We start from the raw sequence: 55126 nt of genomic DNA, 5'->3' as shown, positions 1-55126 counted from the left end.
TAGCGGGTCAGGGCCAGCTGAACCTTGTGATAGGCGGCAAGCTCTGACGCAGAAAAATCCTGTGCAAAGCGTGTCAGCTTGGCCATCTCATCCGCTCTGATTGCCGTGATCGTCTCTTCGCCCGCAGGGCTCAGCCGGTAGCAGTAGGTGCCAGCACGTTTGGGATTGGGCTGGCTTTCGATCAGCTGTGCGCCCATCAGCTCTTTTAAGATGCGCGAGACATATTGTCGTTTCAGCTGCAGCTCGGCGCATAGCACTGGGGCTGTCGCGCCGGGAGATAGCGACAGACCTTCCAAAAGGGCACGTTGCCCGACGGTCACGCCTTTGCGCTGGCTGCCCTGCTCAACTGCTGCCGTGATGTTCCGCAGCAAAGGCCGGGTGGCCTGAACTGCCTGATAAATCTGATCCAACCTGTGTCCCATACCTGAATGGTAGGAGAAATCGATTTGATTCGTCAACTCAGTTGACAAGATAAAGCGCAGGTTCCGGGTCGCAAGATCGACAGGGGCAAGTTACTGTTCCTGTAACTGATGAGGTGACCGATGAACGTCCAGACAGCAGAAAGCGGATATCATTATAACGTCATGCGGCGCGCGATCGAATTGATCGATCAAGGCGGAGAGAGTCTCAGTCTTGATGAGTTGGCTCGCCAGATGGATATGAGCCCTGCCCATTTTCAGCGTCTGTTCTCACGCTGGACCGGGGTCTCTCCGAAGCGATACCAGCAATACCTGACCCTTGGCCATGCCAAAGCTCTGTTGCACGAGCGTTTCACCACGCTGGAAACCGCTCATAATGTGGGGCTGTCCGGCAGTGGGCGGCTTCATGACCTGTTCCTGAAATGGGAATCCATGAGCCCCGGTGAATATGCCCGCAAAGGCGCAGGTCTCACGATCTACTGGGGCTGGTTCGAATGCCCCTTTGGCCCTGCGCTGGTTATGGGAACTGACAAGGGAATCTGTGGAATCGCCTTTGGGGCCGAGACAGGCGAGGAGGCGGCGATGGAAGACATGATCTCTCGTTGGCCCAATGCTGATTTTGTCGAGGACCCGATGCGCCTGCGGCCTTGGGTGCTCAGCGCCTTCGGTGCGGCCAGCGACCGGTTGGAGCCGACCCCACTCTACCTGATCGGCTCACCACTGCAGATCAAGGTATGGGAAGCGCTGATGCACATCCCTTCGGGGCAGGTCACCACCTATTCCGAGATCGCGCAGCGGGTCGGCTCACCCCAAGCGGTGCGCGCCGTGGGCACCGCAGTTGGGCGCAACCCGGTCAGTTGGCTGATCCCCTGCCACCGTGCCTTACGCAAATCGGGCGGCCTGGGCGGCTACCACTGGGGACTGCCCGTCAAGCGCGCTATGCTGGCCTATGAGGCGGCGCAGGCCGACGCCTGATTGACATTCTGGCGCGTCGTTGCCATATGCACGGCAGGTTCGGGTCCCCTGCCGTTCGCGGCCTTAGGCTTTGGTGAAACCCGATTGAATCACATCTGTTGCCCTTTCCAGGCGCGCGGATGGCAATGCGAACCCCGTCCAGATTTCGCGCCCGTTTCAGGAAACGAGGCACACCATGACACATACTCAGAACATCGCTCCGGTTGCGGAGCTGAAAGAGCAGGCAAAACGCCTGCGCAAACGCCTGCTGGACGCCGGAGTGAAGCTATCACATAGCGAGGCGCTGGAACTGTTGGCGCATCAACTCGGTGCGCGGGATTGGAACACGTTGCACGCGATGGCAGGAAATCGAGTGCAGCTGCGCGTTGGTGACCGGGTTGAGGGCCGATATCTGGGTCAGCCCTTCACCGCCGAAATCCGCGGTCTGACCATGATTGGGGATGGCGGACATCGCCGGGTGACCCTTCAGTTCGACGTGCCCGTAGATGTGGTCCGGTTCGACAGTTTTTCGTCCCTTCGCCAGCGGGTGACAGGTGAGATTGGCTGGGATGGTCGATCCACCCGTCACACGTCGGACGGAGAGCCGCAGCTTATCGTCCGACCTGCGTAAGAAACAAAGCGAGGCACCCTAAGGTGCCTCACATTTTGATATTTCCAGACAGGGTTATTCGGCGGCCCAACCGCCAACGGCTTTGACCTCAAGGAAGTCCTCCAAGCCCCAAACCCCGCCTTCGCGGCCATTGCCGGACTGTTTCATCCCACCAAACGGGGACCCAGCGCTGCGCGACTGGCCGTTCATCTCAACCATGCCCGACCGCAAGACGCGAGCCATTCGGTTGGCGCGTGCACCGTCTTGGGTCTGAACATAATTGGTCAGCCCGTAAGGTGTGTCATTGGCAATCTCGATGGCTTCTTCTTCGGTGTCGAAGGGGATCATAGTCAGAACCGGGCCAAAGATCTCCTCGCGCGCGATCGTCATCTGGTTATTGGCATCGGCAAAAACCGTTGGGCGCACATAATAGCCCTTGTTCAGCCCCTCTGGCCGACCCGTGCCGCCTGCAACCAGACGCGCGCCCTCATCAATTCCTTTCTGGATCAGGTCCTGAATTTTGGTCCACTGCACTTCGTTCACCACCGGTCCGATATGTCGGCCTTCCTCGGCGGCACTGCCGACGGTGACCTTGTTCGCCACTTCGGCGGCTGTCTCAACCGCCTGATCATAGATCGGACGCTGCACCAGCATCCGGCTGGGCGCGTTACAGCTTTGACCGGTGTTGTTCATCATGTGCAGGACGCCGCGTTTTACCGCCTTTTCGTCGGCATCGGCGAAGACTACATTGGCCCCTTTGCCGCCCAGTTCCAGATGCACTTTCTTCAGTGTATCCGCCGCATTCTTGGAAATCGCCGTGCCCGCGCGGGTCGAACCGGTGAAGCTGACCATATCAACATCTGCGTGCCCCGAGAGCTGAGAGCCCACGCCCACGCCATCGCCATTCACCAGGTTGAAAACACCAGCCGGGAAGCCAGCCTCATCCATCATCTCAGCAAAGATCATCGCGTTCAGCGGGCTTTGCTCGGACGGTTTCAGCACCATCGTGCAGCCCGCAATCGCCGCCGCGCCGACCTTGAGCGTGACCTGATTCATCGGCCAATTCCATGGGGTGATCAGGGCTGCCACACCCACCGCTTCATAGATGATCCGGTCATTCGGCGCATGATCGCCCAACGGACGTTCGAATTGGAACGCCTTGGCGGCACGGATGAAGTTTTTCAGGTGATAGATCCCCGCGCCCGATTGCTGGCTGCGCGCCATATCGATCGGTGCACCCATCTCCATCGACATCGCCTGGGCCAGATCCTCTGAGCGGGTGGCGTAAATATCGACCAGTTTCTCGACCAAAGCGATGCGCTCGTCCACCGGGGTTGCCATCCAACCAGGCAGAGCAGCTTTGGCCGCAGCAACCGCGGCGTTAGTGTCAGCCTCTGACCCTAGCGAGATCACCGCGCATGGTTCTTCGGTCGACGGGTCGATCACTTCGAAATCATTCGGCTCTGATGGGGCGACCCATTTGCCGTTGATATAGAAATCGCGTTTTTCGATCATGGCTCATCCTCCGGATCAGGAATCAATCGACCGAACGGTCGGTTTTCATTCGCACTCTGTCACCCACCCGGGTGTCGGGCAAGGGTAAAACATAATTTGATCAAATTATCTACCTACTGAATCTTCTGACAGCGCAACATGAATGGTTTAACCTCTGCGCAAAGTGATTAGGTTGGCAGCAATCGACTCGCGATTTTTCACAGGAAAGGAGTTTCCCAATGGGTTTGCGCATCAATGATACGGTCCCGAATTTCACCGCAGAGACAGATCAGGGCACCGTCCAGTTTCATGACTGGATTGGCGATAGCTGGGCCATCCTGTTCTCACACCCCAAGGACTTCACTCCTGTTTGCACGACCGAGTTTTCGGCAGTTGCGCAGCTGAACGATGAATGGGCGGCGCGGAACACCAAAGTGATCGGCGTGTCGGTCGATGGTGTCGAAGATCATAAGAAGTGGAAAAAAGATATCGAGGCCTATGGCAACGCCAACCCCGGCTTCCCGATCATCGCGGATGACGGTCTGGCTGTTTCCAAAGCCTTCGACATGCTGCCGGCCGAGGCCTATCTGCCCGACGGCCGCACGCCTGCCGACAGCGCAACTGTACGCTCTGTCTTTATCATCGGACCCGATAAGCAGTTGAAACTGTCCATGACCTACCCGATGACCGTGGGCCGCAACTTTGCCGAGATTCTGCGTGCGCTGGATGGCCTGCAGATGAGCGCCAAGGGCGTGGCAACCCCCGCAAATTGGGTGCCGGGTGAGGATGTGATCATTCCACCTGCGGTCTCCAACGATGAGGCAAAAGAGAAGTTCGGCGAGTTCGAAACGATTTTCCCCTATCTGCGCAAAACCAAAGCGCCATCGTGATTGGATAATGGGCGGGGGGCACAAGCCCCCGCCCTCGTTTAGTGCGCAAACGCTGCAGTAGCTCCACAAGGGGCACACAGCTCCGGGCGCAGCATCTGCACTTCGTACGGTTTCAGAACCGGCAGCACCGTATCACCATAGCCGCCTGCGTCGGAATGAAGCTCGGGGAACAGCTCGAATAGTTCCTCCTTCACCGCACTGCTCATCGCGTCCAACGTGTATCCGCCGGGATAAAACGATTCCGACCACAATCCTTCGACATTCACCAGCTCATGCTGGTCGAATAGAATGTGAATGTACTCGACGCCCCCGGTTGGCGGTACTTGCGTGATAGACTTGCCGTTGAGCAGAGACTTGGCCGTCGCCAACATCATCGGGTGACTATGATGCAGTTCCAACGAAGGTGAGGACACGACAACCCGATGCTGAGGTGACAGCAGCAGATCTCGCGATGGTGTCTGCGGCCCAAGACTGCCCGCACTGATCCGGATCGGGCAATGCTTAGGGGTCTGTCTCAGATCCGCCTCACTCATCCGTCGCCGACCCACCCAGCGCACGGCCCGACCGGTGCCATCTGCGGTGATCACATGATCGCCTGCTTTGACTTCTTCGATCAGACGCTGGCCCGATGGTGTCAGAATATGTGACCCCGAAGTAAAGCAGACAAAGCTGGGAAGGTTGTCATATTCGACCGCAGGTGCAGTACCCTGGGCCAGTGAGTTGCCTGTCAGTACATCGTTAACAGCAACGTTTCCCGAGGTCACAACGATGTATTGCGTACCCGAGAATTGCAGCAGTGTGTAGGTGACCGGTGCACCTCCGACCGTCGCGCTGTAGCCTTCGAATATCTGAAAGCTGCCGGAGTTGTTCAGCCCGGGGATTGGGAGGGTATCGAACTGTTGGCTGCCGTTGTTGTCCGGATTTTCGAGAAAATTATCATCATCAGTAATGGTGACCTGAAACCCCTGGGTCACCGTCACACTGGGGTTGCCAAACGGATCTCCGTCGATCTCAAAGATGGTGATAGAGGCCAAAGCGCGGCGACGTCCCAGATGATTTGGATTTCCTTAACTTTGAGCTAACTCAACTTAGAAGTGTTAACATATCGTTTACCGTGACGCGCAGGGCTCGAAAGCGGCACTGATCGAAAAAGGCAGATTGGCTATGGTTGGATCGACTGTGGGCACGCCTGCCGAGGCGGTGGTTGGGATCGGATACGTCAGTTGAACGCGGTCTCGCTGCCAAAGGATTGTAGCTTCTGATGGAAACTGAAAGCCGCGCTGACTGCGCTGACCAGGCAAAACATTGCCATGATGTTCGATACCACAGAGGCTGCGTATCTCGAGGCGATTAACTGGGATCCGATTTTGGACGTCGAAAGGTTGCGTTGAAGGCAACCGAGACGCGGCTTTCTTTACTTAGGTTTGGGTGGACCCAATGAGTCAGATAGGATGGAAAAAGGATCATTTCGCCGGCTGCCGGGCGCAGCTTCTTTTTGTTCCGAAAAGCACTCGCCTGAAGTATGCGCCAGTGAGGCAACTCGTTTCGGGGGTCGAGAAACTCAATCATTCCAGACGAACCTTCTTCGATCTCGGGTTGAGAAACATAGTACACTCCAGACCAATGCGCGCCGGGATGAGTATGCGGCGCATTGTACCCGCCGGAAGGATTGTCGTTTATCCACCCGAACAGTTTCAGGCGAAGTTTATCCGGTTCAACCTTGTCTGAGACCTTTCGCGTTATTTGAAACACCGCATCTTCGGCCGCGTCTCGCAAATTCTGAATAGCGGGCGTATCGCGATCAAAGAGGTTTCCGTTTGAGTGCCATCCGCCGCGATTGGATTTTGAGGCACCCTCGTCTTCCTCACGCATCTTTTCGGCCTCAAACAGAATCGCCGCATTAAGCGCTGCACTGTTAGGCACCACAAATCGCATCATTGGAGTAGAGAAGAGCTTTTCGAATTTCTTGGCTTCGGGCATATCCTCGGTGTCACCTTCAAAAACTACATGGCTGTAAATTCAGATCGGTCCGAGATCAAATTCAGGAATTTGCTCCTGAAAAATTTTTCGGCGCTCTCCAAATCCACGTTCCCGCACATTGCGCGCATTACCCAGTACCGTTGAGGATATAGTTCTTTGGTTCAAGTCTGGCCTAACCAACCTAAGTTATATTCCCATCGCAAAGCGCCGATGTTTTAGTTCAATTGGCAATTCCTTTGAGGATGGGAACATGAACAAGAAAACTATCGGTCTGACATCAACTTTCGTTCTGATGGCCACCACGGCGCTTTCGCAAACCACCAAGCAAGACATCATCGACGAACTCACAGAACAAGGTTTCCAACGAATCGAAATAACCAACACGCTGTTTGGGAATCTTCGCTTTGAAGCAACTGGACCTGGAATCGAGAGAGAAGTGGTGCTGGGGAAAGACGGAACCATCGTTCGGGATCGTTCAGAGCGAGACGATGAGTTCGACGATGAGGAAGATGACGACGAAGATTTTGATGACGAAGATGACGACGAAGATGACGACGAAGGATTTGATGACGAAGGTGACGATGACGAAGGCGATGGGGAAAACGATAGCGAAGGCGACGATGGTGAACGCGACAGCGAAGGCGACGATGGTGAACGCGACAGCGAAGGCGACGATGGTGAGCGCGACAGCGAAGGTGACGATGGCGAGCGCGATAGCGAAGGCGACGATGGCGAACGCGATAGCGAAGGCGATGACGGCGAACGCGATAGCGAAGGCGACGATGGCGAGCGCGACGGTGAAGGTGACGATGGCGAAGGGGATGACGAAGGCGACGATGATTAATTCAGCTTCCAACTTGAGCCCAAGCGAGATTGGGGTTTGAACAAATGGTTTAAAAAAGAAGCCATGTTCAAAGCGGGGATCGCTGTATATGCGATCTCTGCTTTGACGTTTGTGATCGAATTGATTGGCGAAATAACAGGGTACTACATTTTTTCCGCGAGTTGGGTGGTCCATGAAATCACGGCTCTCATCACCCTATTTGGGTTTATTCTTGGGGGGCTTTTGATTTGGCAAAGCCACAGGCTGTTTTTGCGACGTCACCAAGAAGTCAAACAGAACCTGCGAAAGGCTCAAGGCGAGTTTTTTCGGATGCTGGAACTACAGTTCGACCGTTGGGGCCTTAGTGCTGCGGAACGAGATGTTGCACTGCTCACCGTAAAGGGCCTGTCCCTCGCAGAAATAGCTAAACTGCGCGAGACCAGCGAGGGAACAATCAAGTCCCAGAACAATTCAATCTACAAAAAAGCTAAGGTCAAATCGAGGACGCAACTGTTAGGCGCGCTCATAGAAGAGCTTTTGATCGAAGAAAAGAAATAAACCAAGAAACGATCGGATATCGTCGTAAATTCATTCATTTATCGGCAATGAGTAGAAAAGAACGCCCAAGTAGATGCCTCGGGCCTGTAAAGCCAACGTTTTAAGTGGTTGCGAGGCTCTGTTTCAGGGCAATGCACTCAGCGATTAAAACTGTATCCTCATCTAAATTGAAGCCTACCCCAGCACCAGCTGATGATCGGCACATTCCACAGTATCGCTACGGCACTCGACATTCGCCCAAAGAAAAAGGCCCCGGCAGATTACCGGGGCCTTCGTTCTTGCAAAAGAGGCAGATTACTCTGCGCTTTCCTCTTTCTTTTCTTTCTTCTCGGGAACGATCTCTTCGCCGGTTTCCTGATCGACAACTTTCATCGACAGGCGCACCTTGCCGCGATCGTCAAAGCCCAGAAGCTTGACCTTTACTTCCTGACCTTCTTTCAGAACATCCGACGGATGGTTCAGGCGGCGGTTTTCGATCTGGGACACGTGTACCAGACCGTCGCGCTTGCCAAAGAAGTTCACGAAGGCACCGAAGTCGACGATCTTGACCACTTTACCGGTGTAGATCTGGCCCTCTTCCGGCTCAGCAACGATCGAGTGGATCATCTCATAGGCCTTCTTGATCGATTCACCGTCGGGCGACGCGATCTTGATGACGCCGTCGTCATTGATGTCGACCTTGGCACCCGAAACCTCGACGATCTCGCGGATGACCTTACCGCCCGAACCGATCACTTCACGGATCTTGTCGGTGGGGATGTTCATGGTCTCGATGCGCGGGGCGTGGACCGAGAATTCGTTGGTCTCGGACAGGGCTTTGCCCATCTCACCCAGAATGTGCATCCGGCCGTCCTTGGCTTGCGCCAGGGCTTTCTCCATGATCTCAGGCGTGATGCCCGCAACCTTGATGTCCATCTGCAGCGAGGTGATGCCGTTTTCGGTGCCAGCCACTTTGAAGTCCATGTCGCCAAGGTGGTCTTCGTCACCCAGAATGTCCGACAGGATGGCATAGTTGCCGTCATCTTCCAGGATCAGACCCATGGCCACACCGGCAACCGGTGCTTTCAGCGGAACGCCCGCATCCATCATCGAAAGCGAACCACCGCAAACCGACGCCATCGAGGACGAGCCGTTGGATTCGGTGATCTCCGACACGATGCGGATCGTGTAGGGGAAGTCGGTCGCTGCAGGCAGAACCGCCTGCAGGGCACGCCATGCCAGCTTGCCGTGGCCGATCTCACGACGGCCCGGACCACCCACGCGGCCAACTTCACCCACCGAGTAGGGAGGGAAGTTGTAGTGCAGCAGGAAGTTCGATTTGAAGTTGCCGTGTAGCGCGTCGATGAACTGTTCGTCGTCACCGGTGCCCAGCGTGGTCACGGCCAATGCCTGAGTCTCACCACGGGTGAAAAGGGCAGAACCGTGTGTACGCGGCAGCATCGAGGTTTCTGCGACGATCGAACGGATATCGGTGGTCGAACGACCGTCGATACGCTTGCCGCCTTTGACGACGTCACCGCGCAGAATGCCAGCTTCCAGCTTCTTCATAGCGGAACCGAGATTGCCGTCTTCTAGTTGCTCTTCGGTCAGCGCTTCCTTGATCGCTTCACGGGCCGCGGCGACAGCGGCGGTGCGCTCTTGCTTGTCGGTGATCGCGAACGCGGCGCGCATCTTCTCTTCACCGGCAGCCGAAACAGCGGCGGACAGCTCCGAGTAATCGGGGGCGACGAATTCGAACGGCTCTTTCGCGGCTTCTTCGGCCAGCGAGATGATCAGGTCGATCACGGGCTGAATTTGCTCATGCGCGAAGTTTACCGCGCCCAGCATTTCCGCCTCGGACAGTTCGTACGCTTCCGATTCCACCATCATCACGGCGTCTTTGGTACCGGCAACAACCAGGTCCAGACGCTGTTCAGGGTTCAGGCGCAGGTCCTGCATGTCGTCGACGGTCGGGTTCAGAACGTATTCGCCATCCTCGAAACCAACGCGGGCACCGGCGATCGGACCCATGAACGGCGCGCCGGAAATGGTCAGTGCGGCAGAGGCTGCGATCATCGCAACGATGTCGGGGTCGTTGACCAGATCGTGGGACAGCACGGTGCACATCACCAGAACTTCGTTTTTGAAGCCGTCAACAAACAGCGGGCGGATCGGACGGTCGATCAGACGCGCGGTCAGCGTCTCTTTCTCGGTCGGGCGCGCTTCGCGCTTGAAGAAGCCACCCGGAACCTTACCGGCGGCATAGTATTTTTCTTGATAGTGTACGGTCAGCGGGAAAAAATCCTGACCGGGCTTTTGAGCACGGGCAAAGGTCACGTTTGCCATGACGCTGGTTTCGCCCAGCGTGGCAATCACGCTGCCGTCGGCCTGACGGGCAACCTTGCCGGTTTCCAGTGTCAGCGTCTCTTCGCCCCACTGAATCGATTTCTTTGTTACATCAAACATATGCGTATCCTAGAACGGAGCACTCCCGCCCCTGCGGGTCTCCGGTTTGCATGGCGGCCCCATTGCCGCCGACCCCACTTTATCTTCCATTCGAGTGCCGGGGTCAGGGCACAACGTCTCAGATGACAGGCCCATACATCAGTTTGCAAGCTTTGGAAAGTCGGGAGTTTTTGGGGGGCAGGGGATTGCCTAACCCCCGCCCAAGCTGGGCAGGGGCCGATGTATCAAAGGATAGCGTGCGCCAATATCATCACCACGCCGCAGCCCAGCGCATATCCGGTGTCGACTGCGATGGCGAAGCCGCTTTTCTGTGCCCATGCCCCGACCGATGCGGCCTGAGCAGCCACTGCGAGGATCGCCAGCACCGCAACGCCAAGGCTGTTGTTGGTCTCGGTCACCGCGATCACAGCGGCTAGCAGGATCAGGAAAACGATCTGGGCCGCCATCTGCGGCAGGGGTGGAGATTCGGGCGGGGTGGGGTCGATCCGTGTTCCCTCGGCCCAGCGTTTCTGAAAGCCGACGGGTCCGTAGACCAGCCAGCCCAGCAGAAAGGCCGCGATCACACCCACGCCAAGGGCGAGCCAGTTGATCACAGCGCACCCTCCAGCGTCTCAAGGATTCGGGTCCAGCCACCTTCGTGATTGTTGCGGCTTTCTTCCGAAGGGAAGCGGATGTGGTGCAGGCGCAATTCCGTACCCTTATCGGTGGGCGTGAAATCTAGCGTCACGGTGGAATCGTCCTGACTGTAAGGAGAGTTCCAAGTGAATTGCAGCCGATTGGGCCGGTCGATCACTTTGTATTCGCCCTCATGCGGCAGGTCCCCGGCCTCGGGCGCGCGCATGATGATCTTGAACCGGCCCCCTACTTTGGCGTCAGAATAAGCTTCGGGCACTGACATGTTGGGACCGGGCAGCATGAACTTGGCCAACATTTCCGGGTCTAGCCAAGCATCAAACACCTTTTCCGGCGGGTGCGGAATGGCGCGGGTTATTTCAAGGGACAGTTCCGTCATCTTCTGGGTCCTCCAAAGCAGTTTCCAAGGCGTCCAGCCGAAGCGCCCAGATCGAACGCAGCCCGGCGAACCAGTCATCCACGGCTGACAAGGGGGCCATCTGCACCTCGATCAGATGCTCGCGCCATTCCGTCCGACGCCGCACCAGCCCGGCATTCTCCAGCACCTTGATGTGCTTGGACACCGAGTTGAGGCTCATATCGAATTGCCGCGCAATATCCGTCACCCGCAAGGGGCCTTGCTGCGCGAGCATCGTTAGGATCACGCGGCGGGTTGGGTCGGACGCGGCCTTCAATATAGCGCCTAGGTCATAGCGATTCTCTCGTTCAACCATTTGGATGAATTACATGCCTTTTCTGCTTCAGTCAACCATTTGGTTGAATAACAGGATATTTGCAGCTCTGAAAGCTAATTCGGTCGCTCCCACCGCCTAACTATTCGCGAAATCGAATATATTTGGTGAAAATTTAGTATCCGTATAGGCTGAAACCACCATACCTGCGGTCGAAACGACGGAAACGCGCCAAGGGAATACGAATATCACCTCCGTCCGCCGGTCGAATACCTTGGCGTTTGCACGTAGCGAACAGAAGGGCAGACGCATGGCACAAACCAAGAAAATGCTGGATCCGGATCCCCGGATTTATGACTTTGAGACCGAATATGAGCTGGGGCAGGACAATGTCCGGCCTTTCGGTCTGGACATCCATAACCCGGTCTTTTTGATCTCTAGTATCCTGATCTTTGCGTTCGTCCTGATCGCGCTGGCAAATCAGGAATCCGCAGCCACGTTCTTTGGCTGGCTCCGACCATGGCTGACCAGCACGTTTGACTGGTTTCTGGTGCTGTCGGTTGACGCAATCACCCTGTTCTGTCTGGTGCTGATCATCTTACCTGTGGGCAAGGTGCGGATCGGCGGCAAGGACGCCAAACCCGACTATTCCTACGCCGGATGGATCGCGATGATGTTCGCGGCCGGGATCGGCATCGGGCTGTTGTTCTTCGGCGTGATGGAGCCGGTCTATTACAATTTTGCAGAAGACGGCAACGCCCGCCCGCTGGGCATCGATATCGCTGTGCCGGGTAACGAATACATCGGCATTGTCGGCACGATCCATCATTGGGGTCTCGAAGGCTGGGCGGTATATGCGGCCGTTGGTCTGGCGCTTGCAATCTTCAGCTATAATCTCGGGCTACCATTGACCCTGCGTTCGGCTTTCTATCCGATCCTGGGCGAGCGCGTCTGGGGCTGGTGGGGCCACATCATCGATACTCTGGCAGTATTCGCGACCCTCTTCGGCCTGACCACATCATTGGGTTTGGGCGCACAACAGGTGGCCGCCGGGCTGTATGAGGTCTTTGGCATCGAACCCAGCCCCACCGTCACCGTCCTGCTGATCATAGGCATTACGATGATCGCACTGGGCTCGGTCCTGATGGGCATGGATGCAGGTGTCAAACGGTTGAGTGAGATCAACATGATCATGGCCGTAGGACTGTTCATCTTCGTCATCGTAGTTACCGGTGTCGGAACCGCCATTGCACGGTACTTCAACGTTATGGTGGATTACGTGACCCATCTACCGGCCCTGTCCAATCCGTTCGGTCGGGAAGACACCAGCTACTTCCACGGCTGGACAACCTTCTACTGGGCCTGGTGGATTGCGTGGTCACCTTTCGTGGGCATGTTCATCGCCCGCATTTCCAAAGGTCGTACGGTGCGTGAGTTCGTGATCTGCGCCTTGTTGGCACCCACTGCGGTTTGCGCCCTGTGGATGTCGACCTTTGGTGGCGCCGCAATTGACATGCTGAACGCAGGCGGAGCAGAGGGCGTCCGCGCCACAGTGATCGAAAGCTATGCCCCCGAGGGCGCGCTGTTCGGCTTCCTGAAAGAGCTGCCGCTTTACGGCATCATTGCCCCGATCGCTCTGATCCTGATCGTTGTGTTCTTTGTCACATCGTCGGACTCAGGCTCGCTGGTGATCGATACGATCACGGCAGGCGGCAAGATGGACGCACCAGTTGTGCAACGCGTGTTCTGGTGCACGCTTGAAGGCCTTGTTGCAATCGCACTGCTGCTGGGCGGAGGTCTCTCTGCCTTGCAAGGGGCAGCGGTGTCGACTGGAATTCCGTTTACCTTGGTGGTTCTGATCATGTGCTACTGCCTGTGGCTGGCGCTTAAATCAGAAAAGGCCAAGATGTAACTGGGATTATCCTGAGAAAACCGAAACGCCCGCCAGTTCGGCGGGCGTTTTTGGTCCGGAGCGGCCCCTGTAGCGCGTACCCATGCAGCAGTCGTCAGGAGCGTACCAAACGGCGGTCAGTGCAGCGAATCCTCGCGTTTGCCTTGGGTTGGATATTCCATCTTTTCATCTTCTAGGATCCCGCGAAGAACCGCCGCTGTCTCGACCTTCGAAATTGCCTTCTTATGGTCGTAGGGATTATTCAAAATCGACCGCGCATTTGTGGCGTTGGACGTCTCAGACATCTTGGTTGCAAACACCCGGCTCAGAATTGTCTTCAATGGCATCATTCAACTCCCGCAACATATGGTCATCAAATCCTTGCCGCTGCGGGTCAGGTCCAAGCCACTTGAGGGAAGGGCTCAAAGACCAACTTCCGTGAGTGTGAACCCGCAGCGACACCGTCCATGTAAGAAAAATGGGGTGCCGAGAAAGGGGGAAGAAATCTGCTGTTTGCATCATTTTTTTGACCGCTTGGAAAAAAATCACGACACTGCTTACGCTTACGTCAACCTTCTAACCTAGGGCCCGGCTTTCGCGACGCGGCGTCACAATTCGAAACCCAAGGTCAGCCACCCGGATACCGCCCGTCGCCGCGCCAAATTGGACAGAAAACAAAAGAGCCCATACCCTGACTCCGGGCAACTCTTGGCGCAGCGCGTGTTTCTTGTGATGTGGCCGGCCCCCTCGACGTTTTGAAATTGGATTATTCCGGGACCGTAATGAGGAAGCTGTTATGAACCTTTCACGATTGTCTCTGTTGCTGGTCGTATTCATTGACGTGATGGGTTTTGGATTGATCGTGCCGATTTTCAACACGATCCTGCTGGATCCACACCAGGCTTTCCTCGCACATGGAACAGCGACGAATATCCGCCAGCTCGACTATACGATTCTGATTGTCGTCTTCTTTCTGTTCTACTTTTTCGGGGCGGCCTTTATCGCCAAGTTGTCGGACTATATCGGGCGTAAAACAGGCATCATGATCTGCCTTACCGGTGCCCTGATCGGCTATGTTTTGACTGTGGCCGCGATAATGACGTCTAGCTATTGGCTGTTACTTTTGGGGCGCGCCATTTCCGGGTTTACGACGGCCAACCAACCCATTGCGCAGGCCGCATTGATCGACATCAGCCATGACGATCAGGAGAAATCAAAAAACCTCGGGATGATTGTTGCGGCATCCGCGCTGGGCCTGCTCGGGGGGCCACTGATTTCAGGATTGCTCAGCGACCAAAACCTGATGGGATCATTTGCGTCACTGGAACTGCCTTTCTACGTCGCCATTGCCCTGATCCTGATCAACATGGCACTGATTCTGTTCTTCTTCTCCGAACCCGGTTTCAAAAGACAAAAAATTGACTTCGGGCTTTTAGATGTTGTTTTGAACCTGTGGAAAGTCTTCTCGAACCCGGTCGTTTTGCGGCTTTCGGTCGTCATGTTGTTCTCGCTGATGTGCCTGAATGCGTTTTTCTTCTTCATCGACACGTATCTGCTGACCCGGTTCAAGTTCAGTACGCTTCAAAACAGCATGGCCCTCGCCGTGTTCGGAGGCTCCATGGCCTTTGGCAGTGCCTACCTCACCGCGCCGCTGCACGAGCGGTACAAAAAGTTTCCGATTCTGTATGTCTCCATTGCAGCGATGGCACTTGGGATATTGGCCTTCATGCTGAACCCCATGGCCGATCTGACCTATGTCCTGATTGTTCCGATAACCATCGCGTTCGCGATCATGTACCCGACCATGCTTTCGTTGTTTTCCGCGAGCGTCGGCCCAACCGAGCAAGGTTGGGTCATGGGTGTGACAGTCGCCATCTACGCGTTGGGCTCCGGGACCATTACGGCCCTCAGCGGGTCCCTCATGGCTATCAATTTGCGGATGCCTTTCGTGCTCGCGGTCATCTGCGGTGTACTGGCATTGATTGCGATGGCGAAACTGTTTCGCCATCCCGGCGTTCAGGCGCTTGATACCAAAGGCAAGTAGGTTTCATCAGTGTGTCCCGAACGAAAATGGGCGCGCCCGCTACAGGCACGCCCAGTAAAAAAGGGAGGACTATGAAAAACCCGACGCTCGAAACAAAAGAAGCGCCTACTCACTAACATCCTCAGAATGGCGCAATCTTTGACCGCGTTCAGTGAAGTGGTTCACAGGAAGTTAAAAAAAGTTTGCGCTTCTTTGCGTAGCGGTAAGGTTTGGGCCGCAGGTATGTGTGTGCCGTCTCTCATGAACATGGCGGGAAATTCGCGCGCCGCACAGTTCACTAGATTAGACAGTGACCAAAACAAATACGCCCACCAAATGGCGGGCGTACAAGATGTACTATTTGTACGAACAGGGCCTCAGCGCCTGTACAACATGAACAAAACGCGTTTAGCGGCGGATGCCCAGCTTTTTGATCAGGTCCTGATAGCGTGCTTCTTCTTTGCCCTTCAGATAGTCCAGCAGCTTACGGCGCTGAGCAACCATCTTCAGCAGACCACGACGACCGTGGTTGTCTTTCTTGTGGGTTTTGAAGTGCTCGGTCAGGGTGTTGATGCGCGAGGTCAGGATAGCAACCTGGACTTCAGGCGAACCAGTGTCGCCGTCCTTGGTTGCGAATTCTTTCATGACGCGTGCTTTATCAGCGGCAGTAATCGACATCGGGGTCTCCTTTAAAGGTTAGAGTTGATGGCGCAGGCCGGGATGTCGTCCAGCACGGGCCCATGGAGAAAACCGCACCGACTCCGATGCGGATGGGCGCGTATAGGCGCATTCACCGCAAATGGCAAAGGGATTCTGCAGGCTCAACTGGTGAAGGCGTACTGCTCCAACTGGGCTTCGGTCACAAACTGAATATCTTCAACAGTCAGACCCTCTGCGCCAAAAAGCTGAGCGACGTCTTCGCCATTGACCCGAACATGGGTCAAGCTGTTGTTTTCACTGTCCTGTTCGATCGTCAATTCCGGTTCTTCCGGGTTGTCCCAGGTGATCAGAAGCTTGTCGTGACCGATCTGGAAATCCATGATTGTCGTGGCTTCCTGCTCGGGGTCGGACTGTACAACGATCTCGTCCTCGCCCTCTCCACCGGTGACCACATCGCCGTCTTCGGCAAGAATGACGTCGTCCCCAGAGCCCCCGTTTAGGAAGTCGCGCGCAGGCTCGTCCGGGCCATCTTCTCCGGACAAGATGTCATCACCATCTCCGCCAAACAGGGCGTCTTCACCGGCACCCCCAACAAGGTAGTCGTCGCCATCTCCGCCTTGTAGCGCGTCGTCGCCGTCATCGCCGCTTAACGTGTCATCGCCCTGACCACCAAAAAGCCGGTCATTCCCATCACCGCCGCTCAGATCATCTGTTCCGAAATGACCATACAGGTCGTCATTTCCTGACATTCCGTCCAGCGCGTCATCACCATATTCACCATGGAGCACATCATTCCCGAGGTTGCCAAACAGGACGTCCCCGCCACCACCGCCATACAACACGTCGTTGCCAGCGCCGCCGTCGATCCAGTCGTCCCCGCCATATCCGTTGATCTGATCGTTGCCTTCCTGCCCGGTCAGAACATCCGCATCCTCATCGCCCGCAATGACCAGATCGCCTTCATACTCGGACACAATCTCACCAGTGTCAGAGTCGGTTTCCTCGGCAGAGCTGGGCTCGTCGACATTCTCGTCCGCGTCAAGCAAATTGCCTTCCGACAGGTCGTCGTCGGCCGTTTCCTCGATGCGATCGTCTTCATCCTCGTCATCGCCTTTGTCTTCTGGCACAAGTACGTCGCTGATAGCGTAGGCCGCACCACCCATGGCGGCCATTCCGAATAATCCGATCAGAAACATATCTACCCTCCGCAAGCACAATGGCTCCGAGTGTAAAAACTCTCATGCAAACAATGGCTTGGTCAAAGCGAAGCAGAGAGCTTGGTTAACCCTTTATCACCAGGCTTCGGGCTGCTGAGTGTACGCAATGTAGAGAGGATGCTTCGGATGTCCGTCCTTGGTCAGCCCAAGGTGGAACAAGGGCTGGCCCGTGCCGCGCAGCAATTCCTCAACTGCGGGGCCGCGTTCCAGATGTGCGCCATGCGTGCCCCAGGCGGCGATGACCTGATCCGCCCATTCCACGCCGTCCAGGATGGCTGCGTCATTCTCAGGCCCCACCGGATCGGAAGATGCACGCATCTTGCGCGGATCAGTGTCGCGCCAGGCAAAGATATTGGTGACCTGAAAAGCTCCGAAACCCAGTGTGCGTGCGCGACGCTCGCAACGTTCCACCGTGGGGTCGTTCTGCACCTCGGTCGCCGTCGACGGATTCAGCATCACAAACAACGCCTTGCGGCCCGCCGGGTTCCAGATACGGGTCAGGCTATAGCGGTATTTTTCGCAATCGGAGTAGATAGCAGTCGAGGGCGCATCGCCCTTGGTATGAGAACGGGTGATCATGCAGTCGGGTTTGGCTGGAATTAGGCCCGTTTACAAGGGGCGATGTCCTGTTTCTTAACTTGTGCTATACCTGCCTTCATTTGAACGGCTTATTCTGGGGGAAGACATGACATTCGAGACACTGGATCCGGCGGATTGGGAGCAGACCCGCAAGTTAGCACATGAGATGCTGGATATGGCGTTGGATCATACGCGTGATGTGCGTGATAGGTCGATTTGGAAAGATATGCCGACTGCCATACGCAACGGGTTCGAAACGCCCGCACCTCAGCAGGGTATGCCGTTGGGTGATTTGATGGATGATGTCCAGTCTCAGGTCATGCAGTATCCAATGGGCAATATTCATCCCCGGTTTTGGGGCTGGTATATGGGCGCGAGCAATTTCACAGGCGCGATGGCGGATTTTCTGGCTGCGGTTCAGGGATCGAACCTAGGGGGTGGGAATCATGCGGCAGCCCTGATCGACCGACAAGTCGTCGACTGGCTACGCGAGATGATCGGTCTGCCGGAAGGGGCCAGTGGGACATTGGTCAGCGGCGGCAGCGTGGCAAACTTGATCGGGCTGACGGTGGCCCGCAACGTCAAATCCGGGATCGACATGCGCGAAGAGGGCATCGCCGCCATGGATAAGCCGATGCGGTACTACGGATCGGATCAGATGCACAGTTGTCACCAAAAGTCGCTCGAAACACTGGGTCTGGGCAACAAGGCGCTGCGGCGTGCTCCTACGCAAGACGATTTGACGATGGATCTTGAAGCGCTTGCCGGCATGGTCGCGCAGGATCGCGCAGACGGCCTTAACCCCGCTTGTGTGATTGCTACCGCCGGAACCGTGAACACAGGCGCCATCGACGACTTGTCGGCGATTGCCGATTTCTGCCGCGAGGAAGGCCTGTGGTTTCATGTTGACGGCTGTATCGGTGCGTTAATTGCAATCGCCCATGATAACAGTTGGCGCGTGTCCGGCATCGAACGCGCGGATTCCGTCGCGCTCGACCCACACAAATGGTTACATGCGCCTTTCGAAGTGGGTTGCGCGTTGGTGCGAAGCCATGATGCCCACCACGCGACATTTACTCTGACCCCGGAATACCTGGAACCGCAATCCCGAGGCGTCGCCGGGGCGGCGTTTTTGCACGATTACGGCATTCAGACTTCGCGTGGGTTTCGAGCGCTCAAGGTCTGGATGTCCTTGAAGGAGCACGGCGTTCAGAAATTCGGCAGGCTCATTGATCAGGATATCGAAAAGGCGCGTTATCTGACTTCGCTGATCGAGGCAGAGGATGACCTCACCTTGATGTTCCCCACCAACATAAACATCGTTTGTTTCCGCTATGACCCGGGCGGTCTCAGCCCCGAAACTCTGCGTGCGATTAACAGCGAAATCATGTTGTGCCTGCAAGAGGAAGGCACAGCGGTTTTATCGGATACAACGGTTCAGGGAGCGCATTGCCTACGGGTGGCGGTCAACAATCACCGCACGCAAAAGCAGGATCTGGATCTACTGGTGTCCGAGATACTTCGACTGGGTCACAAATTGCGTATCGCCGCCTGAACAGTCATCAGTTGGCGGCAAAGACGCGGCTTGGGTGCAATTCGCCCGACTTGTAAATTCCTACGGCCACGGCCTTGCCATCCAGCGAGGCCCAGGCCTCGTCGCCGTATTCCACGTCAGAGGCCAGCACCATGCCCGGATTGCCATTCCGCAGACGGGTGGCTCCTTCAGAGGTGCATTTCAGCTCGGGCAGGTCCGACAGGCCGGTTTCCAGCGGATGCAGATAATCATCCAATGCGGTGGTTTTGGCCATTTCGTCGATCTGTTCGATGGTCAGGCCATCCTCGGCCTCAAACGGGCCGGACCAGATGCGGCGCAGTTTTTTCACGTGGCCGTGGCAGCCGAGCGCCTCACCCAGATCACGCGCAATGGAACGGACATAGCCACCTTTGCCACAGGTCATCTCCAGCACGACGTGGTCTTCGTCGGGGCGGTCGATCAGCACCAGTTCCTCTACCCAAAGAGGGCGGGCGGTCAATTCTACATCCTCGCCATCGCGGGCCAGCTTATAGGCGCGTTGACCGTCGATTTTCACGGCCGAGAACTTGGGCGGCACCTGTTTGATATCGCCCAGAAACGGGCCAAGCGCTTGTTTGATATCCTCATCCGAGGGGCGCGCAATGCTCTCAGCGATGACTTCACCCTCAGCATCATCGGTGTTGGTGGCCTGCCCCAGCCGCACGGTGAAGGTGTAGGCCTTCAGCGCATCGGTGATGTAGGGGACGGTCTTGGTTGCCTCACCCAGCGCAACGGCCAAAACGCCGGTTGCCTCTGGGTCCAGCGTGCCTGCATGGCCCGCTTTCTTGGCGTCCATCGCCCAACGCACCTTGTTGACCACCGCGGTCGAAGTCATGCCAGCGGGCTTATCCACCACCAGCCAACCGGAAATGTCGCGGCCCTTGCGTTTACGTCCCATTCTACACCTTGAGTCTTGCTGAGGCGCGCGAGTTAGCGGATCGTTTCGATGCTGTCAATTTGCCGGAACGTCCTCGACGACACCCACGATGGGTCCCAGCGAAAACCCGATATCCGACCGATTGCTGGCGCGATCATACATGCGGGAAATGTTGCCATCTAGAAACAGCGCATTCGGTGTTTTCAATACATCGCGGAATAGGCTGCCGAATTCGTGGAAAGTGACGTAATCGTCCGAGATCGCAAACACCGCACGCGTGCCATCGGCGCTGGTGCCCACCCCGTTTCGGGTGTAGCGCGAGGTTGAATCCGGCAGAAAGCGAGGGTGCAACTCTCCGTTGATCACCAGCATGGGGCCCGATTGTGTCGCAAAGCGGCACTGCGGCGCCTGATCGACGAAATCCAAAGTCTCGAACACATCGGCACGGTTTTCACGGATGCAGAACACACCGTTGGGCAGCAGGCCGAAATTGCCGGGTCCGGCATTCGGTATCACGCGCATCTGCTCTTGCCCTTCTTCGACATAGTGGCCGACGGGCGAGCGGTCGTCATGGTACATGCCCGCATTCATCGCAAAGACGAGCCTTTTCCCCTGAGGCTCCAACGCCTCATTCACCGAAGAGAAATGACCCAGCAGATCGCCATTTTCATCGTTCAGAAACAGGCGCAAATCTTCCGAGGTATCCACCTCGCAAACCGTATATCGCTTGTCCTCATGAGTCAGCTTCTCGCAAGTGACTGCAGAGACTTGCGCGGCCCAAAGGACAGCACACAGCGTGACAAGGGTACGGATCACTCGTCCAGATCGCGGCGTACCGCGTCCTGATTAAACATACGGCGGGTGTCGTCCAGTCGATCAAACGTGTCATCCAGACGGAACCGCAGGTCGGGAGAGAATTTCAGGCCCACCTTCTTGCCCACTGCGCGCCGAAGCTCACCCTTGTTTCGAGCGAGCAGTTCGATCACATCCTCCTGCCCCTTGCCGCCCAGGGGCAGCACATAGGCGGTGGCGATCTTCAGATCGGGCGAGGTGCGCACCTCGCCCACGGTGATCGACATGCGGTTCAGGTCGGGGTCGTGGACATCTCCGCGCGCCAGAACCTCGGACAGGGTACGGCGGATCAGTTCGCCGACGCGCAGCTGTCGTTGGGATGGACCGGGGCCATCGTGGAATTTGTTCTTTGCCATGCCCCCGATCTAAGCCCAAAGCGGGGCTTTGCCAAGCGGGCGCGAACCGGGTAGGAGGCTTTGAGCCGACTTTAGAAAGGACCAGCGCAATGACCCATATTCCGGGGATCGTTATCACAGGGGCTTCGGGCCGTATGGGGCAGATGCTGATCAAGACCGTGTCTGAGAGCGATCAGGCGCGTCTGGTCGGTGTGGTCGAGCGTAAGGGTCATGACTGGATCGGTCAGGATGTGGGTCAGGCAATGGGCGGGCAGGCGCTCGGTGTTACCGTCACTGACGATCCGCTGGAGGCATTTGCGAAGGCGCAGGCTGTTATCGACTTTACGGCGCCCGAGGCGACGCTCGAGTTTGCCGCGCTGGCAGCACAAGCGCGGTGCGTTCACGTGATTGGCACCACCGGAATGACGGATGAACAGATCGCAGCTTTGGAACCTGCCGCGCGCCATGCCGTGATTGTGCGGGCCGGGAATATGAGCCTCGGGGTAAATCTGTTGGTTCAGCTGACCAAGAAGGTCGCTGCGGCACTGGATGAGGATTTTGATATCGAGATCATCGAGGGGCATCACCATCACAAGGTCGATGCGCCTTCAGGCACAGCTTTGATGCTGGGCGAAGCCGCCGCCGAGGGGCGCGGTGTCAAGTTGTCGGATGTGGCCGATAGGGGCCGCGACGGTATTACCGGTACGCGCAAACGCGGCGACATCGGCTTCCACGCCATTCGTGGCGGAGACATTGTCGGCGAACACGATGTCCTGTTCGCGGCACCCGGTGAGCGTATCGTGTTGCGCCATCTGGCTACTGACCGTGCGATCTTTGCCCGTGGGGCGCTCAAAGCCGCGTTGTGGGGTCAAGGCAAGGCGCCGGGCCAGTACGACATGGTGGATGTTCTGGGGCTGTAGGCTTCAGGATCGAGAGCCAAGAAAATTCGACGAATTTTCTTGGCTCTATCGATCGGGCGGATGAAAGCTGTCTCAGCTCGCCTGAATGTGCCGGTCGACCATCCGTTGTACCATCGGTGCGAAATGGGCGAAATCCGGGGTCTCCATATCAGCGCGTTTTCCCGCTTCGTCCAGATAACGGACCTGAATGATCTCTTTCAGGTTCGGATTTGCCTCGAACTCGGCGATCTCCTTGGCACTCATCGGACCACCCTGCAGTTCCAGCGTATGGACCGAGGCTGCAGACAGGCGATTGAAATACTCCGGCTTGGTGGCGCAGAGATACCGCTTGGCTGCCACGTGGTACCGGCAGCAATCGGTGATGACCGACGGAAAGAACTGCTCCAGCACCTCGGCACCTGCATCTTCATGATGCCGGTCCTCGGTATCGTCCGGATGGTAAGTGCCGAATTCCGACGTAAAATGGCCAATGTCGTGCAACAGCGCACCGACGATAATTTCTTCGGACTGCCCGTTCTGTTCCGCAATCGTGGCACCCTGCAGCATGTGCTGGGCCATGGTGACGGGTTCGCCCAGATATTCCTCACCCCCCCGACGATCGAAGATGTCGCTGATAAAGGCAACGATATTGTCCCGGTTTAAGGTCGAGAAATCGGGTTTCATTCCGCCGCCTCCGGTTGTGTCATCTGCATGGCGGCCAGTGTCGAAAGCAGCCCATCTTTGTCAGCATAGCATCCCTGCAACCAGCGAAACCCGGCCCCGGAATAGCCCAGCCGTGCATGCATTACGCGTGTGTTGTCGACGATGAAGCTTTCGCCCGGTTCCAGCTTGAAAGACACGCCCATGGCGGGATCGTCAATGATCTCGCCCAGCTGGCGATAGGCTGCATAGTAGGCTTCCATCTTGTCAAAGGGTACATCCACGAACGGCGCAGACGAGCGGTTGTTGAAGCGAATGCCGATCAACTCGCCATCGGGGGAAAGCTCGATCATCGGGCGACGTGACCGCAAACAGACCCCGTCCGAACCTTTATACTCGAACCGTGCCGGATAGCCTGCAAGCAAGGCGAAGCCCCCGGGGTTCAGATCGCGCAGTCGCTCAGCCGCGCGGAAACCATCGACAACGATGGAATCGCCGCCTTCGGCCGAGTTCTCAAGGCAGTAGAGGATTTGCAGTGTCGGTACCGGGTCGCGATAAGGGTTGTCGGTATGGGCCTGCAACCCCAACCCGGTATAGGCGAGGTTGGTCGGGTTCACCTCAGTCCGAACCTCGAAATAGGGGCCATAATTTGTCTGACGCACATAGCCGAACAGATCGGCCACTTTCAGCAGCGATTCCGGCTCGGTTGGGCCACCTGTCAGCTTGGCAAAGCCGTACTCCGCGACGGCAGCCAGCCAGCTGCGCTTGGCCTCAGGGTCGGTGTGCACCCTTTCCCAGTCACCGCTGGGGGCGCTGATACCACGCTCCCATGTGGTGACGCCGGATGCAGTGCGGCCAACGTCTTGCGCCTGTTCGCGGTCATAAACGTGATCGGCCAGCCAATCGGCAGGGAACATCACGGATTTGTTTTCGGGCTGAAAGGTAACACTCAGATCGCCATTTTGGATCTCGGCAGCGCTGACCGAGATATTGGAGGGGATATCGCCGATTGTGATCAGGCGCTGCCCGTTGCCGGGGGCGCGGGTCTCGGGGTCCAGCGCATTGTCGCGCAGCCAAATGGCGTGAAATCTGGCCTGAGTACCATCGGAAAATGCGACGGTGACCATGGAAGGGTCGAAAGTAGCTGAGCGCAGCATGGGGTCTCTCCTATTCGGCGCGGACTTTGCTTGAGGAGATACGCGCTCCGTGGCATTACTACAATTAAACCTTATTGCCACTGAGGGCTGGAAATACTTATGGCTAAGAAGCAGATCGGTTTACCTCCTTTGGACTGGCTGCGCGTGTTCGAAGCCGCCGGGCGATTGGGCGGTTTTTCTGCTGCCGCGCGCGAATTTGGTCTGACGCAGGCGGCAGTCAGTCAACGGATCGGAAATCTTGAGGCATGGCTGGGCAGGTCATTATTTTTGCGCGAGGCGCGGGGCGTGTCGCTGACCATCGAAGGCGAAAGCTATCTGCCATTGGTGCAGGACAGCCTGCAAGCACTGGAACGCAATACCGAGGATCTGTTCGGCAAATCCCCGCGCGAGCTTCGGGTCGCGGGACTTTCGTCGCATATCCACGCGCTGGTTCTGCCAGCCTTGCCCAAGTTCCTTGAGGCGCAGCCCAATGTGCGTGTGATGACAGATTCCATGGCGCGCCGGGCCTCATTGGAGGAAGAGCGTACCTGGCTGCAGATCCGCTATGGCAGAGGTGTCTGGCCTGGACGAAAGGCAAAGCTAATTGCGCTTGAAGTTCTGGCACCGATGGCCGCATCTGGCATCAAGTGGGGTGCGCCGCTCATTGATTTGCGCGGAGAACGCCCCGGTTGGAAGGACTGGGCGCAGGTAGCGGGGGTTGATGAATTACCGGCTGGCCGGATCAGTTTTGACTCGGTAGGTCACGCGATCACGGCCGCGCGTCAGGGCATGGGGATCGTGTTGGGTTCACTACCGTTGGCTTCGGGCAGCTTAAAGACTGGTCAATTACACAGATTGGATATGCCCGAGCTTAGGACAAAGGATGGCTATTGGCTTACATGGCCCGAGGATCGGGCAAGGTCGAAACGGCAAAGGGCGTTGATAGACGACTTTCTGCAAGCGCTGCGGGGCGGGGCCTGATCAGAAGTCGATGGCGATGCCCTTTTTCTCCCAATCGCCATAGCGGGCCGGATCAGGACCGTCGCGCCCACCCAGTTCCTTGGGCTGCGCTTTGGCTTCCGCTTCGGCCTTTTTGCGACGTTCCTCAGCCTCGGCCAATGCGCGCTGTGCGGCGGGGGGCAAGTCTTTGCACTCGTCACTCATGACATTGGGTTCCTTTCCGTTCAGTGCCTTGATATACGCCCTCGTCCGTACAAGGCAATGCGGGCAAAGGTCACGAGAGGCACTCAGCATCATGTCAAACTCTGCAACCGCCGCGCGGCGCAGTGCAATCTATCTGCTGGATCAGATATTGGGCGAGGGGCGGCTGTTACCTGAGTGTCTGGCGGCCGGCGCATTGGATCGTCTGGTACCCGAGGATCGTGCGCGCGCACAGCGGTTGACGATTGAAACCCTGCGAGGGCTTGAGCGTGCCGACCGGCTGTTGGCCGATAACCTGCGGCAGACACCAGCGCTAACGGTGCATAACGCACTGCGGCTTGGAACGGTCGAGCTGTGTCAGGGCGAGGCCGCGCATGGCGTGGTCAATTCGATGGTCGAGATCGTGGGACGCTCGCGCAAGCATGGGCGGCTCAAGGGGTTGGTGAATGCAGTCTTGCGCAAGATTGCCGCCGATGGACCGGATGCTTGGCCCAAGATGCGCGTGCCCCGTCTGCCCGACTGGCTGCGCGATCCTCTGATCATGGCGTGGGGCGATGACGCAGTAAAGGGTATGGAACAGGCCCATTTCAATGGTGCACCGCTGGACGTGACGCTGAAACCGGGCGCCGAGGCGCCGGGCGGAGAAGCCCTGCCCACCGGCTCAGTCCGTTTGCAGGATGCGGGGCAGGTGTCGGCTTTGCCGGGCTACAAGCGTGGAAACTGGTGGGTTCAGGATGCGGCAGCGGCGCTGCCTGTGCGCGTGCTGGCCCCGAAAGCCGGGGAAAAGGTATTGGACCTTTGCGCCGCGCCCGGTGGCAAGACGTTGCAATTGGCTGTGGTAGCGGCAGAGGTCACGGCGCTGGATATCTCCGAAACACGGTTGGAGCGGGTGCGCGAGAACCTGAAACGGACAGGTTTGAAGGCCAAGGTGATCGCTGGTGATGCGCTGGACCATCAGGGCCAGTATGATGCCATCCTGCTCGACGCGCCGTGTTCGGCCACGGGCACGATTCGCCGCCATCCTGATTTACCTTTCGCCAAGGATGGCTCGGAATTCGGGGGATTGATCGAACTACAGGCCCGGATGCTGGCCCATGCCTGGACCCTGCTCAAACCCGGAGGCCGATTGGTATATTGCACCTGTTCCTTGTTGCCGGACGAAGGAGAGGTGCAGATCGAAGAGGCGCTGGATCAATACCCGGATATGCAGATTGACCGTGCGGCGCTTGAGATTGCGGGCGTTGAACCAGACTGGATTACAGAAGAAGGTGGCTTGCGTTTGCGCCCGGATTTCTGGGCGGACAAGGGTGGCATGGACGGGTTCTATATCGCCTGTCTGAACAAATCCGCTTGAGGCGACGCTTTTCGATGACTTGACGCGCGGACCGGTCTATCGTGTGTTCAAGCGCCCGCAGAGCGCAAGGGGCAGAGTCGCAAGCGTCATGTCAGAATCGGACACAATGGCCAATCGCTGGATGCGGTTTCAGAACCGCCTTTACGCGCGCCTGAGCCAAAGGCGGAAGGCGGTTTCGGGATTCGTCAGCCAGCCTGAGCCGCGCACCGTGGGTTCGTTTGCACGCGGGCGACAACTGGTGGCCGGGAATCTCCTTTTCGCTGGATATCTAGTCGAGGCGGATGACACCGATCTATGGGATGTTGCTGCGCCCAGTCCGGATTTTGATGATGAACGCCACGGTTTCATCTGGCTGGATGATCTGGCAGCCGTCGGCGATATGCGCGCCCGTGAAAAGGCGCAGCGATGGGTCTGGGGCTGGATCACCGCACATGGGCGCGGGAAGGGACCCGGCTGGGCGCCGGACCTGACCGGGCGTCGGGTGATGCGCTGGATCAACCACGCGCAATTTCTGCTACGCGGCGCTGATGAGGCGCAAAGCAGAGCTTTCTTCCGCTCCTTGGCACAACAAACATGGTTTCTTTCCAAACGCTGGACAGCAGCAACACCAGGATTGCCGAGATTCGAAGCGCTCGCAGGGCTGGTTCAGGCTGGTTTGGCCCTGGAGGGGCTGGAGCAACTGGCTGATCCCGCATTGCGCGCACTGGCCCGGGAATGCGACCGCCAGATCGATGCCGAGGGCGGCATTCTCACCCGCAATCCGGAAGAATTGCTGGAGGTCTTCACTCTGCTGGCCTGGACCTCTGCTGCACTTGGTGAAGTTGGCCGAGGCACGCCTGCCTCTCAGACCGGGGCGATCAAGCGCATTGCACCTACTCTGCGAAATCTGCGTCATGCAGATGGATCTCTGGCCAGATTTCACGGGGGCGGGCGTGGGCTTGAAGGGCGGCTGGATCAGGCACTGGCACAAAGCGGTGTCAAGCCGCAGCAGCATTCGGACCTGTCAATGGGTTATGCACGATTGGCCGCCTCCAGAACCACGGTTCTGGTGGATGCCAGCGCGCCTCCCAAAGGTGCTGCGTCGTTCAACGCCCACGCATCCTCGCTTGCGTTTGAGCTGACCTCGGGGCGCCGTCCTCTGATCGTGAACTGTGGATCAGGCGGCAGTTTTGGGCAGGAATGGCGCAGGGCAGGGCGCGCGACCCCGTCGCATTCGACCCTATGCGTCGAAGGGTATTCCAGCGCCCGGCTTGCAGAAGGCGCAAATGGGTCGTCGCAAGAGGCATTGGTGGATGGCCCGCAGGATGTGCCCGTGGATTTCGAGGATGCCTTCGAAGGCACCCGCTTCATGGTGGGTCATGACGGCTATGCCAAAGTGTTTGGCCTGACCCATGCCCGCACGCTTGAACTGCGCTTTGACGGGCGTGAGCTGGTGGGCGAGGATATTCTGCTGACCGCAACCGACAAAGCCAAAAGGCAGTTCGATCGCGCGATGGACGGTACAGGTCTGCAGGGGATCGCCTTTGACATCCGGTTTCACCTGCATCCTGACGTAGATGCGGCACTTGATCTGGGTGGCGCTGCGGTGTCGATGGCGCTCAAGAGCGGTGAGATCTGGGTTTTCCGCCATGATGGCGTTGGAAAGTTGTCAGTTGAACCAAGCGTTTACCTTGAAAAAGGCCGTTTGAAGCCACGCGCGACAAAACAGATCGTTCTATCTGGGCGCGCAATGGAGTATGCGACGCGCATCCGGTGGACGCTCAGCAAGGCTCAGGATACAGCCTATGCCGTGCGGGATACGCACCGGGACGAGCCCGTTTTCGACTGACGCCAAAAGGACCTTTGGACCCATGACCGACCTTCACCCCGTGCGCCGCGCGTTGCTTTCCGTTTCCGACAAAACCGGGCTGATCGAGCTGGGAACGGCGTTGGCCGAACGCGGGGTTGAACTGCTTTCGACCGGCGGTACCGCGAAGGCGCTACGCGATGCGGGGTTGGAGGTGAAAGATGTCAGCGAGATCACCGGCTTCCCAGAGATGATGGATGGCCGAGTCAAGACGCTCCACCCGATGGTCCATGGCGGGCTGCTGGCTCTGCGCGATAATGACACCCATGTCGCCGCGATGAGCGAACATGGTATCGGCGCAATCGATCTGCTTGTGGTAAATCTCTACCCATTTGAAGCGACCGTGGCCAAGGGCGCTGCCTACGATGAATGCATCGAGAACATCGATATCGGCGGCCCAGCCATGATCCGTGCCGCATCGAAGAACCATGCTTTTGTGAACGTGGTTGTGGATGTCGAAGACTACTCGTCGCTGCTGGATCAGCTGGAAGAGAATTACGGTAAGACTTCTCTGGGCTTCCGTCAGTGGCTGGCGCAAAAGGCCTATGCCCGCACTGCCGCCTATGACACAGCCGTGTCCAACTGGATGGCCGATGCGCTGGAGCTTGAGGCGCCCAAACGCCGCGCCTTTGCCGGTGAGCTGAAACAGACCTTACGATATGGCGAGAATAGCCACCAGTCGGCAGCGTTCTATGTAGATGGCTCGGGTCGTCCGGGCGTGGCGACGGCCGTACAGCATCAGGGCAAGGAACTGAGCTATAACAACATCAACGATACCGATGCCGCCTTTGAGTTGGTCGCTGAGTTCGACCCGGTCGAAGGGGCAGCTTGTGCGATTATCAAGCATGCCAATCCGTGTGGTGTAGCGAAAGGTGCGACGCTGCTTGAGGCCTATAAAGCCGCGTTCGACTGCGACAGGACGTCGGCATTTGGCGGTATCGTGGCGTTGAATCAACCGCTGGACGCGGAAACCGCGCAGGAGATCACGGGGATTTTCACCGAGGTTGTGATCGCTCCAGGGGCGTCAGACGAGGCCAAGGCGATCTTCGCCGCCAAGAAGAACCTGCGCCTGCTGACGACCGAAGCTCTACCGGATGTGACCGCCGGTGGTAAAACTGTGCGACAGGTGGCAGGTGGCCTGCTGGTACAGGACAAGGATAACGGCTTTGTTGGTATGGATGACTTGAAGGTGGTCACCAAAAAAGCGCCATCTGAGGAGCAGATGCGCGACCTGCTGTTCGCGTGGAAAGTGGCGAAACATGTCAAATCCAACGCCATCGTCTATGTCAAAGACGGCGCGACCGTGGGTGTCGGCGCGGGGCAGATGAGCCGCGTTGACTCGGCACTGATCGCGGCAAAGAAAGCCGAGCGTATGGCTGATGCGCTGGGCTTGCCCCAGCCGCTGACCATCGGTTCGGCCGTAGCTTCTGATGCATTCTTCCCCTTCCCCGATGGGCTCATGGAGGCCGCCGAGGCAGGCGCGACATGCGTTATTCAGCCCGGCGGTTCGATGCGTGATGATGAAGTGATCGCGGCGGCGGATGAGGCCGGTCTGGCAATGGTCTTCACCGGCATGCGGCATTTCCGTCACTGATGCGCGGTTCGTTCATCCTATGGGCCGGATTGGCGGCGTTTTTGATCGACCAGATCAGTAAGTATCTGGTCGTTCACGTAATGCGCGTAGCGCAGGGCGATATCGACGTGCTGCCACCGCTTCTGGTTTTCAGATACGGCGAGAATCGCGGCATCAATTTTGGCCTATTTCAGGGCGACGGTGACGCCGCCCGCTGGGTGCTGATCGGGGTTTCCGTGGCGATCTGCCTGGGCGTCCTGATCTGGCTGGGCCGCATCGCTCCTACGAAGCTTCAACAATTCTGCGGCGGTCTTCTGATCGGCGGGGCGCTGGGAAATGTCGTGGACCGGGTGCTTTACGGCTATGTTCTGGACTTTTTGAACATGTCCTGCTGCGGGATCAGCAACCCTTTTGTGTTCAATCTGGCGGATGTGTTCATATTTGCGGGAGCTTTGGGATTGGTCCTGTTCGATGGCAAAAAGCCCTCGTGACCTGCCGGACGATATGCGATAAAAGCGCCTGAAACTTGCTGGAGACACTGATGCGTATGCCACGCGCCATACTTGTTCTGACACTCGCCGTTGTCGTTGCGGGCTGTTCCGATATTGGTTTGCGCAATCTTGATCCGCCCGGAGCGGGGCCGGATGAATTTTCGGTATTGCCCGTCAAGCCGCTGACCCAGCCCAAGGACTACGCCTTTCTTCCAGCGCCGACTCCCGGCGGTGCAAACCTGACCGATCCTAACCCCAAAGCGGACGCCGTTGTGGCGCTGGGTGGTAGTGAGGCAGCGCTGAACCCGAATACCTCAATACCGGCCAGCGATGCCGCGCTTGTGACGGCCTCAAGCAGATATGGCGTTCCTGCCAATACGCGTCAGGTAACGGCCGAAGAGGATGCGGCTTTCCGCAAAAATCGCGGTCGCTGGACCCGCCTGCGCCTGTTCCCGGTTGATCGGTACTCGCAGGTCTATGAACGTCAGTCAATCGATGCGAACGCGACCAATGAAGCGGCGCGTCGTCGTGGGATCGAAACGCCGTCGGCCCCGCCGCTGGAATGAATTCTTCTTAACTTTCCGTCATTGGCCTTGAACCCCGGCGGCACCACCGTAGTTTGAATATCAGAAATGAAACGGAGGATGCCCCATGGTTCGGGCCCTGGCACTGTCGGCTGCCCTGATCGCCGCCACCCCCTTGTTCGCGAAAGAGGGGCAAGAGGCTGTCACCACATTTACGCTGGAAAACGGCATGGACGTCGTAGTGGTCGAGGATCATCGCGCTCCTGTTGTGCAGCATATGGTCTGGTACCGGGCCGGATCCGCCGATGAACCGATCGGATCCTCTGGCGTTGCACATTTCCTGGAACATCTGCTGTTCAAAGCCACCGACACAATGGAAGCGGGCGAGTTGTCAGCCACTGTCGCGGCCAATGGCGGCAATGACAACGCTTTCACTTCTTACGACTACACCGCCTATTTTCAGCGTGTCGCCGCTGACCGGCTGGAACTGATGATGCGGATGGAGGCAGATCGTATGCGCAACATCCGCCTGACCGAGAATGATATCATCACCGAACGCGACGTGGTTCTGGAAGAGCGTAATCAGCGGACCGAAAACAATCCACGCGCTCTGTTCGGAGAACAGATGAATGCAGCGCAATATTTGAACCACCGTTACGGAGCGCCGATTATCGGCTGGCGCCACGAGATGGAGGTGTTGGATATGGACGACGCCCTGTCCTTCTACCAGACCCATTATGCACCCAATAACGCCATATTGGTCGTCACCGGAGATGTTGACCCCGACGAAGTCAGGGCGTTGGCCGATCAGTACTACGGTGTTATCCCAGCCAACCCTGATTTGCCCGAGCGGATACGCTCGCAAGAACCACCCCAGACTGCCGAACGTCGCCTGACCTTCAAGGATGCGCGTGTCGCACAACCCTACGTGCAGCGCAGCTATCTGGCCCCTGAACGGGACGCCGGTGAGCAGGAGAAGGCCGCTGCCCTGTTTCTTTTGGCGGAATTGCTGGGAGGAAGCACAACCTCATATCTGAATGAAAAGCTGCAATTCGAGCAGCAGAAGGTGGTCTATACCGGTGCGTTCTACAAGGGGGTCTCATTGGATGACACGACCTTTGATCTGATCGTTGTGCCGGCTGAGGGCGTTTCACTTCAGGATGCGGAGGATGCCATGGATCAGGCCGTTGCGGATTTCATCGCGGAAGGTGTCAAGGATGAAGACCTGGAGCGCATTAAGATGCAGCTCCGCGCCGCGCAGACCTATGCGCGCGATAACGTGGACGGTATTGGAAACCGCTATGGTCGTGCGTTGACCAGCGGTTTGACTGTCGAGGATGTGCAGGCCTGGCCCGACATCCTGCAGGCTGTGACGGGTGACAAGATCATCGCGGCTGCCCGTGAAGTGCTGCAACCTGAAACCTCGGTCACTGGCTGGCTGATGCGTGACGATGAGGTGACACAATGAAACGGTTTGCCGCAACGCTGATTGCGCTGATCATTGCCCTTCCCGCCTGGGCCGAGATTAAGATCAAAGAGGTAACCTCGCCCGGTGGTATTACCGCTTGGCTGGTCCAAGATCATTCGATCCCCTTCACTGCGCTGGAACTTCGGTTTCGTGGAGGAACGTCGCTGGATGATCCCGATAAACGCGGCGCGGTCTATCTGATGAGCGGCCTGATTGAGGAAGGCGCCGGCGACATGGATGCCCGCACCTATGCACGCGAACTTGAATCTCTGGCTGCGTCCTTCAGCTACAGGGCAACAGATGATACGGTCTCCATTTCGGCGCGGTTCCTGACTGAGAACCGGGATGAAGTGATTGATTTGCTGCAGACCACAATTCATGAACCGCGTTTCGATGAGGATGCGATCGATCGGGTGCGCGCTCAGGTGATTTCGGGTCTGAAGTCCGACCAGACTGATCCAAGCGATATTGCCGGACGCAGCTTTGCTGAAATGGCATATGGGGATCATCCATATGCGTCGGACGGTAAAGGTACGATTGAAAGCGTTTCAAGCCTGACCCGCGACGACATCGTCGCTGCCTACGACAATGTCTTTGCCAAGGACAGACTGTACGTCGGGGCTGTCGGCGACATCACAGCAGAAGAGCTGGGGGTACTGTTGGACGAATTGCTGTTGGATCTGCCAGCAACCGGGAAACCCATTCCAGACAAGGCGAAGGTCACCATTGACGGCGGTGTCAGCGTGGTGGACTTCAACACTCCGCAATCCGTCGCCCTGTTCGGGCAAAGTGGCATTGATCGCGACGATCCCGATTTCTTTGCGGCCTATATCCTGAATCACATTCTGGGCGGCGGCGGATTCGAAAGTCGCCTTATGCAGGAAGTACGTGAGAAACGTGGTTTGACCTATGGCGTGGCGACCTATCTGGTGCCCAAGGATCTGGCGTCGGTGTATCTGGGCTCGGTCTCATCTGCCAATGACCGTATCGCCGAAGCGGTCGAGGTGATCCGACAGGAATGGGCGCGCGCGGCTGCGGAAGGTGTGACGCAGAAAGAATTGGATGACGCCAAGACCTATTTGACCGGGGCCTATCCGCTGCGTTTTGACGGCAATGGCCAGATTGCCGGAATCATGGTCGGGATGCAGATGGAAGATCTGCCTATCGACTACATTGCGACTCGCAACGACAAGGTGAATGCAGTGACCTTGGAGGATGTGAACCGGGTGGCGTCTGAACTGCTGAACCCCGAGGGTCTGCATTTCACCATCGTCGGCAAACCGGAAGGGGTGGACGGCTGACGTCGTCCATCTACCCGCTGCCGAACAGAATTATTCGTTGTTATTGAATGATTTTTCTTGGAATTGACGGCAGGGGGTGATGCGAACCACTGGCGGAAACAACGAGTTTGTGACCTCTTGCAGGGCGCAGCGCCTGACAGAAGATCGGCAATTCTCCGCCTTAAGTAATCGTTAACTCGCCTTGGCCATACTTTGGCCAGAAATGTCGAGAATTCTATGTTAGTCGGGAACGGAGATGGGATTCAACGGAGATGGGATTCAGAAGATCAACATCTCCTGAGACGAGGCTTGGGACGGATAGCGGCACCATGATAGTTGCGATAATGGGATTGGGAATACTTGCAGGGTTTTTAACCTTTGCTGCCGCTTTGGTTGTCGGTCAATCTCTGCTCAGCGCTTTCGCACTTTACGTGGTGGCTGGTACGCTGACATCGCTTTTGGTAGCAGCGGGTATCTATTTCAGAAGCTCTTGAATTTGGTAGGTTGGAAATAAAGCCCAGCCACTGAAAAGTTTGTCACCAATCGGACCCCTGTGTTCTAACTTAAGCCTGGCCCTTTTTCGCTGCGCGCAGCATCTGACCCATCATCTGGCCAAACTTGCCCGAGCCGCGCTGATACAAAGCCCCGTCAACGGCCATGACTGTTCCGCTGATATAGCTCGCCATATCAGAGCTAAGGAACAGGCAGGCATTTGCCACATCCTGAGGTTGACCCCAGCGACCCAGCGGGACATCCCGACGCAGCTCTTCATGGGCGTTTTCGGTAGGGGCCAGCCGTTTTGCGCCTTCGGTTCCTTCGATAAAACCCGGAACGACCGAATTCACGCGAATCCCTTCGACGCCCCATTCCATTGAAAGGGTTCGGGTGATCTGATCAACGCCCGCCTTGGCGGCGCAAACATGGGCTTGCCCTTCGTAAGGCAGATAGGATTGCGGGGCCGAAATGTTGATAATGCTGGCACCGGGACGTTTGAGATAGGGGTAGGCCCCTTTCATGACGTGGATCGTGCCCATCAGATCGATATCTATGACCGCCTTGAATGCATTGACCGACATTTCAGATGCCAGCGCTGGGAAGTTGCCGGCAGCACCAGAAATTAGGACATCGAAATCTCCAAAAGCGTCGTGGAATTGCTTAAGGCCTTCGGCTACGGACTCTGGATTGCGAACGTCGAACGCCGCGCCGATCGCGTCGGATGCGCCTGCTGCTTTCAACGCAGCCACGGTATCATCAACCTTTTCCTGCGACCGGCTGGCGACAGCCAGATTAGCACCCGAGGCCGCAAAGGCCTCGGCAATGCCGCGATTGATACCGCTGGTGCCACCAATGACGATGACGGTCTTACTTGAAAAATCCATTTAGGCCTCCGGTGGTACGGGGGCCTTACTCTCCGTAGGGCACCCAGATGTTTTTCACTTCGGTCGCAGCCTGCAGGAAGCGGCGCGAATGGTCCACGCTCCAGTCAAATGCCGTCGCGTTATTGACCCAAGTCCGCTTCAGATTTCCGGCCGAGACGACCTCGATATCTTTAGACAGATCGGTGGACGAGAACGACCAGACCGCATCCACGTTCAGATGCGAGGCCAGCGGCTTTGCCAGCTCTGCGTGGCTGCCGGTCAGGATGTTGACCACACCGGTGGGCACGTCCGAGGTTTCTAGGATCTGGTAAAAATCCGTTGCTGCCAGCGGGTAGGGCTCACTTGCCGCCAGAACCACCCGGTTGCCCATCGCAATCGCTGGCGCCATGGCCGAAACTAGACCCAACAGGGGTGTTTCGTCCGCACACAGGGCGCCGATCACGCCAACCGGCTCTTTCATGGCAATGGCGACACCCCGGATCGGAACACCATGTACTTGACCATCATACTTGTCCGCCCAGGCGGCGGCGGTGAACAGTCGCTGGATCGAGGCCTCAACCTCTTTCGCGCCGTCTTTCTTACCGGTCATCGCATCAATACGAGCAGCGAACTCGCCCGCACGTGCCGAGAGGTTTTCACCGATGTAATACAGGATTTGAGCCCGCAGATGGCCGGTGGTCTTGGACCAGCCTTTTGCACCCGCTGCAGCCTCAACCGCGTTGCGTACGTCCTTGCGGTTGGCCAGACCCACATGGCCAAGTAGGCCGGATTTGCCCCAGACGGGTTTCGAATAGCCGCCATCGGGTCGCGCCTGCTTACCGCCGACAAACATCTTGGCGGTGCGGTCAATAGGATCGACTGGAGCGCCTTCGCCCATTGCCGCCTCAATCTTCGTCAGCGGTTTGGCCTTGGCTTTGGGCTTTGTATAGGCCGTCAGCCCTTCCCAACCGCCTTCACGGCCAAAGCCGCTTTCGCGTACACCGCCGAACCCGGCAGCAGCGTCGAACAGGTTAGTTGCGTTCACCCAGACCACGCCCGCAACCAGCTTGGGCGCGATATCCAGCGCGAGGTTCACGTTCTCGGTCCAAACAGTCGCGGCCAGCCCGTAGCGGGTGTTGTTGGCCAACTCGACCGCTTCTTCCGGGGTGCGGAAGGTCGAAGAAACCAGAACCGGGCCAAAGATTTCTTCCTGCATCAGCGGATCGGAGGTTTCGAGCCCAGAGATCAGCGTTGGTGGATAGTAGCAGCCATTCGAGGGCAGCTCACAGGCCGCCTGATGCACGTGACCCGCAGTGTTGCTCTCGACCATTCCTTTAATGGTTTGCAACTGAACCGGGTCCACAACCGCGCCCACATCGATGCACTTGTCCAGCGGATCACCAATACGCAGATTGTCCATCCGGGCACGCAATTTGTCGTGGAAGCGATCAGCGATACCCTCCTGCACCAGAAGGCGCGAGCCCGCACAGCAGACCTGGCCCTGGTTGAACCAGATCGCGTCGACCAAGCCTTCGATCGCTGAATCAATATCGGCGTCGTCAAAGACGATGTAGGCGGACTTGCCGCCCAGTTCCAACGTCAGTTCCTTGCCAGAGCCAGCGGTCGCTTCACGGATGCGACGGCCCACGACGGTCGAGCCGGTAAAGGCGATTTTGTCGACGTCCGAAGACACAATCATCTCACCAACGGCACCATCACCTGTGACGATGTTGACCACGCCTTTCGGCAACCCGGCCTGCAGGCAGATGTCGGCAAACAGCAGCGCGGTCAGCGAGGTGTACTCGGCCGGCTTCAGAACCACCGTGTTGCCCATTGCGATTGCAGGCGCGATCTTCCACGCCAGCATCAGCAGCGGGAAGTTCCACGGGATGATCTGGCCGCAAACACCCAGTGCTTCGGCATCTGGCAATTCGCTTTCCATCAACTGCGCCATGCCGGCGTGATAGTAGAAATGCCGCTGTGCCAGGGGGATGTCGATGTCGCGGGATTCTCGGATCGGCTTACCGTTGTCGAGGCTTTCGAGCACAGCAAACAAACGCGAGTGCTTCTGCAGCAGGCGCGCAATCGCGTAGAGGTAGCGCGCACGACCGGCACCGCCCAGCTTCTCCCATTTCGGCTGCGCTTTGCGCGCTGCAGAAACGGCGGCGTCTACGTCAGCCTGTTTGGCTTGTGTCAGCTTGGCCAGCACCTCTCCGGTTGCTGGGTTGCGGCTGTCGAACCCTTTGCCGGGTTTGGTCAACGCGCCATCGATGTAGTGGCCGAACTTGTCGCCCTGATCGACCAGCCAGGCCAGTGCCTCGGCTGCGCTTTCGGGGGCAGGGCCGTAGTCCATGGTCTCGAAAATCTCTTTGACTGTCATTGTTTTTGTCCTCAGCCCATGGAGTGACGGTAACCGGCAGAGTAAGCGCCGGTGACATAGTGTTCCAACTGCCGCTCAATGTCGCCCAGCAGTGATGAGGCGCCAAAGCGAAACAGGTCCGGCTCCAGCCAGCGGTCGCCCAGCTCGTCCTTGATCAGCGACAGATAGACCAGCGCATCCTTGGCTTTCGAAATCCCACCCGCAGGCTTGTAGCCTACGCGATAGCCGGTGCGGTCATAATAGTCGCGAATGGCTCGGATCATTACCAACGACACAGGCAAGGTGGCGTTGACGCTTTCTTTGCCGGTCGAGGTCTTGATGAAGTCTGCCCCTGCCATCATGCACACCAGCGAGGCACGGGCGACGTTGCGCAGGCTGCCCAGCTCTCCGGTCGCCAAAATGGCTTTGACATGTGCATCGCCGCAGGCGACGCGGAAGGCCTTCATCTCATCATACAGGGCCTGCCAGTCGCCAGACAGCACATGACGGCGCGAGATGACGATGTCGATCTCCTCGGCTCCGGCCTTCACGCTTTCTTCGATCTCTGCCACACGCAGATGAAACGGAGAGAGCCCGGCCGGGAAGCCAGTGGATACCGCCGCAACCGGAATACCAGTGCCTTCCAATGCGTCCACAGCCGTTTCGATCATGTCATGGTAGACACACACCGCTCCGGTTGTGATCGGCGGCATGTCCAGCGCCTGCAAAACCGAAGCCGCGACAGGCTGACGAGCCTTTGCGCACAGGCGACGAACCCGCCCAACCGTATCATCGCCCGACAGAGTGGTCAGGTCGATCATTGTGATCGCCTTGAGCAGCCATGCGGCCTGGTATTCTTTTTTCACCGACCGCCGACCGGGCAGCGTCGCTGCGCGGCGCTCGATGGCCGAAGTGTTGGCCTGCACGGCCCGCACCCAATCCAGATCCAGATCCATTCCTGGGTTCCGGGGCTCGGTCACTTGCGGCAGATGCGGGGTGCGCACGGTGCTTTCTGAGCTCTGCGTTTCCATTATTCCGTCCTTTTGGAGGTTCGCGTCAAAATCGCATGGGTCGCAGCGAAAGGGAAGGTGTGCCAGCGTCGTAAGGGGCAAATTTTTGACCAAATGGACAAATATAGTCGCTTTCTTGCGAGTAATTCGCATTTGCATTGACTTAGTTGCGAATGGTTCTCATATTTTGACTTAACAGGATAACCGTTCGGAGTCTGAAATGATTCGTCGATCGCTACTTACGGCATTGGCTCTCGTGTTTGTGTGGCCCGTCGCCGCAATCGCTCAAGCGCCGCTGAAAGTCGTCGCCACCACCGGCATGATTGCAGACGCTGCGCGCCAGGTCGGCGGTGAACAGGTCGACGTTAAGGGCTTGATGGGACCCGGTGTCGACCCGCACGCCTATCGCCAGACCCGCACCGATATTGTTGCGATGACCCGCGCTGATCTGGTGCTGTGGCACGGCCTCTATCTAGAGGCTCAGATGGAAGGTTTCTTTGACGATCTGGGCCGCAAGCGGACAGTGGTTGCCGTGGCGGATGGCATCGACACATCGAAACTGCGCGCCCATGACGATTACGCTGACAAATTTGACCCGCATGTCTGGATGAGCCCGGTTCTGTGGCGCGATGTCGTGATCGAAGTGCAGGAAGCTCTGACCGAAGCCCGACCCGAAGCGGCAGATGAGTTCGCAGCCAACGCACAAGCTTTTCTGGCCGAGATCGATCTGCTGGCCGCCTATGGCAAGCAGGTTTTGGCGGCCGTTCCCGAAAACAACCGCGTGTTGGTGACTGCGCATGATGCATTTGGCTATTTCGGTGATGAATATGGCTATGAGGTGCTGGGTATTCAGGGCATCTCAACCCAATCCGAGGCAGGGTTGAACCGGATCGGTGAGTTGGTCGAAACTCTGGTAGAGCGTCAGCTGAACGCCGTGTTTGTGGAGAGTTCCGTTTCAGATCGATCCATGCGTGCCTTGATCGAGGGTGCTTCGGCCGAAGGTCACAAAGTGGGCGTCGGCGGAGAGCTTTATTCCGACGCCATGGGCGAACCGGGCACTTATGAGGGTACCTATATCGGTATGCTCGATCACAACATTACCGTGATTGCCGGCGCGTTGGGGGCGGATGTGCCCGAACGTGGCATGAACGGCAAACTGTCGGCGGGGTTCTAAACCATGATTGAACTCGCAACAGTTCAGGGCGTTTCTGTCGACGGGCAGGACATCGATCTTTGCCCCCTCGCCATTCGTGGTCTGACAGTCTCATACGGTCAGAAGCCAGCGGTTTTCTCGGTCGATATGACGGTGCAGCCCGGCGCCATGACGGCGATTATCGGGCCAAATGGGGCTGGCAAATCAACCTTGCTAAAGGCTGCTTTGGGGATCGTGTCTCCGTTGTCGGGTCAGGTGACCGTGTTTGGTCAGCCGCTCGATGACCAGCGGGCACGCATCGCCTATGTACCACAGCGCGCCAGCGTGGACTGGGATTTCCCGACGCGCGTGATTGATGTGGTGCTGATGGGCTTGTCGCGTCAATTGGGCCTGCTGGGTCGGGTTCGTGCCCGCCATACCGCCCGTGCCATGGACTGTCTGCACCGTGTCGGTATGCGGGAATTTGCCGACCGTCAGATCGGGCAGCTTTCTGGTGGTCAGCAACAGAGGGTCTTTCTTGCGCGCGCATTGGCACAGGATGCCGACATGTATTTGTTGGACGAACCTTTTGCAGGCGTGGACGCCGCGACTGAAAAGGCGATCATCGCCGTGCTGAAATCGTTGAAAGAGGCTGGCAAGACCGTTGTTGTAGTGCATCACGACCTGGCCACGGTCACCGACTATTTCGACCATGTGTTCCTGATCAACACCCGCAAAGTGGCCGAGGGACCGGTGGAGCAGGCCTTTACCGCTGAAACGCTGCAGGCCGCTTATGGCGGACGTCTTGCAACGGCTCAAATCGATCAGATTTCGCGCGCGCTGGGGTAATCATGCTTTGGGAGGCTTTGACGTTACAGCTTGGCTATAACGCCACGCTGGTTGCTATTGGTGCGACGTTACTGGGCGTTTCAGCAGGTGTGACGGGCACGTTCTTATTCCTGCGTAAACGCGCGCTGGTTAGCGATGCCATCAGCCACGCGACCCTACCGGGCGTTTGCCTTGCCTTCATGGTGCTGGTGGCCCTCGGTGGTGATGGGCGTAACTTGATCGGACTGCTTGCAGGTTCGGCAATATCCGCATGGGTTGGTTTGCTCTGTATGAACTGGCTGACCAGTCGCACACGTTTGGCAGAAGATGCAGCGATCGGCGCAGTGTTATCGGTGTTCTTCGGTTTTGGTGTCGTACTGCTGACGGTTATTCAAACCATGGGGGTTGGACGCCAGGCAGGATTGGAAGGATTCTTGCTGGGTTCTACTGCGGGGATGCTGTGGGCGGATGCTCTGGTCATCGCGATCGGGGGCGCGGCAACTTTGGTGCTGGTGATGATCATCCGCCGCCCGATGACGATGGTCGCCTTCGATCCTGAATATGCCGCCGCGCGCGGGTTGCCCGTGCATCGGATTGATCTGGCGATGATGGGGCTCGTGATGGCGGTGACCGTGGTCGGGCTAAAGATCGCTGGTCTGATCCTGATTGTTGCTCTGCTGATCATCCCACCTGTGACAGCGCGGTTCTGGACGGAGCGATCCGACCGCGTGGTCGTTCTGGCCGGTTTGGCCGGAGGTCTTGCAGGGTATCTGGGGGCAGGTATTTCGGCCTCGGCTCCGAACCTGCCGACCGGACCGATCATCGTTCTGGTCAGCTTTGGGTTCTTTGCCCTGTCGCTCCTGTTCGCGCCGGTTCGGGGTGTGTTGGCAGCTATTCTCAGCCACCTTCGGTTCCAGCGTCGAGTGCACATTCGGCAGGGACTGCTTGCACTGGCGCAGGGGCAGCAAATCTATGAACCCCTAACCATTCGCCTGTTACGCCGCACCGGCCTTGTGCGCGCCGATGGAGTTGCAACGGAGGAAGGGAGGGCGCGTGCGGCCAAGGCCCTACGAGACGAAAAGCGGTGGGAGATCGTCCGCGCGGATCAGGCGCATGAGGCCACTGCGGCGCTGTACGATGGGCTGCGCGATATCGAGACTGTGCTGACTCGCGATCAGATCGCCGAGATCGATCGTCGTATCGGCGGTCCGCAGGAGGTCACGCCATGAGCGGAGAAGAGTTCGTACCCCTGTCGCTGACGCCTTTATTGATTGGGACATTCGCGGCCATCGCATGCGCTCTGCCCGGCAACTTTCTGGTGCTGCGCAAGCAAGCGCTGATTGGCGACGCGATCAGCCATGTGGTGTTGCCCGGTATTGTCGTCGCGTTTCTGCTCACAGGCGCAATTTCAACTTGGCCGATGATGCTTGGCGCAGCAGGGGCTGCTGTGGTCGCCGTGGTTATGATCGAAGCGATCCGGCGATTGGGTCAGATCGAGCCGGGGGCAGCGATGGGTGTCGTATTCACGACCATGTTCGCCGGTGGTGTCCTACTGCTTGAGCAGACTGACACTTCGACCGTCCATTTGGACGTTGAACATGCGCTTTACGGCAATCTGGAAAGCTTGATCTGGCTGGATGCAACGGACTGGTCGTCGCTGCTGGATCTACAGGCATTGGCAGGGTTGCCACCTGAATTGCCGCGCATTGCGCTGACACTGACGGGGGTCTTGCTGTTCACGTGGTTGTTCTGGCGACCGCTCAAGATATCGACCTTCGATGAAGGCTTTGCGCGCACAATTGGTATCCGCACTGGTGCGTTAGGGATGGCTCTGGTGATCATAGCTGCGATTGCTGCTGTCGCGGCATTTGATGCAGTGGGGTCGATCATCGTGATTGCAATGTTCATCTGCCCGCCAGCAGCGGCACGGATGATGACCAACCGGTTGGAAGTCCAGATTGTCTGGAGTTTCCTGTTCGCAACCCTTTCCGCCGTGTCCGGTTATATTTTAGCGGGCTATGGCCCATTGTGGTTGGGGGCTGCGGATGCTGTCAGCGCCGCTGGAATGATCGCCACGATATCAGGCCTGATTCTGGCGCTGACCGCTGCTTTTGGCCCATGCCGAACCCGCAGCGGAGCGCCCAGTCAGGCTTGACTTGGCGTATTCACGCCAACGCCCATCACGCAGTTTCGGCTGAACTTCGCCAAGTGGAAACAATCGCGAATTCTTAACAAGATTTATTCCATTTTCGGTGATACCAAACTTTCAATTGGAAACCACCAGACCACCACTCACTCTGGTATATCCGGCCAGTTTTGACCTTAGTCGCTACCCCCTTAACGGCGCGGTCAAACTGGCCGGATACCTCGTTTAAAGCCCGCTCTTCACAATTCAAACCGGTGGTCGAATCGCGTGCGCCTATGCTAGGTCTAGCGGTATGGTGTATGCGAACCCCAATATCAGCGACAATCTACCGGTCATCCGGCAGCTTAATGACGCAGCGATCAACCGGATTGCAGCGGGTGAAGTCGTGGAACGGCCTGCTTCTGCCGTCAAGGAACTGGTCGAAAACGCCATCGATGCCGGGGCCACACGCATCGCTATTGAGGTCGCGGATGGCGGCAAGACCCTGATTCGTGTCACCGATGATGGGTGTGGGATCGCAGCGCGGGATTTGCCTCTGGCGCTGTCGCGCCATGCGACATCGAAGATCGACGGGTCAGATCTGTTGAATATCCACACATTTGGATTTCGCGGTGAAGCACTGCCCTCGCTGGGGGCGGTCGGGCGTTTGACCATCACCAGCCGTGTCTCGGGTGCTGATGCGGCCTCGATCCAGGTGTCCGGTGGCAAAATGGATGCAGTGAAGCCAGCAGCCTTGCGCGCTGGGACTGTGGTTGAGTTGCGAGACCTGTTTTACGCCACCCCGGCACGGCTGAAGTTCATGCGCACGGACCGGGCCGAGGCGCAGGCGATTTCAGACATTGTGAAACGTTTGGCGATGGCCGAGCCTTCGGTCGCGTTCACCCTGCGCGATGTCTCGGGTGGGGGAGAGGGCCGCGTGACCTTTCGTGCCGACCGCGAGAATGGCGATCTGTTTGATGCGCTGCATGCCCGATTGGCGCGCGTTCTTGGCCGTGAGTTCGCCGAGAACGCTTTGCAGATCGATGCCACACGCGAAGGGCTCAGGCTTTATGGCTATGCCGCGCTGCCGACCTATTCGCGCGGGGCTGCAGTGGCGCAGTATCTGTTCGTCAATGGGCGACCCGTACGGGACAAGATGCTGACCGGTGCGCTGCGAGCGGCCTATTTCGATTTCCTCAGCCGCGACCGGCATCCGGCGGCGGCGCTGTTCATAGATTGCGATCCAACGCTGGTGGATGTGAATGTACATCCGGCAAAATCCGAGGTTCGGTTCCGCGACCCCGGCCTCGCGCGTGGCTTGATCGTGTCCAGCCTGCGTCACGCGTTGGCCGAGGCCGGGCACCGGGCATCTTCGACCGTGGCCAACGCAACCTTGGGTGCGATGCGGCCCGAGCCCGCACCCGCAACCCCGGCGCGGGTGTATCAAATGGATCGCCCGTCACCCGCGGCGCGTCAGGCGGCCTATCGGGCGCAATCTCCGGGTTTTGCGGAACTGTCTCAGGACTATAGTGGACGCATCGTGGAACCGGTGCCCGAAACTGCACCGGAGGATGAGCCGCAAGACCTGCCCTTGGGGGCGGCGCGCGGGCAGGTGCACGAGAATTACATCATCGCCCAAACGGCAGACGGCATGGTGATCGTGGATCAACACGCCGCACATGAACGGCTGGTGTACGAAAAGCTCAAGGCTCAGATGGCCGAAAATGGCGTTGCCGCACAAGCGTTGTTGATCCCCGAAATCGTCGAACTGACAGACGGTGACTGCGCACGTCTGATGGCCGTTGCAGAGGACCTGTCGCGCTTTGGATTGACCATCGAATCCTTTGGTGGCGGAGCAATCGCCGTGCGCGAAACTCCGGCCATTCTTGGCGAGGTCGATGCCCGCGCGATGATCCTCGATATCCTTGATGAGCTCTCCGATCAGGGCGAAAGCCAGATGGTGCAAGCGCGGATCGAGGCGATCCTGAGCCGCGTGGCCTGCCATGGCTCGGTTCGGTCTGGCCGTCGGATGCGGGCCGAAGAGATGAATGCCCTGCTGCGTGAGATGGAGGCGACGCCCCATTCCGGGCAGTGCAACCACGGGCGGCCAACTTATGTGGAACTGAAGCTGAGCGATATCGAACGCCTGTTCGGCCGCAGTTGATCCGCTGGCCCGCTCGGGCTATGAAGAATAAAACAAGAACATCTGAGGCGATATGATCGAGATTGCTGGCACCCAATATGCATTGAATGACCCTATCATCCTGATTGCAGGCGGGGTGGTGGTGTTGATTCTGCTGCTTCTGTTTCTGTCACTTCGAGCGTCACAGCGTTCAGCTCGGATGGCGGAGCCGCTGGCCCGGCAGATGGCGCACCTTGGGCAGCATGTGCAGCAACTGGGCCAGGGGCAGGAACAACTGCGGGGTGGCCTACAGCATGTCTCGGACACGCAAGCCAACGCGCAGGTGCAGGTGATCCAGACCGTTGAATCCCGCCTGTCATCGGTGCAACAGCAGATGAATGACCGGCTGGCCGATAACGCGATGAAATCGGCGCGCGCTCTGGCTGAGATGCAGGAGCGGATGAAGGAATCGCTGCATGGTTCGTCGAAACAGACGGCGACCTCGCTGACGCAATTGCAGGAACGTCTGGCAGCCATCGACAAGGCGCAGGACAATATCACCAAGCTTTCAGGCGACGTGCTGTCATTGCAGGATATTCTGTCGAACAAGCAGACGCGCGGGGCATTCGGGGAAATCCAGCTGAACGATATCGTTTCAAAGGCGCTGCCATCAGATAGTTTTCAGCTGCAGGCCACGTTATCGAACGGACGGCGCGCTGATTGCCTGATCAACCTGCCGAACCCTCCCGGACCGATCGTGATCGACAGTAAGTTCCCGCTGGAAGCCTATGAGGCGCTGATCGGATCGACCAACGACATGGAACTGAAAGCAGCGGTACAGATGTTCCGCAGTACCGTGCGCAAGCACATCAACGATATTGCCGAGAAGTACATTCTGGACGGTGAAACTGCAGATGGTGCGCTGATGTTTCTACCCTCTGAGGCAGTCTATGCCGAGCTGCACGCCAAGTTCCCTGAATTGGTGCAAGAGAGTTTCTCGAAACGCGTTTGGATCGTTTCACCCACAACTTGCATGGCGACGCTGAACACCATGCGGGCGATCCTTAAAGATGCGCGCATGCGCGAACAGGCCGGTGCGATCCGCAAGGAATTGGGGCTGCTGCATAAGGATGTGGAACGTTTAGGCGACCGGGTGTCGAACCTCGACCGTCATTTCGGGCAGGCTGCAAAGGATATCTCGGAAATCAAGATCAGCGCGGAAAAGGCGGGTCGCCGGGCGCAACGGTTGGATAATTTCGATTTCGAAGAGCTTGCGCCGGATGACCAAACAAACGTCGTGCCGCTGGGCAAAACCGAAGGGTAAGCGTTATTGGATCGACAGGTCCAAATTGTAACCAACCGTCTTGCCTGTGTCGCGATCGTTACCCATCAGATAAACACGTATGGTGTAGTCGCCATCATCGGGAAGCTCGATCCGGGCGGTATTTCCATCGATTGAGCCGTTGTAAATTGCGACGCCGTCGCTATCCGGCGGCAAGATGTTGAAATAGATCACGCCGTTGCCATTGGTGTCACTGACCTTAAGGTCGGCGAACATCTCCTGCCCAGCCTTGGCTCCGAGTTTATAGTCGAAATATTCGTCGCCGGTGACAGTCCCATTCACCATCGTGCCGAAATTGCCCGGTTGGAATTTAACGTCTGCGGACATCTGTGCGGAAACGCTGGCTCCAAAAGTCAGCAAAAGCGCTGTGACTGCCATCCTTAAGAACATTTATAACCCCGATTTAGTTAGCGTCGATAAACAACCCTACCACAACGGATCAGATTCGAAGGAATGGTTGGAACAGGCGCGGCATCAGCTTGCGGAACTTCAGTGGAGCATCAGTGACGGCCAGGCAAATGCAGTCTTCAGAAATATCTGCCGTAGGGGTATGATGGATAGACTGGTCAGCGATTTCGACATCGCCGCGGTCGAAGCGGTCGATCTCGTCAGAGAATGCACCCTGCAGGACCATCGTCAGTTCTATGCCTTTATGGCTGTGATCCGGCACCGCTGCCCCGGCGGGGATAAACAACAACCGGGCGGTGGCTTCGCTGGTCGTGGGCAGGATTGCCTGTTTGACACCCATGCCGACGGGCTTCCATTTGATCGCGTTCACGTCGCCGCCGACATAGTCCTGCAGCGGTGTCGGAAGAACTGCACAAGACGGGTGCGCGGGTTTCACCTTTGGTGCGCCCTGAGCAATCAATGCCATTGTTGCCGCCAGTGAACCGTCACTCATGCTTGCTGACGCATCTTGTTCCTGCAAAACGCATCCGCCAACTGCGTCAAAGCTTTCAGCGCGGGCGCGGCAGTGGTCGCACAGAGAAAGATGCGTTGCGACCATCAGGTCGAACGCTTCGGGCAGATTGCCTGCGGCATAGGCCATCAGCAGGTCGTCTGTCAGGTGATGTTTAATCTCGTTTTTCATGCTCGTCATCTCAGTTCATCGCGTGGCGCAAGCGGTCCAGCGCCAGCCGTATCCGTGATTTGATCGTTCCCAAGGGCAACCCGGTCTGAGATGCGATTTCTCGATGGCTCAGATCTCCGAAGTAGGCCTTCTCGATCAGCTGTCTTTGCGCCTCAGGTAATGCCGCCATGGCATCACGCAGCTGCGCGGTTTCCTGTTGCAGCGCTAGAACGTCTTCCTGTTCCGGCTCCGCCTCCGGCCCCCACCCGAGGTCTTCGGGTTCGGGGCGGCGTTGCTTGCGCAATACGTCAATGCGCTTGTTCCTTGCGATCGTGAACACCCAGGTCGCAACCGTTGCCCTTGTCGGGTCAAACAGATGCGCCTTGTGCCACAAGGTCGCCATGACCTCCTGCGCGCATTCTTCAGCCAGGGCGGCATCCGAACCGGACTTGATCAGGAACGCCTTGATACGAGGCGCGAAATGCTGAAAAAGTTCGGCGAAGGCCGCCTGATCCTGAGCGTCTCGGATTCGACGGACGTGTTCCACCCAATCCTTTCTGGCGCCACAAGTATTATTCTGTCCGTTCACCGAGTTGCCCTTAAAACGCTTAAGTCCGCGCCAAACAATTCTTCCAGCAGCTTCTGCCGCCGGTTCGTCCAATGTCGCGGTGTCAGTCTCGGTAAACATAACCACAATACGTGGGGACACCCAAGGTGGATCAGTCGGTTGGATAAATTTCATCCAAAACCGGCTGAATATCGTATTGTGAGATACCAGATATGCGGAAATGCATGTCAATTGAATGATTTGCGGGCAGGACGGAAAATCTGTTTCATGAACAGAATTGATTATATCGCGGGCCATACCTTTCACGGGCGCAAAGGTGCGGTCGAGAATGCGTTTCGCTATTCCGTCGATTACATCTTGCTAGACCCCGAGGCCCACCCCAAGACCCCATCCCTGTTTTCGATCAATGGCGCGAACCTGACAAGCTGGCGAGAATGCGATCATGGGGGTGAACCTGGTCAGGGTCGCGGGGCGATCTGGCTGCGTGAATGCTTTGAGGCGCAAGATATTCCACAACCGGACAGGATGACCTTGCTGACACAACCCCGTGTGTTAGGGCATGTGTTCAATCCGGTCAGTTTCTGGTTCTGTTTTGATAAAGATAACCAGCTTTATGCTGTGGTGGCCGAGGTGACCAACACTTATGGCACACGCCATAGCTACTTGTGCCACAAACCCGATCTTTCACCGATTGCACCTACCGATCGGATACTTGCGGACAAGCTGATGCATGTCTCTCCGTTTCAGAAGATCGAGGGCACCTATACCTTCCGCTTTGACTATCAGGACGAACGTGTTGGTGTCTGGATCGATTATGGGCGTGCCCGAGGCGGTTTGATTGCCACGCTGACCGGTCCGCGCCAGCCGTACAGCAACCGGATCATTCTAAAGTCTCTCTGGCGGCGTCCGTTCGGCGCGCGTCGGGCGGTGTTTCTGATCCACTGGCAGGCGGTGAAGCTGTGGTTCAAACGGGCGCGGTTCAGCCCGTTTCGTACCGCGCCGGTTCCCGATCAGCCTGTATCCCGGTCGCGGCACTAAAGCCCTCCGCTTTGCGCAAGATCAAAGACGGTCACCTGCGGGATCGTGCAGAAATGCCTGGACCGCGAACACGAGGAGTTGAGACAGATGTTGGAAATCTCGGCAAGAAAGATCGCCCAGGTCGCCATGATGGGGCGTGAACTGGACCGGGCCGAGGGCGAATTGCGCGCATTCATCGACCGTATGGGTGAGGATGAGCAAGCAGAGCTGGTAGCCGTCATGTGGATCGGCCGAGAAAGCTTTTTTGCCGAGGATTTGGCCGAAGCGATCGCGACGGCTAAGTCCGAAGCCTCGACGCCTTGCGCGGATTATCTGATCGGAACACCGCATTTGTCGGACCATCTGGAAAACGGGTTGGATGCGCTGGGTATTTCAGCCGAGGACGTTGAAAACGATCTGATGTAGTCGGTGATCTGGCGACGGGTCAGCTTATCCTAGCGTATGAAGCAAAATTAATGCGGCCTTCCGTCGGGGTTAATGTCGAGTTCTTTGATCAGGTTCATCAAACACAGCGATGAATCTAGGAGGAACCGTCATGGCACATGTCAATGCAACCGGAGCAGATCATCGGGATCTGCTTTTTGGCCAACTTGTGAACCAAACAGTGCCAAAGTCAGGATGGCAGCGCCGCAAGGTCTACAAGAACACGATCCGGGCGCTTGAAGAACTCAGCGATCGTCAGCTTTTTGATATCGGCATTCCGCGTGGTGAGATCAGGCGGCGCGTATATCGGAACGTCTATCAGAACATACCCTATCTGAACGGCGTTTAAGCCTTTCCGGCGCTGAACGGAAATCGGTCCATTTTAAATTTTGCTGAGGTAACAAGTATGCTGGATGCCAACCCAATCCCGAAACAACCCCCTTCAAAAAGCGCATTGATGCTGTTTGACCGGGCAATGAGAATACACGCGATCAGGGCGGATATCGTTTGTGCCGCCCAGGAACTGAACCGGCTTTCTGATTCCGATCTGTCAGAACTGGGCATCAATCGCTGTGATGTTGAAGCGGTGATTGCGCAATACATCTGACGATAGCGGGTTAAGCCGCATTAAGAACGCAGCCGCTCCGAAGGTACCGGAGCGGCTGTTTGTGATTTAGGCCGTGTGGTCCACGATCTGCAGGTGCTGTGCCAGCGTGTCGATCTCGCGCATCCAGTCCTGCACCAGCTTCGGGTCGCTGGGTGCAGCGTGAACTCCTGCGGGAATAGCGCGGTTCAGCACGGCCTCGACGGCCAGTGAAACCGGGATCGAAACCAGCCGCGCCATCGCCGTCCCGCGCGCGTCGCCCCAGGCATCCATGACATAGGTTTTGTGCCAAACTTCAACGCCGTCCTTTTCCGCCTTCAGGCCCACACATAAAACCACGCGGTCAGGCTCGCCCTCGTCATAGGCGTTCTCGGCCCAGAACTGATCCGACATCTCTTTCAAGCGCGCATCGCCTTCGGGGCCGGACAGCGTTTCGATTTCGGTGAACACATCCGACCAAGCCTCAGCCCAGCCGTTCAGGCGCAAGGTGCCACGGACAAATTCCTTGACCGGCCAGTGATCCTCGAACTGGTACTCGGCCTTGAAGGGGATCGAGTCGCGGTTCGGGTAGACTTCGAAGCTTTCCGGAGTGGGCAGCGGTGCGATGTAGCTGGTGATCGCGTCCCAAGGTCGGGCGACATCCAGCGGCGCGTAGTCCCGGATTGACTTGGAAGGAGAGCGCAGCGCTTTGAGCACACCCAGAGGTGACCAGCTGAATTTGTAGCGGAACGGGTTGAGATTCTTGGGAACGCCTCCGCAATAAGAGATAAAGCTCAGGTGGTTTTGCGGATCAAACGCGTCCGAGGCGCGGTAATCGGCAACCAGCGCATGCGCCATCAGATGGTCGATGCCCGGGTCCAACCCAACTTCGTTAACCAGCGCTACTCCGGCCTCGCGGGCCTTGCTGTCCAGCGCGCGCATCTCAGGTGCGATATATGAGGAAGAGACAAAGTTGGCTTCTTTCGAGATTGCCAATTCTGCCAAAGGTACATGCCAGTCACCAGGCAGCATCGATACGATGGCGTCACCTTTTTCCAGCACCGCACCCAATGCGTCGATGTCGAAGGCGCGGATGTCGTCGGTGAGGTCACCGACCTCTGTCTTGGCCTTCTCAATGGTCCGGTTCCAGACAGTGACTTTGTGCCCGCCTTCAATAAGACGGCGCAGGCCGGGGATGGCCGACAGGCCGGTGCCGCACCAGTGAATCGTCATCGCTCAGATCCCTTCAATATGAGTTTTGTAAGTTGCTTTTGCCCGGCCCCAGACGCCGCTATCCAGATCGGTGAGGGTCAACAACGACGGAAGTAGTTGCGCCGCGTAGTCCTCGGAACTTTCGACAGGCAGCATCGACGGCAGGTTGTCGATCGCCATAACATCCATCACCGGATCGGTGGCCACGCGCAAGGCGGGGGCATTCCATGTGGTCGCGCGGTCATAGACCGGCACCGGGTTGTAATCGCTATCCGGGTCGCAGGCCACATCGCCGATAGCTGTAAGGTTCCGCGAGGTGGTCAGCGCTGACCGTGGGACAAAGACAGGTGTGCCGGGACGAGCGAAGATACAGTTCAGGAACAGGTCGTGATCGAGGATTTCTGGGAATGGTCCGCCGCGGGCGGTTTCGGCCATGTCCCACTTGGTAACGCTGACGCCCATTGCCTCGCAGAGATCAGCCGCGCCTGTGCCAACACGGCCCAACGCACCGATGACGATGGCGCGGGGACGGTCGGCGCCGGTGGAGTCCAGCTCGGCCAGCAATTCGGCGTTCAACGTGTCTTTGTTCTTATAAACACCAACCGGCGGGCATTCTTCATTTCGTTGCTGGGCCGCCCATGTCTTGAGCGTCACGGCAGCCCCCGCGTACCCAGCCCAATAGCCGAAAGCGGCAACCCGGCGGCCGTTTTCCTCGACCAGATACTCCAGATCATAAAGTGTGCCGCCGCCAGCCTTGAACCGCTGCAAAAGCGCGCGTCCTGAATGTTGCCCCTTATAGGCATGGCCGAACATGATATGGCGGTGGGGCAGGGGCGTGCCGTCCTCGGGCAGCTCCTTGAGGCCAAAGATGATCGCGTCCAGCGGGGCATTGGGCCAGGAATTCTCAGCCGCGATTTCACAGCCCGCGTCCTTGTAGCCATCAATTGCGATGGCGCGGACGGAACTTTCCTCGACCGTCACGCGGATGCCTGCCGCGATCAACGCGGCAGTGCCTTCGGGGGTCAGCCCGACCCGTTCCTCGTTCGGGCGCTGTTCTGCCCGGACCCAGAGATGTGTCATTCCAATTCCTTTTGTCAGAGCATACCGGCAGTGCGTACCGCCTGTACCGAGGGACGCGCCTCCATCGCTTCGCGGAAGGCGATGATCTTTGGAAAGGCCGAGACGTCAACACCGTCGCCCTCCAGCCAGCTGCAAACCACGTACAGGTACGCGTCGGCCAGCGAGAACGCCTCGCCCAAAACAAACGGCCCACGCAACCCGTTCGACGAGATATATGCGCAGGACTCAGTCATGTTTTGCGCGACTTTGTCCTTCATGTCTTTCCAGCTGGATTTCTTGTCTGCCCAACGGGGCCCGCGCATCTTGTGGGCATGGTTCACATGCATGGTCGAGGCGAGATAAAACATCACCTCTCGCATCCGCGCCGCCATAACCGGATCTGATGGCACCAATCCCGCCTCGGGCGCTTTAGCGGCAGTGTATTCCAGCAACGCTCCGGTTTCGGTCAGAATGCCGCCATCCACAACCAGTGCCGGGACCCGACCTTTTGGATTGATCTGCTTATAGGCGGGTTTGGTTTGCTCACCTCCGGCAAAGTCCAGTTGGATGGCCTCATACTCAAGCCCGGCCTCTTCCAGCGCAATTGCCACGGCGACCGAGATTGTGCGGGGGGCATAATAAAGTTGCATTGTAGCCTCCTTACAGATGGGTCTGCGCGAACTGACGGTCTGGCGCTTCCAGATGGGGCACTGCGTTGAACAGAACCGGACTCAACTGCGCGCCAATCGGGTGCAGACGATGCATCGACGTGTTCATGATGGCAAGCGCCACCCGCGCCATCGATGGGATATCCAAGCCCATCGCCTGCCGCACCACCATCGAGATCAGCCCGCCCGAGGTCACGACAATTGCCGGACCGCCTTCGGTGCCTATCTCACGCAGAGCATCGCGAACGCGAGTCTCGAACTCTTCGAAGGTTTCCGGCGTATCTTCGATCTCGCCCCGGGACCAGGCGGCAAAGGTGCGGGGCAAGTGCTCGACAAAGCCTTCGCGGTCGGTTGGTATTTCAACCCCGTGCTGCTGTTGGAACAACTGGGCAAGGGTGAAATACTCGATCTCATTCAGCCGCGCATCCCGAGTTGGCTGCGGCAGCCCCATGCTGGCCGCAGTTTCCACGTGCCGGTTGAGTGTGCCGCAATAAACCCGAGGGTAATGCAGGCGGGTATCGCGCAGATGCGCGCCCAGCCAACGGGCCTGTTGGTGACCCAGTTCGCTCAGCCGGTCATAGCTCAGCTCATCCCGTGCGGTTGTGTTGGCCTGCCCGTGGCGCACTAATGTGATATGTGACATGATGATCCCTCTTGCGTTGACGTCTTAGGGCAGGTTCGGGGCCGGGACCAGAGGGCTTTCACGCGGGCCCGAAAAAACTCCTATATCAGGCGCAGTTTACCGCTATGGTCACCCCGACAAGGAGGACCCATGGCTGTCGATCACACACGATTTCTGACCGATCTGCACACGCTGCGTTCATTCGGGGCTTCGGGCGTCGGCAAGGGCGTCGTCCGCCCCGCCTATTCCAAAGCTGATATCGCCGCGCGCCAGTGGCTCGCCGCGCGCATGGCCGAGGCTGGCCTGACTCCGCATGTCGACCCGGTTGGAAACCTGTTCGGGTTGGCTGATGGACCCTCGCTGCTGATGGGCTCGCATTCCGACAGCCAGCCCGAGGGCGGTTGGCTGGACGGAGCCCTGGGCGTCATTGCGGCACTGGAAATCGCGCGTTCCAGTGACCGACCCATCTCGGTCGTCAGTTTTCAGGACGAAGAGGGGCGGTTCGGCGTCACCACCGGATCGGCGGTCTGGTCAGGTGGATTATCTTTGGAACAGGCGGACGTGCTGATTGATGGCTCAGGCGTCACCTTTGGCAGCGCGCGGGCTGAAATGGCAAAGAAGTCGCAAGGCTTTGTTGATCCTGCTCGGTTCAGCGGTTTCATCGAAATGCACATCGAACAGGGCCCAGCACTGGATGCAGCCGGTGAACAGATCGGCGTTGTCACCGATATCGTCGGCATCCGCGATATGGTCATCACCTTCCAAGGCCAGCAAAACCATGCTGGAACCACGCCAATGCATTTGCGACGTGACGCGTTTCAGGCCCTGTCGCTGTTCAACACGCGCCTCAATGACCGGTTCCGTAATGTGGTCACGCCGCAAACCGTCTGGACCATCGGGCGTGTTGATGTTCACCCCAATGCGTCCTCTATCGTGCCGGGACGGGTGCGGTTTTCGATGCAATGGCGCGACGGCGATCCTGAGCGTCTGGTGCGTATGGAAGACATCATTCGCGCGACCGCACAGCAGATTGCCGAAGAGCAGGGCGTAACACTAACCTACGGCCCGATGCTGGGGTTAGAGCCCGTCAGCATGGACCCGGTTTTGCGCGGTGCGCTGGAAAGCGGCGCGCAGGCCATTGCGCCTGGGCGTTGGCGCAATATGCCATCCGGAGCGCTCCACGATGCCACCAATGTCTCGCGCCTGATGCCGGTTGCGATGCTCTTTGTCCCGTCGATTGACGGAATCAGCCACGATTTTGCCGAAGACACAGCCGAAGAGGATTTGATTGCGGGTCTCAGGGTGCTTGATCGCGCAGTTCATTCCCTTGAGGAATGAAGGTAAGTTGAAGACCATTTCATGATTTTCCACGCGAAACCAAGTTACTATCGGGGATGTCCACCAGCTATGGGCGGGTGCTCGGCACAGTTTTACTGACTCCGAACAAGGAGTGTTGCCTAACGGAAAAAAGTTTCCTATAGGAACATTATTGATGCATGCACCCGTATACTGTTCTGCCGTAATCGAGGCGATCCGCTGAAATCCTGGGCTGAATCGTTGCAATCTGTGCAGCTTGGGTCAGACTGACAGGAACGTTTCTGGGTAACTGATACAAAGCAGGTGGCCACCATGACTTCATCCTTAAAACGCACGCCTCTTCACGCTTTGCATGTTGAGTTGGGGGGTAAGTTGGTTGATTTTGCGGGTTGGGAGATGCCTGTTCAGTATCCGT

57 protein-coding genes (1 of these 57 cut by a window edge) are annotated in these 55126 nt (G+C 57.7%); 29 read left to right on the top strand and 28 right to left on the bottom strand.

What is annotated here, in order from left to right; all coding sequences use genetic code 11:
* Positions 1-422: the 5' portion of a MarR family winged helix-turn-helix transcriptional regulator gene (locus ACR0AY_RS17690; RefSeq protein ID WP_170515070.1), read on the bottom strand. It extends 28 nt beyond the left edge of the window; 422 of the gene's 450 nt are visible here — the first part of the coding sequence; its start codon is at positions 420-422; its stop codon lies beyond the left edge, outside the window.
* Positions 423-542: 120 nt separating this feature from the next.
* On the opposite strand from ACR0AY_RS17690, the gene ACR0AY_RS17685 reads away from it, so the two are divergent.
* Both ACR0AY_RS17685 and ACR0AY_RS17680 read left to right on the top strand, forming a co-directional pair.
* On the top strand, positions 543-1394 hold the full coding sequence (locus ACR0AY_RS17685) for a bifunctional helix-turn-helix domain-containing protein/methylated-DNA--[protein]-cysteine S-methyltransferase (protein WP_170394731.1): 852 nt from the start codon (positions 543-545) through the stop codon (positions 1392-1394).
* Positions 1395-1569: 175 nt separating this feature from the next.
* On the top strand, positions 1570-2004 hold the full coding sequence (locus ACR0AY_RS17680; RefSeq protein ID WP_170394728.1) for a glyoxalase superfamily protein: 435 nt from the start codon (positions 1570-1572) through the stop codon (positions 2002-2004).
* Between the two features lie 54 nt (positions 2005-2058).
* On the opposite strand, the gene ACR0AY_RS17675 is transcribed toward ACR0AY_RS17680, so the two are convergent.
* Positions 2059-3498 (bottom strand): aldehyde dehydrogenase family protein, encoded by a 1440-nt coding sequence (locus ACR0AY_RS17675; protein ID WP_170515067.1) that lies wholly within the window; start codon positions 3496-3498, stop codon positions 2059-2061.
* A 218-nt stretch (positions 3499-3716) separates the two neighbouring features.
* Between ACR0AY_RS17675 and ACR0AY_RS17670 the strand changes: the two genes are divergently transcribed.
* Positions 3717-4367 carry a peroxiredoxin gene (locus ACR0AY_RS17670; protein WP_170408508.1) on the top strand — a complete coding sequence of 217 codons (651 nt, stop codon included), beginning with the start codon at positions 3717-3719 and terminating at the stop codon, positions 4365-4367.
* Positions 4368-4405: 38 nt separating this feature from the next.
* On the opposite strand, the gene ACR0AY_RS17665 is transcribed toward ACR0AY_RS17670, so the two are convergent.
* Together ACR0AY_RS17665 and ACR0AY_RS17660 are read right to left on the bottom strand one after the other, a co-directional pair.
* Complete coding sequence (locus ACR0AY_RS17665) at positions 4406-5401, bottom strand: Hint domain-containing protein (protein ID WP_170515064.1); 996 nt, start codon at positions 5399-5401, stop codon at positions 4406-4408.
* 316 nt (positions 5402-5717) lie between these two features.
* Positions 5718-6347, bottom strand: a complete 630-nt coding sequence (locus ACR0AY_RS17660) for a TIGR02466 family protein (protein WP_170515061.1) — start codon at positions 6345-6347, stop codon at positions 5718-5720.
* Between the two features lie 250 nt (positions 6348-6597).
* On the opposite strand from ACR0AY_RS17660, the gene ACR0AY_RS17655 reads away from it, so the two are divergent.
* Positions 6598-7191 carry a hypothetical protein gene (locus ACR0AY_RS17655; RefSeq protein ID WP_170515059.1) on the top strand — a complete coding sequence of 198 codons (594 nt, stop codon included), beginning with the start codon at positions 6598-6600 and terminating at the stop codon, positions 7189-7191.
* 36 nt (positions 7192-7227) lie between these two features.
* On the top strand, positions 7228-7728 hold the full coding sequence (locus tag ACR0AY_RS17650; RefSeq protein ID WP_170394711.1) for a helix-turn-helix transcriptional regulator: 501 nt from the start codon (positions 7228-7230) through the stop codon (positions 7726-7728).
* Positions 7729-8022: 294 nt separating this feature from the next.
* On the opposite strand, the gene pnp is transcribed toward ACR0AY_RS17650, so the two are convergent.
* From pnp to ACR0AY_RS17630, 4 genes are all read right to left on the bottom strand, one after another.
* Positions 8023-10173: a polyribonucleotide nucleotidyltransferase gene (pnp, locus tag ACR0AY_RS17645; RefSeq protein WP_170515055.1), complete on the bottom strand. Its 2151-nt coding sequence runs from the start codon at positions 10171-10173 to the stop codon at positions 8023-8025.
* Positions 10174-10397: 224 nt separating this feature from the next.
* Positions 10398-10766, bottom strand: a complete 369-nt coding sequence (locus tag ACR0AY_RS17640) for a DUF1761 family protein (protein ID WP_170513987.1) — start codon at positions 10764-10766, stop codon at positions 10398-10400.
* A complete protein-coding gene (locus ACR0AY_RS17635; protein ID WP_170394703.1) occupies positions 10763-11185 on the bottom strand; it encodes an SRPBCC family protein in 423 nt (140 codons plus the stop codon). The genes ACR0AY_RS17640 and ACR0AY_RS17635 overlap by 4 nt, the downstream gene beginning before the upstream one ends.
* Positions 11166-11519, bottom strand: a complete 354-nt coding sequence (locus tag ACR0AY_RS17630; RefSeq protein WP_170394700.1) for a metalloregulator ArsR/SmtB family transcription factor — start codon at positions 11517-11519, stop codon at positions 11166-11168. Before ACR0AY_RS17630 ends, ACR0AY_RS17635 begins: the two co-directional genes overlap by 20 nt.
* Before the next feature lie 268 nt (positions 11520-11787).
* Here ACR0AY_RS17630 and ACR0AY_RS17625 point away from each other — a divergent pair, with 268 nt between their 5' ends.
* On the top strand, positions 11788-13389 hold the full coding sequence (locus ACR0AY_RS17625; protein ID WP_170394697.1) for a BCCT family transporter: 1602 nt from the start codon (positions 11788-11790) through the stop codon (positions 13387-13389).
* A 116-nt stretch (positions 13390-13505) separates the two neighbouring features.
* Here the strand turns inward: ACR0AY_RS17625 and ACR0AY_RS17620 are convergent, their stop codons facing one another.
* Complete coding sequence (locus ACR0AY_RS17620) at positions 13506-13715, bottom strand: hypothetical protein (RefSeq protein WP_170408501.1); 210 nt, start codon at positions 13713-13715, stop codon at positions 13506-13508.
* Positions 13716-14164: 449 nt separating this feature from the next.
* Between ACR0AY_RS17620 and ACR0AY_RS17615 the strand changes: the two genes are divergently transcribed.
* Entirely contained in the window at positions 14165-15412 is a 1248-nt protein-coding gene (locus ACR0AY_RS17615; protein ID WP_170598398.1) for an MFS transporter, read from the top strand.
* A 387-nt stretch (positions 15413-15799) separates the two neighbouring features.
* Here the strand turns inward: ACR0AY_RS17615 and rpsO are convergent, their stop codons facing one another.
* The 3 genes from rpsO to ACR0AY_RS17600 form a co-directional block, all read right to left on the bottom strand.
* Complete coding sequence (gene rpsO / locus ACR0AY_RS17610) at positions 15800-16069, bottom strand: 30S ribosomal protein S15 (protein WP_050605082.1); 270 nt, start codon at positions 16067-16069, stop codon at positions 15800-15802.
* Between the two features lie 143 nt (positions 16070-16212).
* Positions 16213-17247: a calcium-binding protein gene (locus ACR0AY_RS17605; protein ID WP_170408499.1), complete on the bottom strand. Its 1035-nt coding sequence runs from the start codon at positions 17245-17247 to the stop codon at positions 16213-16215.
* 96 nt (positions 17248-17343) lie between these two features.
* Positions 17344-17847, bottom strand: a complete 504-nt coding sequence (locus ACR0AY_RS17600; protein ID WP_170426157.1) for a DUF1643 domain-containing protein — start codon at positions 17845-17847, stop codon at positions 17344-17346.
* A gap of 106 nt (positions 17848-17953) precedes the next feature.
* On the opposite strand from ACR0AY_RS17600, the gene ACR0AY_RS17595 reads away from it, so the two are divergent.
* Positions 17954-19402: a pyridoxal-dependent decarboxylase gene (locus ACR0AY_RS17595; protein WP_170515046.1), complete on the top strand. Its 1449-nt coding sequence runs from the start codon at positions 17954-17956 to the stop codon at positions 19400-19402.
* Between the two features lie 7 nt (positions 19403-19409).
* On the opposite strand, the gene truB is transcribed toward ACR0AY_RS17595, so the two are convergent.
* The 3 genes from truB to rbfA are packed head-to-tail and all read right to left on the bottom strand — an operon-like array spanning position 19410 to position 21505.
* Positions 19410-20318 carry a tRNA pseudouridine(55) synthase TruB gene (gene truB, locus ACR0AY_RS17590; RefSeq protein ID WP_170426161.1) on the bottom strand — a complete coding sequence of 303 codons (909 nt, stop codon included), beginning with the start codon at positions 20316-20318 and terminating at the stop codon, positions 19410-19412.
* 54 nt (positions 20319-20372) lie between these two features.
* Positions 20373-21113 (bottom strand): phosphodiester glycosidase family protein, encoded by a 741-nt coding sequence (locus ACR0AY_RS17585; protein WP_170515043.1) that lies wholly within the window; start codon positions 21111-21113, stop codon positions 20373-20375.
* Positions 21110-21505: a 30S ribosome-binding factor RbfA gene (gene rbfA, locus ACR0AY_RS17580; protein WP_170408494.1), complete on the bottom strand. Its 396-nt coding sequence runs from the start codon at positions 21503-21505 to the stop codon at positions 21110-21112. Before rbfA ends, ACR0AY_RS17585 begins: the two co-directional genes overlap by 4 nt.
* Positions 21506-21594: 89 nt before the next feature.
* Here rbfA and dapB point away from each other — a divergent pair, with 89 nt between their 5' ends.
* Entirely contained in the window at positions 21595-22404 is an 810-nt protein-coding gene (dapB, locus tag ACR0AY_RS17575) for a 4-hydroxy-tetrahydrodipicolinate reductase (protein ID WP_170515040.1), read from the top strand.
* 72 nt (positions 22405-22476) lie between these two features.
* On the opposite strand, the gene tmpB is transcribed toward dapB, so the two are convergent.
* Both tmpB and tmpA read right to left on the bottom strand, forming a co-directional pair.
* Positions 22477-23067 carry a (R)-1-hydroxy-2-trimethylaminoethylphosphonate oxygenase gene (gene tmpB, locus ACR0AY_RS17570; RefSeq protein ID WP_170515037.1) on the bottom strand — a complete coding sequence of 197 codons (591 nt, stop codon included), beginning with the start codon at positions 23065-23067 and terminating at the stop codon, positions 22477-22479.
* On the bottom strand, positions 23064-24200 hold the full coding sequence (gene tmpA / locus ACR0AY_RS17565) for a 2-trimethylaminoethylphosphonate dioxygenase (RefSeq protein WP_170515034.1): 1137 nt from the start codon (positions 24198-24200) through the stop codon (positions 23064-23066). Before tmpA ends, tmpB begins: the two co-directional genes overlap by 4 nt.
* 99 nt (positions 24201-24299) lie before the next feature.
* On the opposite strand from tmpA, the gene ACR0AY_RS17560 reads away from it, so the two are divergent.
* Entirely contained in the window at positions 24300-25160 is an 861-nt protein-coding gene (locus tag ACR0AY_RS17560) for a LysR family transcriptional regulator (protein ID WP_480454475.1), read from the top strand.
* On the opposite strand, the gene ACR0AY_RS17555 is transcribed toward ACR0AY_RS17560, so the two are convergent.
* On the bottom strand, positions 25161-25343 hold the full coding sequence (locus tag ACR0AY_RS17555) for a DUF1674 domain-containing protein (RefSeq protein WP_170515029.1): 183 nt from the start codon (positions 25341-25343) through the stop codon (positions 25161-25163).
* A gap of 91 nt (positions 25344-25434) precedes the next feature.
* Between ACR0AY_RS17555 and ACR0AY_RS17550 the strand changes: the two genes are divergently transcribed.
* The 8 genes from ACR0AY_RS17550 to ACR0AY_RS17515 all read left to right on the top strand — a co-directional run bounded on the left by ACR0AY_RS17550 (position 25435) and on the right by ACR0AY_RS17515 (position 34370).
* The gene (locus ACR0AY_RS17550) at positions 25435-26694 is read left to right on the top strand and encodes an RsmB/NOP family class I SAM-dependent RNA methyltransferase (RefSeq protein ID WP_170515025.1); all 1260 of its coding nucleotides are present in this window, start codon (positions 25435-25437) and stop codon (positions 26692-26694) included.
* An 88-nt stretch (positions 26695-26782) separates the two neighbouring features.
* Complete coding sequence (locus ACR0AY_RS17545; RefSeq protein ID WP_170515020.1) at positions 26783-28522, top strand: heparinase II/III domain-containing protein; 1740 nt, start codon at positions 26783-26785, stop codon at positions 28520-28522.
* Positions 28523-28544: 22 nt separating this feature from the next.
* Positions 28545-30134, top strand: a complete 1590-nt coding sequence (gene purH, locus ACR0AY_RS17540; protein WP_170515017.1) for a bifunctional phosphoribosylaminoimidazolecarboxamide formyltransferase/IMP cyclohydrolase — start codon at positions 28545-28547, stop codon at positions 30132-30134.
* Positions 30134-30604, top strand: a complete 471-nt coding sequence (gene lspA / locus ACR0AY_RS17535; protein ID WP_170394647.1) for a signal peptidase II — start codon at positions 30134-30136, stop codon at positions 30602-30604. Before purH ends, lspA begins: the two co-directional genes overlap by 1 nt.
* A gap of 50 nt (positions 30605-30654) precedes the next feature.
* Positions 30655-31170 carry a DUF3035 domain-containing protein gene (locus tag ACR0AY_RS17530; RefSeq protein WP_170408488.1) on the top strand — a complete coding sequence of 172 codons (516 nt, stop codon included), beginning with the start codon at positions 30655-30657 and terminating at the stop codon, positions 31168-31170.
* A gap of 85 nt (positions 31171-31255) precedes the next feature.
* Positions 31256-32596 (top strand): M16 family metallopeptidase, encoded by a 1341-nt coding sequence (locus ACR0AY_RS17525; protein ID WP_170515012.1) that lies wholly within the window; start codon positions 31256-31258, stop codon positions 32594-32596.
* Positions 32593-33897 carry a M16 family metallopeptidase gene (locus ACR0AY_RS17520; protein ID WP_170515008.1) on the top strand — a complete coding sequence of 435 codons (1305 nt, stop codon included), beginning with the start codon at positions 32593-32595 and terminating at the stop codon, positions 33895-33897. The genes ACR0AY_RS17525 and ACR0AY_RS17520 overlap by 4 nt, the downstream gene beginning before the upstream one ends.
* A 308-nt stretch (positions 33898-34205) precedes the next feature.
* Positions 34206-34370 (top strand): hypothetical protein, encoded by a 165-nt coding sequence (locus ACR0AY_RS17515; protein ID WP_170515005.1) that lies wholly within the window; start codon positions 34206-34208, stop codon positions 34368-34370.
* Positions 34371-34439: 69 nt separating this feature from the next.
* On the opposite strand, the gene ACR0AY_RS17510 is transcribed toward ACR0AY_RS17515, so the two are convergent.
* The 3 genes from ACR0AY_RS17510 to deoC are packed head-to-tail and all read right to left on the bottom strand — an operon-like array spanning position 34440 to position 38624.
* Positions 34440-35255, bottom strand: a complete 816-nt coding sequence (locus tag ACR0AY_RS17510) for an SDR family oxidoreductase (RefSeq protein ID WP_170515002.1) — start codon at positions 35253-35255, stop codon at positions 34440-34442.
* A gap of 25 nt (positions 35256-35280) precedes the next feature.
* Positions 35281-37614, bottom strand: a complete 2334-nt coding sequence (locus ACR0AY_RS17505) for an aldehyde dehydrogenase family protein (RefSeq protein ID WP_170514999.1) — start codon at positions 37612-37614, stop codon at positions 35281-35283.
* Between the two features lie 11 nt (positions 37615-37625).
* Positions 37626-38624, bottom strand: a complete 999-nt coding sequence (deoC, locus tag ACR0AY_RS17500) for a deoxyribose-phosphate aldolase (RefSeq protein WP_170514996.1) — start codon at positions 38622-38624, stop codon at positions 37626-37628.
* 199 nt (positions 38625-38823) lie between these two features.
* Between deoC and ACR0AY_RS17495 the strand changes: the two genes are divergently transcribed.
* The 6 genes from ACR0AY_RS17495 to ACR0AY_RS17470 all read left to right on the top strand — a co-directional run bounded on the left by ACR0AY_RS17495 (position 38824) and on the right by ACR0AY_RS17470 (position 46134).
* A complete protein-coding gene (locus ACR0AY_RS17495) occupies positions 38824-39777 on the top strand; it encodes a metal ABC transporter solute-binding protein, Zn/Mn family (protein ID WP_170514993.1) in 954 nt (317 codons plus the stop codon).
* A 3-nt stretch (positions 39778-39780) separates the two neighbouring features.
* The gene (locus ACR0AY_RS17490; protein WP_170514990.1) at positions 39781-40584 is read left to right on the top strand and encodes a metal ABC transporter ATP-binding protein; all 804 of its coding nucleotides are present in this window, start codon (positions 39781-39783) and stop codon (positions 40582-40584) included.
* A 2-nt stretch (positions 40585-40586) separates the two neighbouring features.
* Positions 40587-41792 carry a metal ABC transporter permease gene (locus tag ACR0AY_RS17485; protein ID WP_170514986.1) on the top strand — a complete coding sequence of 402 codons (1206 nt, stop codon included), beginning with the start codon at positions 40587-40589 and terminating at the stop codon, positions 41790-41792.
* Positions 41789-42718: a metal ABC transporter permease gene (locus ACR0AY_RS17480; RefSeq protein ID WP_170514983.1), complete on the top strand. Its 930-nt coding sequence runs from the start codon at positions 41789-41791 to the stop codon at positions 42716-42718. Before ACR0AY_RS17485 ends, ACR0AY_RS17480 begins: the two co-directional genes overlap by 4 nt.
* A 283-nt stretch (positions 42719-43001) precedes the next feature.
* Entirely contained in the window at positions 43002-44852 is a 1851-nt protein-coding gene (mutL, locus tag ACR0AY_RS17475; protein ID WP_480454473.1) for a DNA mismatch repair endonuclease MutL, read from the top strand.
* Between the two features lie 52 nt (positions 44853-44904).
* A complete protein-coding gene (locus ACR0AY_RS17470) occupies positions 44905-46134 on the top strand; it encodes a DNA recombination protein RmuC (RefSeq protein WP_170426200.1) in 1230 nt (409 codons plus the stop codon).
* A gap of 3 nt (positions 46135-46137) precedes the next feature.
* Here ACR0AY_RS17470 and ACR0AY_RS17465 read toward each other — a convergent pair whose 3' ends face one another.
* Genes ACR0AY_RS17465 through ACR0AY_RS17455 form a run of 3 tightly spaced genes read right to left on the bottom strand, consistent with a single transcriptional unit; the run spans position 46138 to position 47768 of the window.
* Positions 46138-46542: a hypothetical protein gene (locus tag ACR0AY_RS17465; protein WP_480436536.1), complete on the bottom strand. Its 405-nt coding sequence runs from the start codon at positions 46540-46542 to the stop codon at positions 46138-46140.
* Between the two features lie 49 nt (positions 46543-46591).
* A complete protein-coding gene (locus ACR0AY_RS17460) occupies positions 46592-47242 on the bottom strand; it encodes a ChrR family anti-sigma-E factor (RefSeq protein WP_170514976.1) in 651 nt (216 codons plus the stop codon).
* Positions 47243-47252: 10 nt separating this feature from the next.
* Positions 47253-47768: a sigma-70 family RNA polymerase sigma factor gene (locus tag ACR0AY_RS17455; RefSeq protein ID WP_370644455.1), complete on the bottom strand. Its 516-nt coding sequence runs from the start codon at positions 47766-47768 to the stop codon at positions 47253-47255.
* A gap of 288 nt (positions 47769-48056) precedes the next feature.
* Between ACR0AY_RS17455 and ACR0AY_RS17450 the strand changes: the two genes are divergently transcribed.
* The 4 genes from ACR0AY_RS17450 to ACR0AY_RS17435 all read left to right on the top strand — a co-directional run bounded on the left by ACR0AY_RS17450 (position 48057) and on the right by ACR0AY_RS17435 (position 49857).
* Entirely contained in the window at positions 48057-48827 is a 771-nt protein-coding gene (locus ACR0AY_RS17450) for a DUF1365 domain-containing protein (protein ID WP_170514973.1), read from the top strand.
* An 87-nt stretch (positions 48828-48914) separates the two neighbouring features.
* Entirely contained in the window at positions 48915-49232 is a 318-nt protein-coding gene (locus tag ACR0AY_RS17445; protein ID WP_170408475.1) for a DUF3775 domain-containing protein, read from the top strand.
* A gap of 130 nt (positions 49233-49362) precedes the next feature.
* Complete coding sequence (locus ACR0AY_RS17440; RefSeq protein ID WP_170394595.1) at positions 49363-49599, top strand: DUF1127 domain-containing protein; 237 nt, start codon at positions 49363-49365, stop codon at positions 49597-49599.
* 126 nt (positions 49600-49725) lie between these two features.
* Entirely contained in the window at positions 49726-49857 is a 132-nt protein-coding gene (locus ACR0AY_RS17435) for a DUF1127 domain-containing protein (protein WP_170395084.1), read from the top strand.
* Between the two features lie 66 nt (positions 49858-49923).
* Here the strand turns inward: ACR0AY_RS17435 and ACR0AY_RS17430 are convergent, their stop codons facing one another.
* From ACR0AY_RS17430 to ACR0AY_RS17415, 4 genes are read right to left on the bottom strand one after another with little or no spacing between them, the layout of a single operon-like run.
* Positions 49924-51066 (bottom strand): saccharopine dehydrogenase family protein, encoded by a 1143-nt coding sequence (locus tag ACR0AY_RS17430; protein ID WP_480454471.1) that lies wholly within the window; start codon positions 51064-51066, stop codon positions 49924-49926.
* A gap of 3 nt (positions 51067-51069) precedes the next feature.
* Positions 51070-52125: a saccharopine dehydrogenase gene (locus ACR0AY_RS17425; protein WP_170514970.1), complete on the bottom strand. Its 1056-nt coding sequence runs from the start codon at positions 52123-52125 to the stop codon at positions 51070-51072.
* Between the two features lie 14 nt (positions 52126-52139).
* Entirely contained in the window at positions 52140-52754 is a 615-nt protein-coding gene (locus tag ACR0AY_RS17420) for a glutathione S-transferase family protein (protein ID WP_170514968.1), read from the bottom strand.
* 10 nt (positions 52755-52764) lie between these two features.
* Positions 52765-53415 (bottom strand): histidine phosphatase family protein, encoded by a 651-nt coding sequence (locus tag ACR0AY_RS17415; protein ID WP_170514965.1) that lies wholly within the window; start codon positions 53413-53415, stop codon positions 52765-52767.
* A 129-nt stretch (positions 53416-53544) separates the two neighbouring features.
* Here ACR0AY_RS17415 and ACR0AY_RS17410 point away from each other — a divergent pair, with 129 nt between their 5' ends.
* A complete protein-coding gene (locus ACR0AY_RS17410; RefSeq protein WP_480454469.1) occupies positions 53545-54732 on the top strand; it encodes a Zn-dependent hydrolase in 1188 nt (395 codons plus the stop codon).
* Positions 54733-55126 lie beyond the last annotated feature (394 nt).

It is taken from the genome of Ruegeria sp. A5, assembly GCF_056543005.1.
This window is presented reverse-complemented; position numbering and strand designations above follow the sequence as displayed.

What these genes read in the sequence shown, in the direction of transcription:
- tmpA (WP_170515034.1), bottom strand. Translation starts at nt 24,200, where the DNA reads ATGCTGCGCTCAGCTACTTTCGACCCTTCCATGGTCACCGTCGCATTT.
- ACR0AY_RS17485 (WP_170514986.1), top strand. Translation starts at nt 40,587, where the DNA reads ATGCTTTGGGAGGCTTTGACGTTACAGCTTGGCTATAACGCCACGCTG.
- ACR0AY_RS17460 (WP_170514976.1), bottom strand. Translation starts at nt 47,242, where the DNA reads ATGAAAAACGAGATTAAACATCACCTGACAGACGACCTGCTGATGGCC.
- ACR0AY_RS17520 (WP_170515008.1), top strand. Translation starts at nt 32,593, where the DNA reads ATGAAACGGTTTGCCGCAACGCTGATTGCGCTGATCATTGCCCTTCCC.
- purH (WP_170515017.1), top strand. Translation starts at nt 28,545, where the DNA reads ATGACCGACCTTCACCCCGTGCGCCGCGCGTTGCTTTCCGTTTCCGAC.
- ACR0AY_RS17615 (WP_170598398.1), top strand. Translation starts at nt 14,165, where the DNA reads ATGAACCTTTCACGATTGTCTCTGTTGCTGGTCGTATTCATTGACGTG.
- ACR0AY_RS17410 (WP_480454469.1), top strand. Translation starts at nt 53,545, where the DNA reads ATGGCTGTCGATCACACACGATTTCTGACCGATCTGCACACGCTGCGT.
- ACR0AY_RS17670 (WP_170408508.1), top strand. Translation starts at nt 3,717, where the DNA reads ATGGGTTTGCGCATCAATGATACGGTCCCGAATTTCACCGCAGAGACA.
- ACR0AY_RS17550 (WP_170515025.1), top strand. Translation starts at nt 25,435, where the DNA reads ATGTCAAACTCTGCAACCGCCGCGCGGCGCAGTGCAATCTATCTGCTG.
- ACR0AY_RS17495 (WP_170514993.1), top strand. Translation starts at nt 38,824, where the DNA reads ATGATTCGTCGATCGCTACTTACGGCATTGGCTCTCGTGTTTGTGTGG.
- ACR0AY_RS17530 (WP_170408488.1), top strand. Translation starts at nt 30,655, where the DNA reads ATGCGTATGCCACGCGCCATACTTGTTCTGACACTCGCCGTTGTCGTT.
- ACR0AY_RS17605 (WP_170408499.1), bottom strand. Translation starts at nt 17,247, where the DNA reads ATGTTTCTGATCGGATTATTCGGAATGGCCGCCATGGGTGGTGCGGCC.
- ACR0AY_RS17560 (WP_480454475.1), top strand. Translation starts at nt 24,300, where the DNA reads ATGGCTAAGAAGCAGATCGGTTTACCTCCTTTGGACTGGCTGCGCGTG.
- lspA (WP_170394647.1), top strand. Translation starts at nt 30,134, where the DNA reads ATGCGCGGTTCGTTCATCCTATGGGCCGGATTGGCGGCGTTTTTGATC.
- ACR0AY_RS17625 (WP_170394697.1), top strand. Translation starts at nt 11,788, where the DNA reads ATGGCACAAACCAAGAAAATGCTGGATCCGGATCCCCGGATTTATGAC.
- ACR0AY_RS17510 (WP_170515002.1), bottom strand. Translation starts at nt 35,255, where the DNA reads ATGGATTTTTCAAGTAAGACCGTCATCGTCATTGGTGGCACCAGCGGT.
- rbfA (WP_170408494.1), bottom strand. Translation starts at nt 21,505, where the DNA reads ATGGCAAAGAACAAATTCCACGATGGCCCCGGTCCATCCCAACGACAG.
- ACR0AY_RS17425 (WP_170514970.1), bottom strand. Translation starts at nt 52,125, where the DNA reads ATGACACATCTCTGGGTCCGGGCAGAACAGCGCCCGAACGAGGAACGG.
- dapB (WP_170515040.1), top strand. Translation starts at nt 21,595, where the DNA reads ATGACCCATATTCCGGGGATCGTTATCACAGGGGCTTCGGGCCGTATG.
- ACR0AY_RS17600 (WP_170426157.1), bottom strand. Translation starts at nt 17,847, where the DNA reads ATGATCACCCGTTCTCATACCAAGGGCGATGCGCCCTCGACTGCTATC.
- deoC (WP_170514996.1), bottom strand. Translation starts at nt 38,624, where the DNA reads ATGGAAACGCAGAGCTCAGAAAGCACCGTGCGCACCCCGCATCTGCCG.
- ACR0AY_RS17675 (WP_170515067.1), bottom strand. Translation starts at nt 3,498, where the DNA reads ATGATCGAAAAACGCGATTTCTATATCAACGGCAAATGGGTCGCCCCA.
- ACR0AY_RS17515 (WP_170515005.1), top strand. Translation starts at nt 34,206, where the DNA reads ATGATAGTTGCGATAATGGGATTGGGAATACTTGCAGGGTTTTTAACC.
- ACR0AY_RS17555 (WP_170515029.1), bottom strand. Translation starts at nt 25,343, where the DNA reads ATGAGTGACGAGTGCAAAGACTTGCCCCCCGCCGCACAGCGCGCATTG.
- ACR0AY_RS17465 (WP_480436536.1), bottom strand. Translation starts at nt 46,542, where the DNA reads ATGTTCTTAAGGATGGCAGTCACAGCGCTTTTGCTGACTTTTGGAGCC.
- ACR0AY_RS17635 (WP_170394703.1), bottom strand. Translation starts at nt 11,185, where the DNA reads ATGACGGAACTGTCCCTTGAAATAACCCGCGCCATTCCGCACCCGCCG.
- ACR0AY_RS17545 (WP_170515020.1), top strand. Translation starts at nt 26,783, where the DNA reads ATGTCAGAATCGGACACAATGGCCAATCGCTGGATGCGGTTTCAGAAC.
- rpsO (WP_050605082.1), bottom strand. Translation starts at nt 16,069, where the DNA reads ATGTCGATTACTGCCGCTGATAAAGCACGCGTCATGAAAGAATTCGCA.
- ACR0AY_RS17450 (WP_170514973.1), top strand. Translation starts at nt 48,057, where the DNA reads ATGAACAGAATTGATTATATCGCGGGCCATACCTTTCACGGGCGCAAA.
- ACR0AY_RS17430 (WP_480454471.1), bottom strand. Translation starts at nt 51,066, where the DNA reads ATGACGATTCACTGGTGCGGCACCGGCCTGTCGGCCATCCCCGGCCTG.
- ACR0AY_RS17420 (WP_170514968.1), bottom strand. Translation starts at nt 52,754, where the DNA reads ATGCAACTTTATTATGCCCCCCGCACAATCTCGGTCGCCGTGGCAATT.
- tmpB (WP_170515037.1), bottom strand. Translation starts at nt 23,067, where the DNA reads ATGAAACCCGATTTCTCGACCTTAAACCGGGACAATATCGTTGCCTTT.
- ACR0AY_RS17660 (WP_170515061.1), bottom strand. Translation starts at nt 6,347, where the DNA reads ATGCCCGAAGCCAAGAAATTCGAAAAGCTCTTCTCTACTCCAATGATG.
- ACR0AY_RS17470 (WP_170426200.1), top strand. Translation starts at nt 44,905, where the DNA reads ATGATCGAGATTGCTGGCACCCAATATGCATTGAATGACCCTATCATC.
- ACR0AY_RS17630 (WP_170394700.1), bottom strand. Translation starts at nt 11,519, where the DNA reads ATGGTTGAACGAGAGAATCGCTATGACCTAGGCGCTATATTGAAGGCC.
- ACR0AY_RS17440 (WP_170394595.1), top strand. Translation starts at nt 49,363, where the DNA reads ATGGCACATGTCAATGCAACCGGAGCAGATCATCGGGATCTGCTTTTT.
- ACR0AY_RS17685 (WP_170394731.1), top strand. Translation starts at nt 543, where the DNA reads ATGAACGTCCAGACAGCAGAAAGCGGATATCATTATAACGTCATGCGG.
- ACR0AY_RS17525 (WP_170515012.1), top strand. Translation starts at nt 31,256, where the DNA reads ATGGTTCGGGCCCTGGCACTGTCGGCTGCCCTGATCGCCGCCACCCCC.
- ACR0AY_RS17680 (WP_170394728.1), top strand. Translation starts at nt 1,570, where the DNA reads ATGACACATACTCAGAACATCGCTCCGGTTGCGGAGCTGAAAGAGCAG.
- ACR0AY_RS17445 (WP_170408475.1), top strand. Translation starts at nt 48,915, where the DNA reads ATGTTGGAAATCTCGGCAAGAAAGATCGCCCAGGTCGCCATGATGGGG.
- ACR0AY_RS17480 (WP_170514983.1), top strand. Translation starts at nt 41,789, where the DNA reads ATGAGCGGAGAAGAGTTCGTACCCCTGTCGCTGACGCCTTTATTGATT.
- ACR0AY_RS17595 (WP_170515046.1), top strand. Translation starts at nt 17,954, where the DNA reads ATGACATTCGAGACACTGGATCCGGCGGATTGGGAGCAGACCCGCAAG.
- ACR0AY_RS17435 (WP_170395084.1), top strand. Translation starts at nt 49,726, where the DNA reads ATGAGAATACACGCGATCAGGGCGGATATCGTTTGTGCCGCCCAGGAA.
- pnp (WP_170515055.1), bottom strand. Translation starts at nt 10,173, where the DNA reads ATGTTTGATGTAACAAAGAAATCGATTCAGTGGGGCGAAGAGACGCTG.
- truB (WP_170426161.1), bottom strand. Translation starts at nt 20,318, where the DNA reads ATGGGACGTAAACGCAAGGGCCGCGACATTTCCGGTTGGCTGGTGGTG.
- ACR0AY_RS17655 (WP_170515059.1), top strand. Translation starts at nt 6,598, where the DNA reads ATGAACAAGAAAACTATCGGTCTGACATCAACTTTCGTTCTGATGGCC.
- ACR0AY_RS17490 (WP_170514990.1), top strand. Translation starts at nt 39,781, where the DNA reads ATGATTGAACTCGCAACAGTTCAGGGCGTTTCTGTCGACGGGCAGGAC.
- ACR0AY_RS17415 (WP_170514965.1), bottom strand. Translation starts at nt 53,415, where the DNA reads ATGTCACATATCACATTAGTGCGCCACGGGCAGGCCAACACAACCGCA.
- ACR0AY_RS17505 (WP_170514999.1), bottom strand. Translation starts at nt 37,614, where the DNA reads ATGACAGTCAAAGAGATTTTCGAGACCATGGACTACGGCCCTGCCCCC.
- mutL (WP_480454473.1), top strand. Translation starts at nt 43,002, where the DNA reads ATGGTGTATGCGAACCCCAATATCAGCGACAATCTACCGGTCATCCGG.
- ACR0AY_RS17620 (WP_170408501.1), bottom strand. Translation starts at nt 13,715, where the DNA reads ATGCCATTGAAGACAATTCTGAGCCGGGTGTTTGCAACCAAGATGTCT.